The sequence below is a fragment of the Pseudomonas sp. FBCC-B35 genome (assembly GCF_059133755.1).
The window spans coordinates 4,048,711-4,106,381 of the sequence record NZ_CP101439.1; the positions used below are offsets into that span (position 1 = coordinate 4,048,711).

At 61.1% G+C, this 57,671-nt stretch carries 48 protein-coding genes, 1 tRNA gene and 2 pseudogenes (2 of these 51 only partly in view); 20 read left to right on the forward strand and 31 right to left on the reverse strand.

Annotated elements, in window-relative coordinates; all coding sequences use genetic code 11:
- Positions 1 to 817, forward strand: partial view of an Mks condensin complex protein MksF gene (gene mksF / locus NMB38_RS18405; protein ID WP_027915468.1) — the end only. The gene continues 2,015 nt to the left of window position 1, outside the view; 817 of the gene's 2,832 nt are visible here — the last part of the coding sequence; its start codon lies off the left edge, out of view; the stop codon is at positions 815 to 817.
- Positions 818 to 1,020: 203 nt separating this feature from the next.
- Here mksF and NMB38_RS18410 read toward each other — a convergent pair whose 3' ends face one another.
- From NMB38_RS18410 to rplU, 5 genes are all read right to left on the reverse strand, one after another.
- Entirely contained in the window at positions 1,021 to 1,476 is a 456-nt protein-coding gene (locus NMB38_RS18410; protein WP_371259680.1) for a CreA family protein, read from the reverse strand.
- Positions 1,477 to 1,478: 2 nt separating this feature from the next.
- Positions 1,479 to 2,597, reverse strand: coding sequence for a glutamate 5-kinase (gene proB, locus NMB38_RS18415; RefSeq protein ID WP_088523229.1), 1,119 nt, complete (start codon positions 2,595 to 2,597; stop codon positions 1,479 to 1,481).
- 85 nt (positions 2,598 to 2,682) lie between these two features.
- Entirely contained in the window at positions 2,683 to 3,909 is a 1,227-nt protein-coding gene (gene cgtA, locus NMB38_RS18420; RefSeq protein ID WP_028688089.1) for an Obg family GTPase CgtA, read from the reverse strand.
- A 189-nt stretch (positions 3,910 to 4,098) separates the two neighbouring features.
- Positions 4,099 to 4,356, reverse strand: coding sequence for a 50S ribosomal protein L27 (rpmA, locus tag NMB38_RS18425; RefSeq protein ID WP_023533198.1), 258 nt, complete (start codon positions 4,354 to 4,356; stop codon positions 4,099 to 4,101).
- A 38-nt stretch (positions 4,357 to 4,394) separates the two neighbouring features.
- Positions 4,395 to 4,709, reverse strand: coding sequence for a 50S ribosomal protein L21 (gene rplU / locus NMB38_RS18430; protein ID WP_023533254.1), 315 nt, complete (start codon positions 4,707 to 4,709; stop codon positions 4,395 to 4,397).
- A 244-nt stretch (positions 4,710 to 4,953) separates the two neighbouring features.
- Here rplU and NMB38_RS18435 point away from each other — a divergent pair, with 244 nt between their 5' ends.
- The 3 genes from NMB38_RS18435 (at position 4,954) to NMB38_RS18445 (ending at position 6,722) form a co-directional block, all read left to right on the forward strand.
- The gene (locus NMB38_RS18435; RefSeq protein ID WP_027915471.1) at positions 4,954 to 5,922 is read left to right on the forward strand and encodes a polyprenyl synthetase family protein; all 969 of its coding nucleotides are present in this window, start codon (positions 4,954 to 4,956) and stop codon (positions 5,920 to 5,922) included.
- Between the two features lie 129 nt (positions 5,923 to 6,051).
- Positions 6,052 to 6,393 (forward strand): zinc ribbon domain-containing protein YjdM, encoded by a 342-nt coding sequence (locus tag NMB38_RS18440; protein WP_027915472.1) that lies wholly within the window; start codon positions 6,052 to 6,054, stop codon positions 6,391 to 6,393.
- Positions 6,394 to 6,476: 83 nt separating this feature from the next.
- Positions 6,477 to 6,722 (forward strand): PA4570 family protein, encoded by a 246-nt coding sequence (locus tag NMB38_RS18445; protein WP_027915473.1) that lies wholly within the window; start codon positions 6,477 to 6,479, stop codon positions 6,720 to 6,722.
- Positions 6,723 to 6,768: 46 nt separating this feature from the next.
- Here NMB38_RS18445 and bamJ read toward each other — a convergent pair whose 3' ends face one another.
- From bamJ to NMB38_RS18465, 4 genes are all read right to left on the reverse strand, one after another.
- Entirely contained in the window at positions 6,769 to 7,386 is a 618-nt protein-coding gene (gene bamJ / locus NMB38_RS18450) for a BamJ family beta-barrel-assembly machinery protein (RefSeq protein WP_027915474.1), read from the reverse strand.
- Between the two features lie 121 nt (positions 7,387 to 7,507).
- Positions 7,508 to 7,996 (reverse strand): TIGR00645 family protein, encoded by a 489-nt coding sequence (locus tag NMB38_RS18455; protein ID WP_003247486.1) that lies wholly within the window; start codon positions 7,994 to 7,996, stop codon positions 7,508 to 7,510.
- A gap of 92 nt (positions 7,997 to 8,088) precedes the next feature.
- Positions 8,089 to 8,427, reverse strand: coding sequence for a PA4575 family protein (locus tag NMB38_RS18460; RefSeq protein ID WP_027915475.1), 339 nt, complete (start codon positions 8,425 to 8,427; stop codon positions 8,089 to 8,091).
- A 156-nt stretch (positions 8,428 to 8,583) separates the two neighbouring features.
- Positions 8,584 to 11,022: a Lon protease family protein gene (locus tag NMB38_RS18465; RefSeq protein WP_027915476.1), complete on the reverse strand. Its 2,439-nt coding sequence runs from the start codon at positions 11,020 to 11,022 to the stop codon at positions 8,584 to 8,586.
- 253 nt (positions 11,023 to 11,275) lie between these two features.
- On the opposite strand from NMB38_RS18465, the gene NMB38_RS18470 reads away from it, so the two are divergent.
- The 4 genes from NMB38_RS18470 (at position 11,276) to NMB38_RS18485 (ending at position 14,752) form a co-directional block, all read left to right on the forward strand.
- A complete protein-coding gene (locus tag NMB38_RS18470; protein ID WP_023533283.1) occupies positions 11,276 to 11,764 on the forward strand; it encodes a DUF3015 domain-containing protein in 489 nt (162 codons plus the stop codon).
- A 72-nt stretch (positions 11,765 to 11,836) separates the two neighbouring features.
- Complete coding sequence (locus tag NMB38_RS18475) at positions 11,837 to 13,690, forward strand: Lnb N-terminal periplasmic domain-containing protein (RefSeq protein WP_049695420.1); 1,854 nt, start codon at positions 11,837 to 11,839, stop codon at positions 13,688 to 13,690.
- A gap of 143 nt (positions 13,691 to 13,833) precedes the next feature.
- Positions 13,834 to 14,184: a hypothetical protein gene (locus NMB38_RS18480; RefSeq protein ID WP_027915478.1), complete on the forward strand. Its 351-nt coding sequence runs from the start codon at positions 13,834 to 13,836 to the stop codon at positions 14,182 to 14,184.
- Between the two features lie 70 nt (positions 14,185 to 14,254).
- Complete coding sequence (locus NMB38_RS18485) at positions 14,255 to 14,752, forward strand: GreA/GreB family elongation factor (RefSeq protein WP_027915479.1); 498 nt, start codon at positions 14,255 to 14,257, stop codon at positions 14,750 to 14,752.
- Positions 14,753 to 14,836: 84 nt separating this feature from the next.
- Here NMB38_RS18485 and gdhA read toward each other — a convergent pair whose 3' ends face one another.
- The 3 genes from gdhA to NMB38_RS18500 all read right to left on the reverse strand — a co-directional run bounded on the left by gdhA (position 14,837) and on the right by NMB38_RS18500 (position 18,736).
- Positions 14,837 to 16,177, reverse strand: a complete 1,341-nt coding sequence (gene gdhA, locus NMB38_RS18490; RefSeq protein ID WP_028688087.1) for an NADP-specific glutamate dehydrogenase — start codon at positions 16,175 to 16,177, stop codon at positions 14,837 to 14,839.
- A 288-nt stretch (positions 16,178 to 16,465) separates the two neighbouring features.
- Positions 16,466 to 18,133, reverse strand: a complete 1,668-nt coding sequence (gene ettA / locus NMB38_RS18495; protein ID WP_023533201.1) for an energy-dependent translational throttle protein EttA — start codon at positions 18,131 to 18,133, stop codon at positions 16,466 to 16,468.
- A gap of 207 nt (positions 18,134 to 18,340) precedes the next feature.
- Complete coding sequence (locus NMB38_RS18500) at positions 18,341 to 18,736, reverse strand: hypothetical protein (RefSeq protein ID WP_028688085.1); 396 nt, start codon at positions 18,734 to 18,736, stop codon at positions 18,341 to 18,343.
- Between the two features lie 247 nt (positions 18,737 to 18,983).
- On the opposite strand from NMB38_RS18500, the gene NMB38_RS18505 reads away from it, so the two are divergent.
- The 3 genes from NMB38_RS18505 to NMB38_RS18515 all read left to right on the forward strand — a co-directional run bounded on the left by NMB38_RS18505 (position 18,984) and on the right by NMB38_RS18515 (position 25,033).
- Positions 18,984 to 22,805, forward strand: coding sequence for a sensor domain-containing protein (locus NMB38_RS18505; protein ID WP_236167293.1), 3,822 nt, complete (start codon positions 18,984 to 18,986; stop codon positions 22,803 to 22,805).
- Between the two features lie 251 nt (positions 22,806 to 23,056).
- Positions 23,057 to 24,310, forward strand: a complete 1,254-nt coding sequence (glyA, locus tag NMB38_RS18510) for a serine hydroxymethyltransferase (RefSeq protein ID WP_023533265.1) — start codon at positions 23,057 to 23,059, stop codon at positions 24,308 to 24,310.
- 135 nt (positions 24,311 to 24,445) lie between these two features.
- Positions 24,446 to 25,033: a hypothetical protein gene (locus NMB38_RS18515; RefSeq protein WP_145280954.1), complete on the forward strand. Its 588-nt coding sequence runs from the start codon at positions 24,446 to 24,448 to the stop codon at positions 25,031 to 25,033.
- A gap of 145 nt (positions 25,034 to 25,178) precedes the next feature.
- On the opposite strand, the gene NMB38_RS18520 is transcribed toward NMB38_RS18515, so the two are convergent.
- From NMB38_RS18520 to NMB38_RS18560, 9 genes are all read right to left on the reverse strand, one after another.
- The gene (locus tag NMB38_RS18520) at positions 25,179 to 25,826 is read right to left on the reverse strand and encodes a response regulator (protein ID WP_027915484.1); all 648 of its coding nucleotides are present in this window, start codon (positions 25,824 to 25,826) and stop codon (positions 25,179 to 25,181) included.
- A gap of 28 nt (positions 25,827 to 25,854) precedes the next feature.
- Positions 25,855 to 28,755 carry an ATP-binding protein gene (locus tag NMB38_RS18525; RefSeq protein ID WP_088523249.1) on the reverse strand — a complete coding sequence of 967 codons (2,901 nt, stop codon included), beginning with the start codon at positions 28,753 to 28,755 and terminating at the stop codon, positions 25,855 to 25,857.
- Between the two features lie 114 nt (positions 28,756 to 28,869).
- Entirely contained in the window at positions 28,870 to 30,054 is a 1,185-nt protein-coding gene (locus NMB38_RS18530) for an EAL domain-containing response regulator (RefSeq protein ID WP_480431249.1), read from the reverse strand.
- Positions 30,054 to 32,876 carry an ATP-binding protein gene (locus NMB38_RS18535; protein WP_088523226.1) on the reverse strand — a complete coding sequence of 941 codons (2,823 nt, stop codon included), beginning with the start codon at positions 32,874 to 32,876 and terminating at the stop codon, positions 30,054 to 30,056. Before NMB38_RS18535 ends, NMB38_RS18530 begins: the two co-directional genes overlap by 1 nt.
- A gap of 72 nt (positions 32,877 to 32,948) precedes the next feature.
- The gene (locus NMB38_RS18540) at positions 32,949 to 33,686 is read right to left on the reverse strand and encodes a fimbrial biogenesis chaperone (RefSeq protein ID WP_404666347.1); all 738 of its coding nucleotides are present in this window, start codon (positions 33,684 to 33,686) and stop codon (positions 32,949 to 32,951) included.
- On the reverse strand, positions 33,676 to 35,025 hold the full coding sequence (locus tag NMB38_RS18545) for a fimbrial protein (protein ID WP_323157644.1): 1,350 nt from the start codon (positions 35,023 to 35,025) through the stop codon (positions 33,676 to 33,678). The genes NMB38_RS18540 and NMB38_RS18545 overlap by 11 nt, the downstream gene beginning before the upstream one ends.
- Entirely contained in the window at positions 35,022 to 37,553 is a 2,532-nt protein-coding gene (locus tag NMB38_RS18550) for a fimbria/pilus outer membrane usher protein (protein ID WP_236167298.1), read from the reverse strand. The genes NMB38_RS18545 and NMB38_RS18550 overlap by 4 nt, the downstream gene beginning before the upstream one ends.
- Positions 37,554 to 37,593: 40 nt before the next feature.
- Positions 37,594 to 38,349, reverse strand: coding sequence for a fimbrial biogenesis chaperone (locus NMB38_RS18555; RefSeq protein ID WP_104926537.1), 756 nt, complete (start codon positions 38,347 to 38,349; stop codon positions 37,594 to 37,596).
- Between the two features lie 73 nt (positions 38,350 to 38,422).
- On the reverse strand, positions 38,423 to 38,968 hold the full coding sequence (locus NMB38_RS18560; RefSeq protein ID WP_027915492.1) for a fimbrial protein: 546 nt from the start codon (positions 38,966 to 38,968) through the stop codon (positions 38,423 to 38,425).
- A 147-nt stretch (positions 38,969 to 39,115) separates the two neighbouring features.
- Here NMB38_RS18560 and NMB38_RS18565 point away from each other — a divergent pair, with 147 nt between their 5' ends.
- Positions 39,116 to 40,072: an arsenic resistance protein gene (locus NMB38_RS18565; protein WP_027915493.1), complete on the forward strand. Its 957-nt coding sequence runs from the start codon at positions 39,116 to 39,118 to the stop codon at positions 40,070 to 40,072.
- A gap of 6 nt (positions 40,073 to 40,078) precedes the next feature.
- Here the strand turns inward: NMB38_RS18565 and NMB38_RS18570 are convergent, their stop codons facing one another.
- Positions 40,079 to 42,052: a BCCT family transporter gene (locus NMB38_RS18570; protein ID WP_111475596.1), complete on the reverse strand. Its 1,974-nt coding sequence runs from the start codon at positions 42,050 to 42,052 to the stop codon at positions 40,079 to 40,081.
- A 164-nt stretch (positions 42,053 to 42,216) separates the two neighbouring features.
- On the reverse strand, positions 42,217 to 43,101 hold the full coding sequence (locus NMB38_RS18575; RefSeq protein WP_027915495.1) for a homocysteine S-methyltransferase family protein: 885 nt from the start codon (positions 43,099 to 43,101) through the stop codon (positions 42,217 to 42,219).
- A gap of 118 nt (positions 43,102 to 43,219) precedes the next feature.
- On the opposite strand from NMB38_RS18575, the gene NMB38_RS18580 reads away from it, so the two are divergent.
- Both NMB38_RS18580 and NMB38_RS18585 read left to right on the forward strand, forming a co-directional pair.
- Positions 43,220 to 44,041, forward strand: coding sequence for an ABC transporter substrate-binding protein (locus NMB38_RS18580; RefSeq protein ID WP_028688074.1), 822 nt, complete (start codon positions 43,220 to 43,222; stop codon positions 44,039 to 44,041).
- A complete protein-coding gene (locus NMB38_RS18585) occupies positions 44,038 to 44,859 on the forward strand; it encodes an amino acid ABC transporter permease (protein ID WP_088523222.1) in 822 nt (273 codons plus the stop codon). The genes NMB38_RS18580 and NMB38_RS18585 overlap by 4 nt, the downstream gene beginning before the upstream one ends.
- Before the next feature lie 75 nt (positions 44,860 to 44,934).
- Here NMB38_RS18585 and NMB38_RS18590 read toward each other — a convergent pair whose 3' ends face one another.
- The 3 genes and pseudogenes from NMB38_RS18590 to NMB38_RS18600 form a co-directional block, all read right to left on the reverse strand.
- The gene (locus NMB38_RS18590; RefSeq protein ID WP_236167299.1) at positions 44,935 to 45,438 is read right to left on the reverse strand and encodes a methyl-accepting chemotaxis protein; all 504 of its coding nucleotides are present in this window, start codon (positions 45,436 to 45,438) and stop codon (positions 44,935 to 44,937) included.
- A gap of 48 nt (positions 45,439 to 45,486) precedes the next feature.
- Positions 45,487 to 46,377: pseudogene (locus tag NMB38_RS18595) on the reverse strand (PAS domain-containing protein); the annotation flags it as partial.
- Positions 46,350 to 48,125 (reverse strand): sensor domain-containing phosphodiesterase, encoded by a 1,776-nt coding sequence (locus NMB38_RS18600; RefSeq protein WP_028688071.1) that lies wholly within the window; start codon positions 48,123 to 48,125, stop codon positions 46,350 to 46,352. The gene NMB38_RS18600 and the pseudogene NMB38_RS18595, both read right to left, overlap by 28 nt.
- Before the next feature lie 211 nt (positions 48,126 to 48,336).
- On the opposite strand from NMB38_RS18600, the gene NMB38_RS18605 reads away from it, so the two are divergent.
- Entirely contained in the window at positions 48,337 to 50,295 is a 1,959-nt protein-coding gene (locus tag NMB38_RS18605; RefSeq protein WP_404666348.1) for an ATP-binding protein, read from the forward strand.
- Between the two features lie 18 nt (positions 50,296 to 50,313).
- On the opposite strand, the gene NMB38_RS18610 is transcribed toward NMB38_RS18605, so the two are convergent.
- A complete protein-coding gene (locus tag NMB38_RS18610; protein WP_145280929.1) occupies positions 50,314 to 50,844 on the reverse strand; it encodes a P-loop NTPase family protein in 531 nt (176 codons plus the stop codon).
- Between the two features lie 465 nt (positions 50,845 to 51,309).
- On the opposite strand from NMB38_RS18610, the gene vapB reads away from it, so the two are divergent.
- The 3 genes and pseudogenes from vapB to NMB38_RS18625 all read left to right on the forward strand — a co-directional run bounded on the left by vapB (position 51,310) and on the right by NMB38_RS18625 (position 52,719).
- Positions 51,310 to 51,540, forward strand: coding sequence for a type II toxin-antitoxin system VapB family antitoxin (vapB, locus tag NMB38_RS18615; RefSeq protein ID WP_181074035.1), 231 nt, complete (start codon positions 51,310 to 51,312; stop codon positions 51,538 to 51,540).
- Positions 51,540 to 51,941: pseudogene (gene vapC / locus NMB38_RS18620) on the forward strand (type II toxin-antitoxin system tRNA(fMet)-specific endonuclease VapC). Before vapB ends, vapC begins: the two are co-directional and overlap by 1 nt.
- 256 nt (positions 51,942 to 52,197) lie before the next feature.
- Positions 52,198 to 52,719: a cysteine hydrolase family protein gene (locus tag NMB38_RS18625; RefSeq protein WP_104926545.1), complete on the forward strand. Its 522-nt coding sequence runs from the start codon at positions 52,198 to 52,200 to the stop codon at positions 52,717 to 52,719.
- A gap of 77 nt (positions 52,720 to 52,796) precedes the next feature.
- Here the strand turns inward: NMB38_RS18625 and NMB38_RS18630 are convergent, their stop codons facing one another.
- The 4 genes from NMB38_RS18630 to NMB38_RS18645 all read right to left on the reverse strand — a co-directional run bounded on the left by NMB38_RS18630 (position 52,797) and on the right by NMB38_RS18645 (position 55,760).
- The gene (locus tag NMB38_RS18630; RefSeq protein ID WP_028688067.1) at positions 52,797 to 53,186 is read right to left on the reverse strand and encodes a hypothetical protein; all 390 of its coding nucleotides are present in this window, start codon (positions 53,184 to 53,186) and stop codon (positions 52,797 to 52,799) included.
- A complete protein-coding gene (locus NMB38_RS18635) occupies positions 53,179 to 54,579 on the reverse strand; it encodes a PAAR domain-containing protein (RefSeq protein ID WP_404666349.1) in 1,401 nt (466 codons plus the stop codon). The genes NMB38_RS18630 and NMB38_RS18635 overlap by 8 nt, the downstream gene beginning before the upstream one ends.
- 624 nt (positions 54,580 to 55,203) lie before the next feature.
- Positions 55,204 to 55,279: transfer RNA gene (locus NMB38_RS18640), tRNA-Thr, on the reverse strand.
- 70 nt (positions 55,280 to 55,349) lie between these two features.
- Positions 55,350 to 55,760: a pilin gene (locus tag NMB38_RS18645; protein ID WP_404666350.1), complete on the reverse strand. Its 411-nt coding sequence runs from the start codon at positions 55,758 to 55,760 to the stop codon at positions 55,350 to 55,352.
- 213 nt (positions 55,761 to 55,973) lie between these two features.
- Between NMB38_RS18645 and NMB38_RS18650 the strand changes: the two genes are divergently transcribed.
- Positions 55,974 to 57,182 (forward strand): type II secretion system F family protein, encoded by a 1,209-nt coding sequence (locus NMB38_RS18650; RefSeq protein ID WP_104926547.1) that lies wholly within the window; start codon positions 55,974 to 55,976, stop codon positions 57,180 to 57,182.
- 1 nt (position 57,183) lies between these two features.
- On the forward strand, positions 57,184 to 57,671 hold the 5' portion of the coding sequence (locus tag NMB38_RS18655; protein WP_049695406.1) for a prepilin peptidase. Its footprint extends 382 nt past the window's final position; the window shows 488 of its 870 coding nt (coding positions 1-488); its start codon is at positions 57,184 to 57,186; its stop codon lies beyond the right edge, outside the window.

Sequence of the window (57,671 nt, forward strand, 5' to 3'; positions counted from 1 at the left end):
GCAGTTGCTGGTCAACGCCTATGCCCACCGCACCGACGAGGCGTTGACCCTGGCCAAGGCGCGTCGCGCTGCCGTGACCGACATTGCCCGTACCCTGCGCAACATCCGCAGCGACTATGACAGCCTCGAGCACCAGCTTGCCCTGTTCAACCGCGAGATCAACCGGCGCCAGGTCTCGAACCTGGAAAGCTTCCGCGTGGTGCTGGCACCGAACAAGGAGGCACTCAAGCACATCGACCAGATCATCCACAGTGCCGGCCAGTATGAAGAAGGCGAAACCCTGTCGGTGTTCGACCTCACCCAGAACGCCGACCAGGACAACCGGAACGAGCAGGCCAAGGAATACCTGGCGCGCCTGGTCGCCGCGAACCATAACCAATTGGGGTTGAAGGACCTGTTCGAGCTGGCGTTCGAGATCACCAAGGTCAACGGCCAGCCGATCATCCACGCCGACATCGACGGCGCGGCTTCGAACGGTACGACCATGACCATCAAGGCGCTGACCAACATGTATTTGTTGCTGCACCTGATGGACCGTGACTTGGCCGGACGTGTGCGCCTGCCGTACTACCTGGACGAAGCGGCGGACATCGACGAACGCAACCAGGCGGCACTGCTGGAGACCAGCCTGCAGCTAGGGTTCGTGCCGATTCTGGCGAGCGTCAAGCCGCAGGTCTCGGCACACGTGGCCATCGACCTGGAAGGCGGCAGCGGCCCCAACGGCATCTATATCGACGAATCGGACTGGAAGTTCATCAGCCCGCTAGAGGAGGTGAAGGTGGTGGTACGCGAAGATCAGGGTGAAGTGGTTATCTGACGGAGATTGTGGGGCCGCAGAGCGGCCCCGACAGTGGGCGCTGCGAAGCTCAGATGCTGGAACTGTTCCGCCTCCCATAGCGGCCCGTCCCGTGTCATGCCGAGGCCACCGTGGCAAACGACAGCCTCTAGATGCGGTTCACGTCAGTTGCCCGTGCCTCGACACCTGCACGTTTTCAACTCGAAATCGACCAGGCCTACCCGTCACTGAGCCCACGGCAGAATCGGAATCGCCGTCACGGCATTCTGCGGGCTGCCTTCGACGATGCGGTCGCTATACACCAGATACACCAGCGTATTGCGCTTCTTGTCCAGGAAGCGCACCACCTGCATGGTCTTGAACACCAGCGATGTGCGCTCCTTGAACACCTCATCGCCATCCTTGAGCTCGCCCTTGAAACTGATCGGCCCTACCTGGCGGCAGGCGATCGAGGCCTCGGCGCGATCCTCGGCCAACCCCAGTCCACCCTTCACTCCCCCCGTCTTGGCCCGCGACAGGTAGCAAGTCACACCTTCGACCTTGGGGTCGTCGAAGGCTTCCACGACGATGCGGTCGTTCGGCCCCAGGAACTTGAAGACAGTGGACACCTGGCCGATTTCCTCGGCGCCAGCAAGCATCGGCAACCCAAGGGCTGCCACGACAAACAGTTTCTTCAGCATGTTCATACCAGCACCAGATTGTCACGATGCACCAGCTCAGGCTCGGCGCTATAACCCAGGATAGTCGCGATGGCGTCGGAGGATTGCCCAATGATCTTCTGCGCTTCCAGGGCACTGTAGTTAGCCAGGCCCCTGGCCACTTCCAACCCGTCAGGGCCCACGCACACCACCATCTCGCCACGTCGGAAGCTGCCCTGGATGGCCTTGACGCCCACTGGTAGCAAACTCTTGTTGGCCTGGCGCAGCGCCTGTACCGCTCCCTCGTCCAACACCAGCGTGCCGCGGGTCTGCAGATGACCCGCCAGCCACTGTTTACGGGCTGCCAGCATGCCGCGCTCAGGCGACAGCAAGGTGCCCAACCGCTCACCGGCCTTGAGACGATCGAGCACGCGCTCGATGCGCCCCCCAATGATGATGGTATGGGCACCAGAGCGTGCCGCCAGGCGTGCAGCGCGCAGCTTGGTCTGCATACCGCCGCGCCCCAGTGCACCACCGGTGCTGCCCGCCACGGCGTCCAGCGCCGGGTCATCGGCACGGGCTTCGAAGATCAGTTGCGCATTGGGGTTGTTGCGCGGGTCGGCATCGAACATGCCGTCACGGTCGGTCAGGATCACCAGCAGGTCGGCTTCCACGAGGTTAGCCACCAACGCCGCCAGAGTGTCGTTGTCACCGAAGCGAATCTCGTCGGTCACCACTGTGTCGTTTTCGTTGATCACCGGCACCACGCCCAGCTCGACGAGGGTGCGCAGGGTGCTGCGCGCATTGAGGTAGCGCTTGCGGTCGGACAGGTCGTCATGGGTCAGCAGGATCTGCGCGGTATGCTTGCCGTGCTCGCCAAAACTCGACTCCCAGGCCTGCACCAGGCGCATCTGGCCGATGGACGCTGCTGCCTGCAGCTCGTTCATCGCACTGGGGCGTGACGTCCAGCCCAGCTGGCTCATGCCGGCAGCCACGGCGCCCGAGGAGACCAGCACCAACTCCACGCCCGCCTCACGCAGCGCGACCATCTGCTCGACCCACACGGCCATGGCGCCGCGATCGAGGCCTTTGCCATCGGCGGTCAGCAGCGCACTGCCAATCTTCACGACCCAGCGCCTGGCGCCCGTCACCTTGCTTCGCATCGTCTTCCAACCTATGTCGAATCTGTAGATACCGTGGATACAAAAACGCCGCTCAAGCGAGCGGCGTTTAGTGTACTGCAACCGATCAGTCGCGCACGTAAATGATTTCCGGACCGTCTTCGTCGTCCTCGAAATCATCATCCCAGTCATCGTCATCGCCGATGTCGTGCACGCTCTTGACACCGGTGCGGCGCAAGGTGCGGGCATCGTCCAGGGCCTGCAACTGGGCGCGAGCCTCGTCCTCAATGCGTTGGTCGAGGTCAGCCAGCTCCTCGGCATAGGCCGGGTCGTTGGCCAGGCGGTCGGCGCGGTCTTCGAGGTAGCGCATCAGGTCGTGGCTGAGCTTTTCGGTACCTTGCTTGGAGATGGCCGAGATCACATACACAGGGCCCTCCCATTGCAGGCGCTCGACCACTTCCTTGACCCGCTCGTCGCGCTCGTCGTCCATGACCATGTCGGCCTTGTTCAGCACCAACCAGCGCTCACGCTCAGCCAGCGACGGGCTGAAGCGGGTCAGCTCGTTGACGATGACTTCGGCGGCATCGGCCGGGCTGCTCTCGTCCAGCGGCGCCATGTCCACCAGGTGCAGCAGAACACGGGTACGCGCCAGGTGCTTGAGGAAGCGAATGCCCAGGCCAGCACCGTCGGAGGCACCTTCGATCAGCCCAGGAATGTCGGCGATGACGAAGCTTTTCCAGCGGTCGACACTGACCACGCCCAGGTTTGGCACCAGGGTGGTGAACGGGTAATCGGCCACTTTCGGCTTGGCGGCCGATACCGAGCGGATGAAGGTGCTCTTGCCCGCATTCGGCAGGCCCAGCAGGCCTACATCGGCCAGCACTTTCATTTCCATCTTCAGGTCGCGCTGATCACCCGGTTTGCCTGGAGTGGTCTGGCGCGGTGCACGGTTGGTACTGGATTTGAAACGGGTGTTGCCAAGGCCGTGCCAGCCGCCCTGAGCGACCATCAGCTTCTGCCCCGGCTTGACCAGATCACCGATCACTTCCTGCGTGGAGGCATCAATGACCGTGGTACCCACCGGCACACGCAGGAACAGGTCTTCACCCTTCTTGCCGGTGCAGTCGGTGCTGCCGCCATTGGCGCCGCGCTGAGCTTCGTGGTGACGGGTGTAGCGATAGTCGACCAGGGTGTTGAGGTTCTCGTCTGCCACCATGAACACCGAACCACCGTCACCGCCATCGCCGCCGTTGGGGCCACCGTTCTCGATGAACTTCTCGCGACGGAAGCTCATGCAACCGTTACCGCCGTCACCGGCTTTGACCCGAATGGATACTTCGTCAACAAACTTCATTCAAAAACCGCCTCTCGCCTTCCGACGAGTTGAACACTGATAAACATGAGGCTCTTGCAAAAATGAGCGCGGCGGCCCCGTACGACCGTAGAAACCCACGCCGGCAACCCATACAAACAGCTTTGCAAGAGGCTCACCACAAACGAAAAAGCCCCGTCGCATGACGGGGCTTCTGGAGCGACGTCGCGATTAGGCTGCGACGATGCTCACGTAACGGCGGTTGAACTCGCCTTTCTTCTCGAACTTGATCACGCCTTCGATCTTGGCGAACAGGGTGTGATCTTTACCGATACCCACGCCGTAGCCTGGGTGGAATTCGGTGCCGCGCTGGCGGACGATGATGTTGCCTGGCTTGATAACCTGGCCGCCATACATCTTCACGCCAAGGCGTTTCGATTCTGAGTCGCGACCGTTACGAGTACTACCACCAGCCTTCTTGTGAGCCATGGTTCAATTCTCCAAATAAATTCAGGGGATCTAGGGGATTAAGCCTGGATGCCGGTGATTTTGATCTCGGTGAACCACTGGCGGTGGCCCATGCGCTTCATGTGGTGCTTACGACGACGGAACTTGATGATGCGAACCTTGTCGTGGCGGCCTTGCGAAACGACTTCGGCCACTACTTTAGCGCCAGCAACAACTGGAGCACCGATGGTGACTTCTTCACCGTTGGCGACCAGCAGAACGCGATCGAAAGTCACGGACTCGCCAGTGGCGACTTCCAGTTTCTCGACCTTGAGGAATTCACCTTCAGCGACTTTGTACTGCTTGCCGCCGGTAACGATTACTGCGTAAGACATGGTATTTCTCCGATAATCCTGCTCACCCAGCGCTTTATATGATGAGTATTGGCTGGCATGGCTGCACAGGGCTGGAACGGCCCGGCGCAATTGCGTAAGGCAGGTGCTGCCCAGGAAGTTAGGGTGCGCGATTGTACGCAACACAGGTTTTGCTTGCAAGTGCAGCGCCCGACCGACTGGCACCGTGCCTTGACACACCGGGACCCGCAACCTAGCATGCCGCGCAACCTCACTGGAGCAGCCGATGCAACCCCAAACCTTCTACCGTGCGGTGGCTGACGATTTCAGCGCCGTCGACGAGATCATCAAGAAGCAGCTGACCTCGCGCGTGCCGCTGGTATCGAAGATCGGCGACTATATCACGTCGGCCGGTGGCAAGCGCCTGCGCCCATTGCTGGTGTTACTGTGCGGCAAGGCCCTGGGCCACCGGGGCGACGACCTGCGGCTGCTGGCGGCAACCATCGAATTCCTGCACACCGCCACCCTGCTGCACGATGACGTGGTCGACATGTCGGGCATGCGCCGCGGCCGCTCCACGGCCAACGCCCTGTGGGGCAACGCCCCAAGCGTGCTGGTCGGTGATTTCCTCTATTCCCGCTCGTTCGAGATGATGGTCGAGCTGGGGTCGATGCCGGTCATGCAGATCCTGTCCAGGGCGACCCGGGTCATTGCCGAGGGTGAAGTGCTGCAGCTGTCGCGGGTTCGCGACGCCAGCACCACCGAGGACGTCTACATGGACGTCATCCGCGGCAAGACCGCCATGCTGTTCGAAGCCTCCACCCACAGTGCTGCGGCCCTGGCCCAGGCTTCCGATGCCCAGCGCGAGGCCTTGCGCATGTTCGGTGACCACCTGGGCGTGGCCTTCCAATTGGTCGACGACCTGCTCGACTATGAAGGTGACGCCGAGGCACTGGGCAAGAACGTGGGCGACGACCTGGCCGAGGGCAAGCCCACCCTGCCCTTGATCTACACCATGCGCGAGGGCACTGCCGAGCAAGCAGCGCTGGTACGCCAGGCCATCCAGAAAGGCGGCCTTGAAGACCTGGAGCAGATCCGCGCTGCGGTAGAAGCATCGGGTGCGCTCAAGTACACCGCAGCCCTGGCGCAGGATTACGTCAAGCGCGCCATCGAGTGCCTGGAAGTGCTCCCTGCCAGCGAATACCGGGATGCGCTGGTCGAACTCAGCCAGTTCGCCGTCGCACGCACTCACTAACGGCACGTCCCTTCCCCACACGCGGTTCGTCCCTCGAACCGCTGCGGACTTTTGTCCGGACATAATCACTTCTGAAACCAGACCTTCTACAATGGCGGCTTTTTCCGCCTGTCTGTTCGAGGAACCCAAGTGAGTACGTTGCCACCCTGCCCCAAATGCAATTCCGAATACACCTACGAGGATGGCACGCAGCTGATCTGCCCTGAATGTGCCCACGAGTGGTCGGCCAGCGGCGAAGCCGAATCTGCCAATGACGACGTGGTGAAAAAAGATTCCGTCGGCAATGTGCTACAGGACGGCGACACCGTGACCGTGATCAAGGACTTGAAGGTCAAGGGCTCGTCCCTGGTGGTCAAGGTCGGCACCAAGGTCAAGAACATCCGCCTGTGCGACGGTGACCACGATATCGACTGCAAGATCGACGGTATTGGCGCGATGAAGCTGAAATCGGAATTCGTGCGCAAGGTCTGATTTCATCCAGATCCGCCAATTGGTTCTTGCTATTTTGATAATAAGAATTATTCTCATTGGAAAGTTATCCAAGGAGAATAGTCATGACTTATCTGATCGATGCCTGGCTGGACCGCCCTCACCCATACCTGCGCATTCTTCATCGGGAGACCGGTGAGGTGTGCGCGGTGCTCGAAGCAGAGGCGCTGGATGAACTGCGCGACCAGGGCGACCTGGACCTGCGCGGGCTGAATTCGAATGAGCCTGGGGTACTGAAGGAGCTGGTGCGCAACCTGTTTCTGTTCTGCTACGCACGGGCGTTGCGCCCGATGGGGACAGACTGGAACTGACACATCTGGCGAGCTGGGAAAGGGCCGCAATGCGGCCCCAGCGGTATTACAGAACGTCGAGCAATTCGACGTCGAACACCAGTACGCTGTGCGGCGGGATGCTGCCGACACCCTGGGCACCGTAGGCCAATTCGCTTGGCACATACAGGCGCCACTTGCTGCCGGCGCTCATCAATTGCAGGGCTTCGGTCCAACCTGCGATCACGCCCCCAACCGGGAATTCGGCCGGCTGACCACGATCGTACGAGCTGTCGAACACGGTGCCGTCGATCAGGGTGCCGTGGTAGTGCACACGCACCTGGTCTTCGCGCGATGGCTTGGCGCCTTCACCGGTGTTCAGCGCTTCGTACTGCAAGCCCGAATCCAGGGTGACGATGCCGTCGCGCTTGGCGTTGTCGGCCAAGAACTGCTTGCCGGCAGCCGCTGCAGCCTCGGCCTTGGCGGCTGCCTGGGCTTGCATCACTTCACGGATAACCTGGAAGCTGGCCGACAGATCGGCCTCGCTGACGCGGCTGTCTGCACCGTTGAAGGCGTCGGTCAGGCCGGCCACGATCGCTTCCAGGCTCACCCCTGGCGGCGGGTTGTCGCGCAGCTGGCCACCCAGCTGACGGCCGATGCCGTAGCTGACGCGGGTTTCGTCGGTAGACAGGTTGATCTCGGACATTGTCATGCTCCACTGCAGGGCGCAGCGCAGCCACGCCCTTGATGAAAAGGGCGAGCAGCCTAGCATATCGAGAGGCACCTAGCTGCACGCGGCAGACCCCCGCGTGCAGCTGAAGTCGAGGCTAGTGCTTGGTGAGCTTGTCCAGGTAACCCATGCAGAACGCCGAGACCACGAAGGTCATGTGGATGATGACGTACCACATCAGGTAATCGGTGGAGATGTTCTGGGCATCCATGAACACCCGCAACAGGTGGATGGACGAGATGGCCACGATCGACGCAGCCACCTTCATCTTCAGCGAGGAGGAGTCCATCTTGCCGAGCCAGTTGAGCTTTTCCTTGCTCTCGTCGATATCCAGCTGCGAAACGAAGTTCTCATAGCCGGAAATCATCACCATGACCAACAGCCCGCCGACCAGCGACATATCGATCAGCGACAGGATCACCAGGATCAGGTCGGCTTCGCTCAAGGCAAAGACGTTGGGCAGGACATGGACCACTTCCTGGAAGAATTTCAGCGCAAGGGCCAGCAGGCCCAGGGACAGGCCGAAGTAGATGGGGGCGAGCAGCCAGCGGGAGGCATACATCGCATTTTCGAGAATACGTTCCATGGAGGATGGGGACTCGTAGGTGGCTGGAAAAACGACCGCGAGTATAGCCAGCCGCCTCATGCAGCAAAAGCTGGATGACCGTCCCGGCCTGTTCAGGTCTCAGGATGGAACTGGTAGTCGCCCAGGTTTTTGGTGCGCTCGCCGTTCATGCGCCGCAACTGCGCCTGCAGGTGCAGGCACCAGATGGGCGGGTCTTCGTTGAGCTGATACCCGTGCAGGGTCAGGCTGTCGACGATGGCATTGAGCACGGACTCGGCCACCTGCGGCCCGTGAAACGGCCCTTGGGCCTTTACTGCCGAGGGTTGCTCACCGGCCATGCCGGCGGCGAACAGCAGCGTCCACATACCGGTATCGCCAGCCAGTGGCCGGATACTGCATTCGATGCGGGTCACAAGGCCCAGGCACTGACGTGTAAGGCTGAGGTTGCGCATGGCCGCGTCCTCCGAAAGCTCCGTTCAGCCCAGCAAACGGGCTGTCTTCATCCTGAACACTGATGTCGTCCTTGGTTCAGCATAGAAGAACGTCAGCACAAGATGGAAAACCGGCGCCGAACGGTAGCCATTGGCCGCCAGCGCCGGTTTCTTGACTCAAGCAGGCTTGGCTTGCGCGATCACCTCTTCAAGGCGCTCCTTTTCCGCCTTCTCGATGTCTTCCTCACTGATCATCTCGGCAATCTCGCGCAGCCGTTCGACGACGCGTGCATTCACGCTACCCTCGGTGAACTGCCCTTTCTCGTCAGGCACACCCGCCTCCTCGCCTACCAGCAGGCTCAACGCCTCATCTGCCTGGCTGACCGCATACACATGGAAGGTGCCACTCTCGACCGCCTGCAACACACGTTCGTCGAGCATGAGCGTGGCCACGTTGGCGCGCGGGATGATCACCCCCTGCTCACCGGTCAGGCCACGGGCTTCGCAGAGCCTGAAGAACCCTTCGATCTTCTCGTTCACACCCCCGACAGCCTGCACTTCACCGAACTGGTTGATGGAACCGGTGATCGCGAAGCACTGCTTGAGCGGGGTGCGCGAAAGGGCCGAGATCAACGTGCAGGCCTCACCTAGCGAGGCGCTGTCGCCGTCCACGTAACCGTAGGATTGCTCCAGGGCGATGCTGGCCGAGATCGCCAGCGGGAATTCCTGGGCATAGCGGCTGCCCAGGTAGCCGGTCAGGATCATCACCCCCTTGGAGTGGATAGGCTGGCCCAGGTTTACCTCGCGCTCGATGTCGACGATACCGCTACCGCCCGGGTACACGGTGGCCGAGATACGCGCGGGCATGCCGAATGCCGAGTCGCCCACCTCCAGCACGGTCAGGCCATTGCACTTGCCGATGGCCGCGCCCTGAGTGTCGATCAGGATGATGCCGGCCAGCATGTCGTCCAGCACCCGCTGCGAGACCCGCCCGGTGCGTGTGGCCTTGGCCTTGAGTGCACGTTCGATATGGCCAGCATCGGTCATTTCGTCGTTGGCCAGCTGACGAATGAAGTCGGCCTCGCTGACCAGCTGGAACAGGTCGCCGATCCGGGCCGAGAGCCGTGCCTGGTTTTCAGCCAGGCGAGCGCTGTAGGTCGCTAGCCGGGCCACGGCGTCGCTGGTCAAGGGCGCCATGCCCTCCTCGTTGGTACGGGTGCGCAGCAGTTGGGCGAACTGCTCCAGGTTCTCGTCGACCATGGGCATGTCTTCGTCGAAATCCACCAGCACCCTGAACATCTCCTGGAAGTCCGGGTCGTGGTCCTGCAGCGCGTAATACAACTGACGCGAGCCGATGATCACCAGCTTGACGTTGAGCGGGATCACCTGCGGGGTAAGGCTGACGGTCGCCACCCGGCCAAGCTCGCCCAAGGGTGACTCCATCTTGAGCTTGCGCGATTGCAGGGCGCGCTTGAGCGCATCCCAGACAAAGGGCTCACCCAGCATTTTCTCGGCTTCCAGGATCAGGAAGCCGCCGTTGGCCCGGTGCAGGGCTCCCGGACGCAACTGCCGGTACGACGTGTAGAGCGCGCCCTGGTCGGTGCTGTACTCGATGCGACCGAACAGGTTGTCGTAGGTCGGGTGCGGCTCGAACACCACCGGCGCCCCGCCGTCATGATGATGGCCCACGACCAGGCTGGGTGCGTACTGCTCCTCGAGCATCTTGCGCGCCACGGCGTCTGTCTTGCTGTCCTCGACCAGTTGCTCGACCACCGTGCGCAACAGGTTCAGTTGCACCGATTGCAGGTAGGCACACACGGCAGCGTTCTCGGCGTACTTTTCCGACAGCGGTGCGAGCAAAGGCTCAAGTGCCAGGGTAATGGTTTCTTCGTTGAGCTGGCGCAACTGGTTGTTCGACTCACGCTTCCATTGCGGAAGGCTGGCCAGCTCTTCGTTCAAACGCTCCTCGAGCAGGGCGATGTCTTCGTGAAACTGTTCGCGCACGTGCTCAGGCAACTGGGCGAACTCGGCCTCATCCAGGGCCTTGCCGTCTGCCATCGGCGTGAAGGCCACGTTGCTGGCATCGCGGTACAAGGCCACGTCCTTTTCCAGCGAAGCGCGCTCGATCACATCCAGCGCGCGGTCGTAGCGCTGGTTGAAGGCGCGGTCGATGGCGCCTTTTTTCTGCTGGTACGAGGGGTGTTCGAACACGGCCGGGAATGTCGCCAGCAAGTTGTCGATCAACCCGTTCATGTCAGCGATGAAGTCCCCGGCACTGCCCGATGGCAATTCCAGGGCTCGCGGCTCGCGGGTGTCGTCGAAATGGTTGACGTAAAGCCAGTCGGATGGGGTCTGCTGACGCTTGCCCTCCGCCTTGAGGTAACGCTTGACGAACGAGAACCGGCCGGTACCGGGCTCGCCCATCACGTATACGTTGTAGCCGGGGCGCGGCATGGCCACGCCGAATTGCAGGGCCTCGACAGCACGCTCCTGGCCCAGTACGCCGCGAAACGGCTCCAGATCGTCCGTATTGGTGAAAGCAAACTGCTCGGGAGAGAAACGCCGGGTGAGGGCTTCAGGCGCAAGACGCAGGCGCGCAGCGACAGGATCGGGCATTGGGTTTCCTTACTTCGGCGGGGCAGATACGCAGCATTCTGGCGCTGCCTGCGCGCGGGTTGCAAGGCTCCTCGGGATTTATGTCGCAGGCGCGACGGTGTCTTGTACAAGCAAATTTTTCGCAATCGGTAACGCAACCTTTGGAACATGCCTAAACTCCAACTTGCGCGGGTGGGTGAAATGCTTTCCCGACCTGGCACCCGAGTTGCCAGAAACCTGACCCTTGGTTTAAGTCAAATAGAGAATAAATGCTATGAAACGGATTCTTCTGGGTACTCTGTTCACCGTCGCTTCGCTCAACGCCATGGCCGACGCGCCAGGCGGCCCGAATTGCGGCTGGGGCAACATGCTGTTCGAAGGCCAGCGCGGCACTCCGGCACACTTCCTGGCTTCCACCACCAACGGCACTTCCGGTAACGCCACCTTCGGCATGACCTCCGGCACCAACGGCTGCTCCACCAAGTCTGCACTGACCTACGGCGGCAAATCGTGGTTCGCCATGAACGGCATGATGAACGAGCTTTCCGAAGACATGGCCATGGGTCAGGGTGAAGCACTGACCACCTACGCCGTGGTACTGGGCGTGGCGCCGGAAGACCGTGCGCACTTCGCATCGGTCACCCACGATCACTTCAACCAGATCTTCAGCAGCGCCGATGTCAATGCTGAAACCGTGCACAGCAACACCCTGGCCGTTCTGAAGAACGACCCACGCCTGGCCAAGTACGCTACCGAAGCCTAAACGCGCGTTTCCCGCCCCGGTTCCGGGGCGGGTCTCTCTTTCTTCGGCATCGTCTGGAAGTAGTTGCCCGATATGCTCAAACGCCTTGCCTCTCTGGCGCTGTTGTTCTGCGCCCCTGTTCATGCTGCGCCGATGCTGGATCAAGGCCGTCTCCAGCAACTGGCCAGTACCCCCTACTGGATTGCTTTGGGCCATTACGAAACCGGTAAGCTCGGTGGCTGGCGCAGCTACGTAGACGATGACGCATTCTTCCTTGCCCACGATGGCGCACACCATCCGGACCGTGAGCTGAAAGCGACGGTGCAGGCGCTGTATGCCCCGGCAAGCCTGGGCGACAAGCACGCTCAGTGTGTTTTCCCGGCCCGCACTCGCTGGCTGAAAGAGCAACTTGGCCTACAGGATTTGCCGCAACCCCAGTGCCAGGAATTCAAGACCTGGTACCAGTCGATCGACCCGCACAGCGCTGCGTTGATCTTCCCGGCTGCCTACCTGAACAGCCCCTCGTCGATGTTCGGGCACACGCTGCTGCGCATCGACCAGTCCACTACCCGCAGTGACGCCACCACGCTGCTCAGCTACGCGATCAACTTCGGCGCGTACATCGAAGGCAGCGACAACAGCATTCTGTATGCCTGGAAAGGGTTGGCCGGTGGTTATCCCGGCCTTTTCGCGCTGATGCCCTATCAGGAGAAACTGTCGGAATACCGCAGCCTGGAAAACCGCGACCTGTGGGAATACCAGCTAGACCTCACGCCGGAAGAAACAGGCCGCATGGTCGAGCACGTCTGGGAACTGAAACAGATTCAGTTCGACTACTTCTTCTTCGACGAGAACTGCTCCTATCGCCTGCTGGAGTTGCTGCAGGTGGCTCGGCCAGGCCTGGACCTGACCTCGCAGTTCCCGCTGACCGCCATACCGACCGACACCGTGAAGGCGGTGAAACAATCAGGCTTGGTCGCCAGTGAACTCTACCGTCCCTCGCGCGAGCGCGAACTGCTGGCGCGTGCAGCGCCACTGGACCATGACGAGAAACGCCAGGTGCTGGCCGTAAGCGCCGACACTGCGCAATTGCAAAACCCCGCGTTCAAGGCCCTGCCCCGCGAGCGGCAGGCCTTGATACAAGACGCTGCCTACCGCCTTGAGCGCTACCGCGCCAATGGCCAGGAACGTGACCCCGGCCAGGCCAAGCGCAGCTTCGAACTGCTACGCGCGATCAACACCAACCCGCCGCCGCCGTTGGCCATCGAGCGCCCGGGGTTGCCCGAGGACGGCCATGACTCGCGTACCTGGCAGTTGGGCGTGGGCACGCGCGAAGACCGCGCCTATGCCGAATATGGCCTGCGCATGGCTTACCATGATCTCAACGACAACGCCTACGGCTTCCCATTGGGGGCGCAGATCGAGATCTTGCAACTGAAAGTGCGCCAGTACGAAGGCAATGACTGGCAAGTGCAACGCCTGGACCTGGCGACCATTCGTTCGCTGACACCGCGCAACGAACTGCTCAAGCCCTGGTCGTGGCAAGTGGCCGGCGGCCTTGAGCGGGTGCCGGGCAAACACGATGACGAGGTGCTGGTGAGCCACGTCAATGGTGGCGCCGGTGGCACCTGGCAGCTGGGTGATGACTTGCTGGGCTTTGCACTGGGTACAGTCCGTGTAGAACACCACAACGACTTCGCGCAGTTCATCGCACCTGCCGCAGGTTTCAATGGCGGGCTGCTGTGGCGCAATGGGCTTGGCAACATGACGCTGGAGGCCAAGGGCGATTACTTCACCAATGGCGAAGTGCGCCGTAGCGTCAGCCTGAACCAGCAGTGGGAACTCAGCCAGAATTTGGGGCTGCGCCTGAGTGCCTCGCGCCAGTTCAGCCACCTGTCCACGGCGCAGAACGAGGTGATGCTGGAAGTGAAGTGGTATCACTACTGAGGGTCTGGTCTGGTGTGAAAGCGTTCATGTTTACGGCGATGTTCCGGCCTGTGGCCCGCCTCAACCAGTCTTTGACACGGCTTTGACAGCACGCCCACAACTGGCCCTCTAGACTTCACCTGGACGGCATGAGGGCAAGGTCTATGTGGCGGTTCTGGTTGGGTCTGTGCGTGGCGATGCTGCTGTCGGGGTGCGAAACGACTCACGAGCAGATGCTTGGCCAGGGGTTTCCCCCTGCCTACGCCGATGGCTTCGAGGACGGGTGCAGCAGCGGCCGTCAGGCCGCGGGCGTGCCGGCAGGTGATTTTCGCAAGAACGTGCCGCGCTACCTTCAAGAACGGCAGTACGAGTCCGGCTGGGACGATGGCTTTCGCCAATGCCAGGCCATGCAGGAGCGGGCCGAACAGCAGCGCTACCACGAGCGTTTCTGGGACGAACGGGACCGTGAGTGGCAGCAGGAGAAAGACCGCGGCGCTGCCCGCGCCTGGCGTTGAAGACGTCGCAGGTGGGCATTGCTTGAAACCCCGCCCCTGCCATGATGGTCTTCTGCACAAGGAGGCACTCATGAGCCGAGCATTTGTCAACGAAGACCAGGCCGCCGCCCAGGCCGACCAACCCGTCGAGCGGCGTGTCAGCGACCAGCCCAATTACGTCACCGCCAACGGCCTGCGCCAACTGCAGCAACGGCTGACCGAACTCAATACGTTGCGCAGTGAGTTGCAGGCTCAGGGCGAGCGTGCCGACAAACAGCGATTGGCCGAAATCGAGCGTGATCTGCGGTATTTCGCCGCGCGGGTACACAGTGCCCAAGTGGTGCCGACAGCCCTGTCCACCGAAAAAGTGCAGATAGGCAGCCGCGTCAGGTTCATCGACGATCAGGACCAGGAACACTTGGTGTGCCTGGTAGGCGAAGATGAGGCTGACGCGGCGCGTGGATTGATCAACTGGGGCTCACCCCTGGGCAGGGCCTTGCTGGGCGCAGCCCCGGGAGATGAGGTGACATGGCGCCGCCCCGTCGGTGAACAGGCTATCGAGATCATCGAGATCGAAGGGGCGGGCTGACAGCCCACCGCAGCCGACCCGGCGAGACCTCTCCAATATGCCTGTAACTGGTGTACCGACGATGGGCTGCCAAGCCTCACGCGATCAGACGACCCCTTGGGCCAGCATCGCATCGGCCACCTTCACGAAGCCCGCAATGTTGGCCCCTTTGACATAGTTGACCCGGCCATCGCCCTCTTCACCATAGTGAACGCAGGCGTGGTGAATCGACTGCATGATGCCATGCAGCTTGCTGTCCACTTCGCCAGCAGTCCACAGCAAGCGCATGGCGTTCTGCGACATTTCCAGGCCCGACACCGCAACGCCACCCGCATTGGACGCCTTGCCCGGCGCATAGAGGATGCCAGCTTCAAGGAAGATGTCCACAGCCGCCAGGGTCGTGGGCATGTTGGCGCCTTCTGCGACGCAGATACAGCCGTTGGCCAACAGTGCCTTGGCATCCTCGACGTCCAGTTCGTTCTGCGTCGCGCATGGCAGCGCGATGTCGCAGGCCAGGCTCCACGGCGTCTGGCCCTTGCGGAACTCCAGGCCGAATTGCCCGGCCAGCTCGCTGATGCGGCCGCGCTTGACGTTCTTGAGGGTCATCACCGCTTCCCACTGCGCGTCGGTGAGGCCCGCTTCGGCGTACAAGGTACCTTCGGAATCAGACAGCGAGATCACCTTGCCCCCCAGGTCCATCACCTTGCGCGCGGCGTATTGCGCGACGTTGCCCGAGCCCGAGATCGCCACGCGACGGCCGTCGATGCGCTGGCCCTGGCGCTTGAGCATCTCCTCGGCAAAATACACACAGCCATAGCCCGTGGCTTCCGGACGAATCAGGCTGCCGCCATAGGTCATGCCCTTGCCGGTCAGCACGGAGGTGAACTGGTTGGCCAGACGCTTGTATTGCCCGAACATATAGCCGATCTCGCGCGCCCCTACTCCGATGTCCCCGGCCGGAACATCGCAGTCGGCACCGATGTGACGGTACAGCTCGCTCATGAAGGCCTGGCAGAAGCGCATCACTTCGGCGTCGCTCTTGCCCTTGGGATCGAAGTCAGACCCACCCTTGCCACCGCCCATGGGCAGCGAGGTCAGGGAGTTCTTGAAGACTTGCTCGAATGCGAGGAATTTCAGAACACTGAGGTTCACCGAAGGGTGGAAGCGCAGGCCGCCCTTGTAGGGGCCAATGGCGCTGTTCATCTGGATACGGTAACCGCGGTTGACCTGAACCTTGCCGTGATCGTCCACCCACGACACCCGGAACAACACTGCACGCTCAGGCTCGACCATGCGCTCGAGAATGCCCGCTTGCAGGTAGTGAGGGTTGGCTTCCAGAAAGGGCCACAAGGTGCGCAGCACTTCTTCGACGGCTTGGTGAAACTCGGGTTGGCCAGGGTCACGCTGTTGCAGGCGTGCAAGGAAATTGTCGACGGATTCGATCATGGTAGACATCTCACCAAGAGGATTGGACTTATTGGTTTTTCCCGAATGTACCAAGAAGCAATTGCCCTGCAACAGGGCGAAATGTCGTTTTATTGAAATAATTTGGTGCGTTTTATGTAAATGTATACAAACCGCTCAGACGGCAACTCAGGCGCGGCCCAATAGATGTCAGCTACCAGAAGGCCTGCCGTAGCCCTTCATGACCTATGGACAGAATCCGAACAAATTGTGAAGCACGCACGAAAATGGGGCCCCTGAGGGCCCCATTTCTGTGCAGCAGACGCTGGCTTATTGCGCCAGCTTCTTGTGACGCACACGGTGCGGCTGTGCGGCGGCATCGCCCAGGCGCTTCTTGCGATCGGCTTCGTACTCGGTGTAGTTGCCTTCGAAGAACACCACGTTCGAGTCGTCCTCGTATGCCAGGATGTGAGTCGCGACGCGGTCCAGGAACCAACGGTCGTGGGAAATCACGATGGCGGCGCCGGGGAAGTCCAGCAGCGCCTCTTCCAGGGAACGCAAGGTCTCGACGTCGAGGTCGTTGGACGGTTCGTCGAGCAGCAGGACGTTGCCGCCCTCTTTCAAGGTCAGGGCCAGGTGCAGACGGCCACGTTCACCGCCCGAGAGGTCCTTGACGAACTTCTGCTGGTCGCCACCTTTGAAATTGAAGCGGCCCACGTAAGTGCGCGACGGGATTTCGTAGTTGCCGATACGGATCATGTCCGAGCCGTCGGAAATCTGCTGGAACACGGTCTTGGCGCCGTCCAGGTCCTCGCGGCTCTGGTCGACACACGCCAGTTGCACGGTTTCACCGATCTCGATGCTGCCCGAATCCGGCTGCTCCTTGCCCATGAGCATGCGGAACAGGGTGGATTTACCGGCGCCGTTACCCCCGATCACGCCCACGATCGCACCCTTGGGCATGGCGAAGGACAGGTTGTCGATCAGGACGCGGTCGCCATAACCCTTGGTGACGTTCTTGAATTCGATGACCTTGTCGCCCAGACGCGGACCGGCCGGGATGTAGATCTCGTTGGTTTCGCTGCGCTTCTGGAATTCCTGCGACTGCAGTTCCTCGAAACGCTGCAGACGTGCCTTGGATTTGGACTGGCGGGCCTTGGCGCCTTTGCGCACCCACTCCAGTTCTTCCTTCATGGCCTTTTCATGGGCGCTCTGCTGTTTGGATTCCTGGGCCAGACGATCGGACTTGGCTTCCAGCCAGCCCGAATAGTTGCCTTCATAGGGAATACCGGCACCGCGGTCGAGCTCCAGGATCCAGCCTGCGACGTTGTCGAGGAAGTAACGGTCGTGGGTAATGGCCACCACGGTGCCGGGGAAATCGTGCAGGAAGCGCTCGAGCCAGGCGACCGAGTCAGCGTCCAGGTGGTTGGTCGGTTCGTCGAGCAGCAGCATGTCGGGGGCCGACAGCAGCAGGCGGCACAGGGCGACACGGCGCTTCTCGCCACCGGAGAGGTGCTCGATGCGTGCATCCCAGGCCGGCAGGCGCAGCGCGTCGGCGGCGACGTCCAGCTGGCGTTCCAGGTTATGCCCGTCGGCGGCCTGCAGGATGGATTCGAGCTTGGCCTGCTCGGCAGCCAGCTTGTCGAAGTCGGCGTCCGGCTCGGCGTAGGCCGCGTAGACCTCGTCAAGACGCGCCTGGGCGTCCTTGATGACGCTGACGGCTTCCTCGACCACCTCACGGACCGACTTGCTCGGGTCCAGCTGAGGCTCCTGGGGCAGGTAGCCCACGTTGATGTCAGGCATCGGACGGGCTTCGCCGTCGAATTCCTTGTCGACGCCCGCCATGATCCGCAGCAGCGTCGATTTACCTGCGCCGTTGAGGCCCAGCACGCCGATCTTGGCGCCAGGGAAGAACGACAGGGAAATGTTCTTCAGGATTTCCCGCTTCGGCGGCACGACCTTGCTCAGCCGATGCATGGTGTAGACGTATTGAGCCAAAACCAAGCCCTCTAATTCAGATAGGTAAAGACATCGACGATCGCCCCAGCGGGTCGGCCAGGGGTCGGGTGTCGTTGAACAAAGTGGACCATTCTACGCCAACGCGCAGTATTTGATAGGAGGCGCCGCGCCGGCGGCGCAGGCCTGAAGCGGTGGTCCGGCAGCAGCGGCCTTGCCCTGTAGTCGCGCCTGGCGAGCAGCCCTTGTTCAGACGTGACGCTGGCGCGCCTTGCCCCGTGGCAGCCGGCAACGGTCGCCCTGCTCGGCCAGGCGCGCGGCCCAGGCGGACTTGACGCAGAACCCGTCCGGGCGCGCAGGTTGCGCAGCGGCGACACGATTGACAGAGGTGCCGGACGTGACCGATGCCGCCGCCGGGCGCGGTGCGTCGGCAACGACTGCAGCTGGGACGGGTGCCTTGGCAGACGTGCGCAGCTCGGCCAGCGATGGCGCCTTGCGCTTGGTTGACGTGGCCGCCTCGGGCTTGGCCAGCGAGCGTTGGCACGATTTGCAGGATACGTCCTCGGTCACGGCAGAGCTGACAAGGGTCTGACTGCTGCGCCCACAGGCGGAATCGAGGCCATTGATGGAAAAATGAGTAACCAAAACCGAACATCTCCCAAGCAGTGTCATGTAAAGCGGGCGGCATTCTCGCACAGCAGGCACGTGCTTGCCGAATACGAGCGGTCGGAAGCATGAATGGCACTGGCACTTTGCCATAATGCTAGGCATGCTAGCCGGTTTCGAGTGGTCGGCTTATAGTGCGCCACCGCGCATCGGTTACCTCATAAAAAAAGCATACGCCATGCCCGACCCCTCCCTGCCATCGCCCGGCCCATCGCAGGATCGACGCTTGATCAAACTCACTCCACCGCCGTCATCGCGTAGCGCGTCCAAGGCGCCCGCTGCCAGTCTGCGCGGGTCGATCAAGGGTGCGCTGGCACTGCTCGCCCTGATTCTGCTCGGGTTGCTGCTGTGGCAGCTGTTCGCGCAGTTCAACCTTACCCAGGCCGAGCTGCGCGACAAGCGTTTGGAAGACACGACCGAACTGGCGGACCACCTGGGTTTGAACATGGCGCTCAAGGCGCAGCAGGCCATCAACCTGCTCCAGCCCTATCCCACCGTGGCGGCACCGGCAGCTGGCGGCTTGGTGGATACGCTGCGCGAACGAATGCCCGCGCTGCGCAGCGTGATCTGGATAGACGGAGCCGGGCAGATCGTTGCCGACAGTGCACCTGCCAGCGACGATCACGCAGTCGTCGGTGAGGTGCTGAGGCTCAACCAGGAGCGGCCCTATTTCTTTACCAATGCGCCCAGCAACGCCAGCGTGTACCTGTTGCTGAGCCAGTCGCCAGGCCAAGGCCATTGGCTGCTGCGCTTGTCACCTGATTACTACCGCGCGCTTACCGGCCATCTGCATGAGGCCGATCAGCTGTTGTGGCTGCTGGAAAACAGCCGTACGGGCGAGGTGCTGCAACGCTACCTGGCCTCCGAGCGCCCCGACGCGCTCTTGCAGAGCGTCATGCTGGCGTTTATCGACAATAGTGCCTGGCAACTGCGCGGCCTGTTCGATGCTGAACAGGCGCGCAACGACCTGCTGCCTGCCTTGATAGGCAAATGCCTGCTGGTGCTGTTCTGCGCCCTGCTCCCGGTCCTGGCCCTGGTCAACATGCGCCGCCGCCAGCGGGCCTTGCAGGAAGATCGCCGGCGCTATCAAGAGATCTTCGAAGGTACAGGTGTGGCCCTGTGCGTGCTCGACCTGTCCAGCTTGCCCGGCCAACTGGACCGCTATCACCTGCGCAACCGCGCCGCACTCAAGCACAGCCTGATGCTGGACCCTCAACTGCGCCGCTCGCTCCTGGCGCAACTGAAGATCACCGAAATCAACCAGGTGGCGCGCCAGCTGCTTCATATCGAAGATCACCAGCAAGCCTGGCAGCGCCTGATCGACGACAGCGGCGACGGCCAGGACAGTGTCGGTATGCAGTTGCTCGACGCCTTGATCGACCAACGCCCGTCCCTGGAGCTCGAGGTGCGCCTGCCTGCTGCGCATGGCGGCGAGCTGCACCTGTGGCTGACAGCGCGCCTGCCGCAATTGCGCCGCAATTACCAGGCCGTGATCCTCAGCATCAGCGACATCACCAGCCGCAAGAAAGTGGAGCTCTCGCTGCTCGAACGCGAGCGGTTCTGGTCGGACGTGGTGCGTACCGTGCCGGATCAGCTCTACGTCCAGGATATCCACAGCCAGCGGATGATCTTCAGCAACCGTCACCTGGGCCAGACGCTGGGGTATGACCGCACGGAACTGGCCCGCATGGGCGACCGCTTCTGGGAGCTGCTGCTGCACCCCGAAGACGCTGCGCATTACCAGGACCTGCGCCAACAGCAGCTCGACAACGGCCATGACTTGCCGCTGCATTGCCAGCTGCGTTTCCGGCACCGCGATGGCAACTGGCGCTGCTACGACATACGCGAGCAGGTGCTGGCGCGTGACGCCGACGGCCGGGTGACGCGCATCATCGGCGTGGGCAAGGACGTGACCGTGCAGATCGAGGCGAGCCAGTCGCTGCGCGACAGCGAACAGCGCTACCGGATGCTGGCCGAAAGCATCAGTGACGTGATCTTCTCCACCGACAGCCAGCTCAAGCTCGACTACGTAAGCCCCTCGGTGCAAAGCGTGCTGGGCTATCACGCCGACTGGATCTTCGCCAACGGGTGGCATTCGATCATCGCCAACCCCGCCCAGCTCACTGGCATCTACGGGTTGATGGAGCGGGTAAGCAAGGCGATGGACGATCCGGCTCAACTGGCCGAACTGCGTGGCCAGTTGCCGACCCAGCTGTTCCTGTTCGACTGCCTGCGCGCCGACGGCCGCAAGATCCCCATCGAGTTGCGCCTGGTACTGGTCTGGGATGACGATCAGCGTTTCGAGGGCGTACTGGGGGTAGGTCGCGACATCAGCCAGCAGCGCCGGGCGGAGAAAGACCTGCGCATGGCTGCGACGGTTTTCGAGCATTCGACTTCGGCCATTCTGATCACCGACCCTGCCGGCTACATTGTGCAGGCCAACGAGGCTTTCAGCCGGGTCAGCGGCTACGCAGTCAGCGAGGTGCTGGACCAACTGCCGAGCATGCTGGTGATGAACGACCAGCAGCAGGCGCACCTGCGCTACATCCTCAAGCAGCTCAACCAGCGTGGCAGCTGGGAGGGCGAGGTGTGGCTCAAGCGCCGTGATGGCGATCACTACCCGGCCTGGGTAGGCATCACTGCCGTGCTGGACGATGAAGGCGACCTGGCCAGCTACGTGTGCTTCTTTACCGACATCAGCGAACGCAAGGCCAGCGAACAGCGCATTCACCGCCTGGCCTACTACGACGCCCTGACCCACTTGCCCAACCGTACGTTGTTCCAGGACCGGCTGTACAACGCCTTGCAGCAGGCCGAGCGGCAGAAGGCCTGGGTGGTGTTGATGTTCCTGGACCTGGACCGTTTCAAGCCCATCAACGACTCCCTGGGCCATGCTGCGGGCGATCGCATGCTCAAGGACATGGCCCTGCGCTTGCTGGCCTGCGTGGACGAGGACGATACGGTCGCGCGCATGGGCGGCGATGAATTCACGCTGCTGCTCCAGCCTCGGCCTACTCGCGAGCTGGCATTGAACCGCGCCATTCACGTGGCCGAAAACATCCTGGGCAGCCTGGTCAAGCCGTTCGTGCTGGAGAACCGCGAGTTCTTCGTCACGGCCAGCATCGGCATCGCACTCAGCCCGCAGGATGGCGGCGAGTTGAGCCAATTGATGAAGAACGCCGACACCGCCATGTACCACGCCAAAGAGCGCGGCAAGAACAACTTCCAGTTCTACCAGGCTGAAATGAACGCCAGTGCCCTGGAGCGCCTGGAACTGGAAAGCGATCTGCGCCATGCCATGGAGCAGAACGAATTCATTCTGTATTACCAGCCGCAATTCAGCGGCGACGGCAAGCGCCTGACCGGCGCCGAGGCACTGCTACGCTGGCGGCACCCTACCCGCGGCCTGGTGCCACCGGGCGACTTCATTCCCGTCATCGAAGAGCTGGGCCTGGTGGTGGACGTGGGTGACTGGGTACTGCGCGAAGCCAGCCGACAATTGAAGGCCTGGCACAAGGCCAAGGTGCGTGTGCCGAAAGTGTCGGTCAACATTTCCGCGCGCCAGTTCTCCGATGGTCAACTGGGCACGCGGATCGCCAACATCTTGGAAGAAAGCGGCCTGCCACCGGCGTGTCTTGAGCTTGAGCTGACCGAAAGCATCCTGATGCGCGAAGTAAACGAAGCGCTGCAGATTCTGGCCAGCCTCAAGAACCTGGGCCTGAGCATCGCGGTGGACGATTTCGGGACCGGCTATTCCTCGCTCAACTACCTCAAGCAGTTCCCGATCGATGTGTTGAAGATCGACCGTACCTTCGTCGACGGCCTGCCCGAAGGTGAGCAGGATGCGCAGATCGCCAGGGCGATCATCGCCATGGCCCACAGCCTGAACCTGGCGGTCATCGCCGAAGGCGTCGAGACCCATGAACAACTTGAGTTTCTGCGTGAGCACGGGTGCGACGAAGTACAGGGCTACCTGTTCGGGCGACCGATGCCGGCGCATCAGTTCGAGGCGCAATTCGCCAATGAGACGTTGTTCATGTTCAATTGAGTCGCCCCTGACCCTGCCCTCACGCGGCTGCCGAAACGCCAGCGGGGCCCATCACGCCCGGCCCGCCACCACGCACAGGCAACGCCAGAAACCGGACCTGAAAGTCAACTCGCATGCCCGCCCAGCCCAGCAACGGCGCGGGATGCAACATGAACCCCACTGGTCCGCGACTTGATGCCACTTCATATGCCAGCGGCGGATCAATGGGGTAGAATGCCCACCCACTTCACCCCCGATCCTTGAGGACCGCCATGTTCAGCCGTGATTTGACCATTGCCAAGTACGACGCCGAGCTCTTCGAAGCCATGCAGCAAGAAGCTCTGCGCCAGGAAGAGCATATCGAGCTGATCGCCTCGGAAAACTACACCAGCCCGGCCGTCATGGAAGCCCAGGGTTCGGTACTGACCAACAAGTACGCCGAAGGCTATCCAGGCAAGCGCTACTATGGTGGCTGCGAATACGTCGACGTCGTCGAGCAGCTGGCCATCGACCGCGCCAAGCAACTGTTCGGTGCCGACTACGCCAACGTCCAGCCGCACGCCGGCTCCCAGGCCAACGCCGCTGTCTACCTGGCCCTGCTGTCGGCCGGTGACACCATTCTGGGCATGAGCCTGGCCCATGGTGGTCACCTGACCCACGGTGCCTCCGTCAGCTCGTCGGGCAAGCTGTACAACGCCGTGCAGTACGGCATCGATGGCAACGGCCTGATCGATTACGACGAAGTCGAGCGCCTGGCGGTCGAGCACAAGCCGAAAATGATCGTCGCCGGTTTCTCGGCCTACTCGCAGGTGCTGGACTTCGCCCGCTTCCGCGCCATCGCCGACAAGGTGGGTGCCTACCTGTTCGTCGACATGGCGCACGTGGCTGGCCTGGTCGCCGCCGGTGTCTACCCTAACCCGGTTCCTTTCGCCGACGTCGTCACCACCACCACGCACAAGACCCTGCGCGGTCCGCGCGGCGGCCTGATCCTGGCTCGCAAGAACGAAGAGATCGAGAAGAAGCTCAATTCCGCTGTATTCCCAGGCGCCCAGGGCGGCCCACTGGAGCACGTGATCGCGGCCAAGGCCATCTGCTTCAAGGAAGCCCTGCAGCCGGAGTTCAAGGCTTACCAGCAGCAAGTGGTGAAAAACGCCCAGGCCATGGCCAGCGTCTTCATCGAGCGCGGTTTCGACGTGGTTTCCGGTGGCACCGAAAACCACCTGTTCCTGCTGTCGCTGATCAAGCAGGACATCTCGGGCAAAGACGCTGACGCGGCGCTGGGCAAGGCGTTCATCACCGTCAACAAGAACTCGGTTCCTAACGACCCGCGCTCTCCGTTCGTCACCTCGGGCCTGCGTTTCGGCACCCCGGCCGTGACCACCCGCGGTTTCAAGGAAGCCGAGTGCCGTGAGCTGGCTGGCTGGATCTGCGACATCCTTGCCGACCTGAACAACGAAGCGGTGATCGACGCCGTGCGCGAGAAGGTCAAAGCCATCTGCAAGAAGCTGCCGGTCTACGGCAACTGATCGCTGATCGCCCACTGGAAAGCCCGGCCAAGTGCCGGGCTTTTTGCATCCTGCGTCTGGAACCCGTTCCGGTTAGTCCCCTCGCGCGTGTCGGCATAGCCTCCTGAGTGCATTCATGAACACTGGAGGTATACGATGAATCACAAAGCGCACTCTTTTCTCGCGACACTGCATGCAGCTGATTGCCCGTTGAACACCTTCGACAGCATGACTAGCGGCAATGTGGTACTGGAAAGCCCCCTGACCACGCCTGGATACGCCGTGGACGGCGCCGCTACGCTGGGTGCACTGAATTGTTCCGAAGACGATTGGCACCACGGTCAAGAACTGGGGCTGGTCAATTTCGAGAAATCCTCTGCTGTCCTACCCCTGTTGCTGTATTTCCGGCACAGTGAGGACGGCTACCGCCTCTACGTTCGCAGCGGAGCACATCTTCGTAAGGGGATTTTCGCGACAACGCATGGTCTGGTGGAAGTGAAGCGCATCGAGCAGCAAGACCCTACCGCTTGGAAAATCACCGAGGCGTCGAGCGGTAACGCGTTTGATCTGACAACCAGCGAAGGTGACCAGGTCGATATCAAACTGGAAAGCAAGGCAGGGCCGTGGGGACGTCATGCGCTCTACCCTGTTGGCGACTATTCGGTATGTCACGCCAATGCAGTTGGCCGCTCGCTCAAATTGGTCATTCAGGAGCGGAATGTAGATTGGCTCAAGCCAGCGTAGCGCTTTGAATGATGATCGTCGGCTGAAGACCTATAGGATGCCCAGCGAGTAGCTGGGCTTTTTGCGCTGCGGGTCCAATTGTCTGTACGCATGTCATCAGGGCCACGCACCGGCTGGGCAACGCCTCGCCAGGCACAGAACCTCGTTACTGAAACTGCCTGGATTCGATACAGTAAGTCAGCAAGTCCTGGTCACTGTCGACGTTGAGCTTGCGCATCGCCGACACCTTCTGGGCGCTGACTGTCTTGTTGCTGCGCGACAGTTGCCGCGCGATATCACCTACGGTCATGCCAGTGACAAAGAGCCGGACGACTTCGAGCTCCCTGGGGGACAGCTGATTGAAGCGGGCCTCGACCTTCACTGCTTCGCGCACCACGGATGTAGGTGGCGGCAACGGGCTTCGGTACCGACGCCGCTTGCGGATGGCACTCAGCGCTTTTTCGATTTCATCATGCAGGTGGTTTTTTTGGATGACCCCTGCCACACCCAGTTCCTGAAGCCGGGAAAGAATCAACCCATTGGAAATCATGGTCAGAATGAGGACCTGAGTGTCCGGGAAGTGACGCAGAATGTACTCGATGAGCTTGAAGCCATCTCCGTAGGTACAATCCCCCGGCATATTGAAGTCGGTGATCAGGGTGCGGGGGTTGTGCAGGCGCAGTTGATCGATCAATTCCGATGAGTTGGTGGCTTGACCGACGACTTTATAGCGCCCGATGCGTTGAACGACTTCACGCACTCCCAACAGGACGATGGGATGATCGTCAGCGATGACAACCTTGTGATGAGGCATGCAGAATTACTCCATTAGGGGACAAGGCTCATCCGGGAATCTCGTCTGACAAGCGCTGCGCGACCTTGGCAAGCCGCCTGCACAGAGCACGGACTTGCCCGCCCAGGCGTGCGTCGAGCGGCAGCTCCTGCAACATGTTTTCCAGCCGTTGACATGCGCCGTACAACGCCGTGGCATTGATGCTGGCCAGTGCACCGCTCAAGCTGTGCAACCGTTGTTCGACCAGAACCGCATCGTGCTCGATCACCCCCTTCTCCAACTGTTCGATATCGCTGGCCAACGTCTGGGCAAGCAATTGGCGCATGGGCTGGGACAGTTGAATCCAGCCTGAAAAATCATCCCTGCCCGGGTCGGGTGCAACGTGAGTGTCAACCGTTCCAGGGCAGTGGTTCATCAGTACCTGCCGAAGGGTACCAAGGCTCAGAGGCTTGACTATCCACGCGGTCATACCCGCTTGCAGGCAGCGCTCACCTTCTTCGCGCAGTGCATTGGCGGTGATGCCGATGATAGGTGCTTCGACACCTGCCTCTCGCAGCGCCCGGGTCAGCTCGTAGCCGTTCATCCTGGGCATGTTGATGTCGGTGATGACCATGTCGAAACGCTTGGATTGCCAAAGTTGAAGTGCCTGGTGGCCGTCAGCCGCGACGGTTGGGTAAGCCCCGATGGCTTCGAGCTGCTCACGCATGACCGCCTGGCTGACTGGGTTATCCTCTGCCACCAACACGCTCAATTTCAACGGCGCAGACGGCGCCTGCGAACCCTCTTTCGGCACAGGCACCAAGACCGGCGAGGAGGCCACAATGGGCAAGCGTATGAACAGGGAAAAGCTGCTCCCCAGACCGGGCTCACTGACCACGCGCATGGTACCGCCCATCGACTCACTCAAGCGTGAACAGATGGAAAGCCCGAGCCCTGCACCCCCACCTTCCTGCCCTGCGGACACCTGATAGAACGGTTTGAACAGATGCTCCAGGGCTTTTTCAGGGATACCTTTTCCGGTGTCCGTCACTTGCCATTGCAACAACACATCCTGGTCGCTTCGCTCTTGAACGATCAGGCGCAGACGTACGCGTCCGGAGGGGGTGAACTTGATCGCGTTGCCCAGCAAGTTGTGCAGGATCTGCCTGATTCGCCCGGCATCTCCTTCCACCCGTGCAGGCACTTGTGCGTCGATTTCAGCCTCAAGTTGCAGCCCTTTACTTTGCGCTGTGGCCTCGAAACTGGCATGCGCATCGTCGACCAGCTGACGCGGATCGAATGCGGCATGCTCGAAGGCCATCTGCCCAGACTCGATCTTGGTCACATCCAGAACATTACTGATCAGCTGGAACAGGACTGTCGACGAGGTTTCGATGATTTGCAGGTAATGCCTCTGGCGTTCGCTGAGTTCGGTCAGCGACAGCAGCTCAAGGTTGCCCAGCACACCATAGAGCGGGGTTCTTATCTCATGGCTCATGGTGGCCAGGAAAACGGTCTTGGCTTCATTGGCAGCCGTTGCACGCTGGTGGGCCTGATTGAGCTGCAATTGCTCGCCAACGTGGCGGGTGATGTCGTTGCAGCCGCATAGAAACACGTCTTCTCCGTCATAACGGGTAGCGACCGCCACCACCTGGACGTAACGCCCATCCACCAGCAGGCACAGTTCGCCCGGCGCCTGGTCACCGTGGTTATCACGCAGCAGTTGCAGCACCGCTGCGGTAACGCCTAGGTGTACCGCGCATTCGTTTTCCAACAACACCCGGTGATCGTGGCGCCTCACGACGCACAGCCCGACCGGCACGTTGTGTAGGATGATGCGGCTGAAGGCCTCGCTTTCTGCAAGCCGGACTTGTGCTCGTTGGGCGGGCCGAACAATGCGCGACTTGTACCAGTGATTGACCCAGAGCCCTAGCAGGATCGCAGCGATGATTGTCAACGCCAGGCCAAGCAGCGGCCATTTGGCGTAGCGCAGAAAGTCCCCGTAACTGATGGCATACAGCCCAGTCCACGCGTCTCCCGACGACGACATCATCTTGAAACGCAAGCCGCTACGGTTGAAGCTCAGGCCAAGCGGCGCCAGATCACCCTTGCTGCGCTCTCCCATCAAGACCTTGCCATCCGGAGAAATCAGGGTGAACTGGTTGTAGACCGATAACCTGAGCACACGCTCGAATTCGTCGATCTGCTCCGTATCCATTACGGCAGCCAAGACCATTGTCCGGTCGCCCGTCGTACTCGGCTTGAGGGTGTGCTCAAACCCCAACTTCAGAAGCGCCACCATGCGCAGGTTGTCGTTGTAAAGGCGTGCTGGCGCTCGCACCCAGTGGACATGCTGATCGGGTAGCAGGTCGGGTTGAGCCAGTAAGTGCACCAAGCGATCAACCACGGTCACATAATGGTGAGGCAACAGCGGCTGATGCTGACGTTGGTCGCCAGCCGCGGGGACGGCAATGCTCGCGCCGGTTCCCCGTTCGAGCACGAACAGCTGAGGCGATGCGTAGAACGAGCGGGCCCAGAACCCCCCGTAGTAGTCGGTCAGACGCAACCCCAACCCCAAGGCGCCGCGTATCTCCTGAGCCCGAAAGTCGCCGGTGTAGGCCAGGGTGAAGGGTAAGGAGAGTTCGAAGCCTTTTGCCTTGACCAGTGTCTTGCCATCGACGCTCGTCGAATCGAGCATCATGACGCCCTGCTCCACCGGCGCAGGAAGCGCGCGACCGGCTGGCATGCTGTTGGCGAGATTGCGCAAGAAGATCTCATGCTCATGGATGATTTCGATCACCCGGGCAAAATGGAGCTCCAACCGCTGCTGTTCCGATTCCAGAAGGCGCGATACTGCCCAATAACAGGTACTGGACAACAGCAGCATGAGTCCGCTGAGCAGCAAGATGGCTTTGTTCAGGCGCTGAGAGCTGCGCGCAAGTTTATCCATGCGCAGGCTGGCATTTTTCATGGTGTTGATCGTCGACATCACGTTATGAAGATGAGAGTGCTCAAACAGACACAAAATTCATGCCATATGACAGCACATTGCAGATGCTGAAACGTTTCTTCGATAACTTACCCCTCATTCGGAGAGCTGTCCGTTCAGCAATGGGAGCATGCCGTCTCGGTCCACAGCCGGGGAGATGATGAACCCCTGCACCTGATGACACTGAGCCTTGCGGACAACTTCCAGCTCATCACGCGTTTCAACGCCTTCTGCTACTGTCACAAGCCCCAGTGCGCGCCCGAGGTGGACGGCACTGGCCAAGGCAATGGCCATGTCAGGATTGCTCGCACAACCACTAACCAGAGAGCGATCAATCTTCATTTCGGTGAAGGGCGTGGATACCAGGTTGGAATAGGAACTGTACCCCTTGCCGAAATCATCCTGGGCCAGGCCGAAGCCCATCATGCGCAGCCGGCACGTCCCTGCAAAGTAATCACTGGACCGTCGGGTGGTCGACGTTTCGGTCAGCTCGAAGGTGATGGTCCTGGGGTCGGCACCTCGCTCTCGGACCGTTCGGTGCAACGTGTCGACCAGATCAGGACGGTCCAGCAGGTGTGTAGGCAGATTGATCGAGACCGGCAGCCTGTATCCTGCTGCGGCCCAGCGTGATTGAGCGGTGAGCGTTTGCTCAAGCATGTTGTACAGCAACGGCAAATCGAGTCTTGCAGATTCCAAATCGGCCAGAAATGCCCGCGGCAACAAAAGACCTTCGACCGGATGCAGCCACCTGGCCAGGGCCTCGGCACCGACGATCCTGCCGTCGAGCATGGATTTCTTGGGTTGAAACCACGCCTGGATCTCGCCCGCCTGCAGTGCACGGGTAAGCGCACTGACCGAATGGCCACCGAAACAGGATCGAGGTTGCAGATGGCCTTGATCGCAGGTGCTATCCATGTAGCGACGCAGTGCAGCGACATGATGACCCTGCACGGGCTTGCTGATCATGCCGGCCAGGCGGATACCGAGGTTTTCGGCGACCTTGCCAACGCCTGCGAGCACGCGCGCAGAGGCAGCGGTCATCAGCCCCAGCGCCGGAGGCGACGGTAGCAGGCTCATTCTCTGGATGAACTGTACCCCATCCAGTTGCGGCATCATCAGGTCAGTGACGACAAGGTGGAAGGCTTGATTGCGCAACTGCTCGATCGCCAGGTTGGCATCGGCTTGCAGCTCGACGTCGAACCCACCGACGGACCGGAACAGCTGAGCCAGGTACTGGTGTTGAAAGGGATGATCCTCGACGATCAAGACGCGGTGGATCATCAGGCCGAGCCCTTGCGATACGGCAGCAGGCACTGATAGAGCGCGTGCAGAGTGAAGGGCTTGACCAGAAACTGATCCATTCCGGCGCCCAGGCAACGCTCTGCCTCATCGAGCATGGCGTTGGCAGTTGCGCCGATGATGGGTAGGGCATGGCCCTGTTGGCGCAAGTTCTGCGCCAACTGATACCCGTTGAGTCTGGGCATGTTCACATCGGTCAGTACCAGGTCGAAGACCTCCTTCTGACACAGGGCCAGCGCTTGCTCGCCATCGTTGGCAAGGGTGACCGTGCAGCCGAGCTTCTCCAGTTGATCCCGCAGTATCAACTGGTTGATGACATTGTCCTCCGCCACCAGCACATGAATGCACAGTTTGGTTTCGATCATTGCCTGACGGGCCGTTGCGCTGTGTCGTGCCTCGATGCCCTGGGCCTGGCTCACCGCCTGGTTAAGGCACTGAAGATTGTTCAGCCCCACCTGCCAGTATTGAGCCGAAGGACGCGAAAGCGCGTGCTCATCGGCGCAGGCCAGTACCAATGGGCCAGGCCATTGCCTGATGACAGCCGAGCTGGCAGGCCCTGGACATAACTCGACCAGCACGATGCCCGGTTCATGACGGACGTCCGGCACGGCAATCACTTGCGCCCGGGCGCCCCAGCGACGTAGCCAGCCAGCGGCATGATCGGCCAGTTCGGGCACAGGTGAATAAACCATGACGCCCTGGTTGAGCAAAGGCTGGGCCCAGCTCTGGTCCTCATCGAGCGCCAATTGCCCCAGTGGCAGCGTGAACGAGAAGCTGCTGCCCAGACCCGGCTCGCTGAACACACGAATCGACCCGTTCATCAACTCGACCAGCCGCTTGCAAATGGACAGGCCAAGGCCGGTCCCTGCCACCGTGTTGGTACTGGGACCGCTCTGGAAGAACGGTTCGAACAAGTGTTGCTGGTCTTGCTCAGGGATGCCCTGCCCTGTGTCCACTACCTGCCAGCGCAGCATCATGCGATCACCTTCGACCCCAACCAGGTGAAGCCTGACCATGATTCGGCCACTGCGAGTGAACTTGACCGCGTTGCTAAGCAGATTGCCAAGGATCTGGCGCGTACGCGTCGTGTCACCCACTACCTGTTCAGGAAGCTGCGGATCCATGCAACTCAGCAACTGCAACCCTTTGGTGTGTGCGGCCCCCATATAGCCTTGCATGACGTCCTGGGTCAGCTCGACGGGTGAGAACGCACTGACCTCCAGCGCCAGCTGACCAGCCTCGATCTTGGACACATCCAGCACATCGCAGATCAGTTGCAGCAAGGTAGCCGATGAACCTTCGATGGCATTGAGGTACCCCCTTTGCTGGCTATCGAGGTGGGTGCGTGAAAGCAGTTCCAGCGTTGCCAGCATGCCGTAGAGCGGCGTGCGGATTTCATGGCTCATGGTGGCGAGAAACAGCGTTTTTGCTTCATTGGCAGCATCGGCCAGTGCCCTGGCCTGTTGCAGCGACAGCTCGGCGGTTTTTCGTTCGGTGATGTCGCTGAAGGCGCAGATCAGAACATCTTCACGTCGATAGCGGGTAGGTGCGTAACTCAGGCACAGGTGACGGCCATCGGCCATTTGCAGCTCTTGTGTGCAACTGGTCTGCGCAGGCTTGCCGAACGCACGGGTAATCCAGTCCTGACAGACTCGGGTTCGCTCATCACCCATTACAAGCCACTGCTCGCTCAGCCGATTGGCCAGCACCACTGCACCGTCACTGCGGCGCAACACGCACAGCGCAACCGGGGCGGTGCGGATGACGGCACTGCTGAACGCTTCGCTCTCGACCAATGCCTCGATTCGAGCAGCTGCCGGGCGGATGAGTCGCACGTCGACCCGGCGGACCAGCCACAGCATCAACAGTGTGACGGCAACGCTGATCAGCACTGCCAGCCCGAACGGCAGAATCAGCGCCGGAATGATAGAGGCCAAGGGTGCGCTGTAGATGATCTGCCAGTCCGAATGGTCGAGCTGTTTGCGAATGGTCAGGCGGTCCGGGAGCCAATAGCCGCCCTCCCAACCGAAACCATCATCCACGCGCGTTGCCGTATGGCGCTGGGAAGTCAATTGCTGCTCGCGGTCCTTGCTGGCGATGATCTGGCTTGCGCTGTCGACCAGTTGGAAGTCACCCGCCTGCTCATGGCGCAACGCTGCGACCAACTGCGAGCCCTCTACTTCGAGCCCCAGCCAACCTGAAGCGCGATCGCGGTCATCCATGGCAGTGAAAATGTAGAGCGAAGGCGGTTTATCGTCTCCAGGCTCCGCCAGCCAGATTTGCTCGTCCCCAGGTTCGCCGGTCGATCCACGCAGACGTTGCAGCACGGCGTTGGGGACCAGGGGTGGAACCTCAGGCCGGCTGTAGAGCCACTGCACCGAGGCATCCAGGGCGTGCGGCACGTAGACCAGGTTGGTCTGCTTGGCGCGTAGAAAATCCAGCATGCGTGGCGTCAGCCACAAGCTCCAGGTACCCCCGGGCTGACGGAGGAAAATGTGGACTTCCTCGCCTGGAATGTAGGTCTCGCTATCGCCCGCAGCAGCGGCGTGCTTGACCGTCGAGAGCCCCAGCGATTTGAGCAGGGTCTGACGGCTGACAAAGAAATCCTGAGCGTTGAAGATGGCCTCGTTCATGTACCTGCGCCGGGACGAAATCTCCTCGTTCAGGGTCATGCGCATGTAACCGTAGGCGCCGACATAGACACCCGCTACGAGGGTGATCGCAAACAGGCGTAAGAGATTACGCGCTGCAATAGGCGTCGATAGGTTCCACTGGGCGGCAGGTAACAGGTTGGCTAGCTTCATCCAGCCAGCCTAGGGGCGGCACCGACAGACCTGAATAGGACGAATCTCAATCTGGCGAGACGGTATGTGGCCTTACGGGCTGATGGACACCGCGTGCGTGATGGGCCGCTCACCGCGCTGCGCGTTACCCTCATCATCCAGCCATGAAAAGCGAAACGTCGCGCCGCTCGGCGCGGTGGCCGGTGCCGTCTGATGCTGCGTACTGAACGGTGCCAGCATGGGCGCATCCAGAATGATCGAACGCTCGCCTTCGCCGATCTGTGCGTGGGAGAGGGAGATGTAGAACGGCGTCGGATTACGCAACTGCACACGGCGACCCTGGACCCTGACAACCAGGTGCGAAGGCGCTAGCTCGGCCTTGTTCGACAGACCCTGAGGCCGGTAGATGACTTTCAGCTGAGTGCGCAGCGTGATCGTCAGGCGCGTCGCGCCCTCCTCCAGCACCTCGCTTGGCCGAGGTGGAATCTCGTACACATTAAGCCAGTACAGCGACTCTCGGTCCTGGGCAAGCACCTGCCCGGTCGTCACGAGGCGCACGCTTCGCTGCTGTTGGGGTTCAAGCCTGAACATCGGGGGAAGCGGCATGATCGGTGCGCTTGCCGTGTCCGGGGTAACAGCCAGATCCCCATTGTCGATCCAGGTCTGGACCACGACCGGATAGGCGTTTTGATTGACCAGCGCCAGTGAGGTTTCGCGCTGGCCCTCATGCACGATGACCCTCGTACGCTCGGCAGTGACCCCAGCATCGGCGAGGGTGCTGATCAGCACGGCGACCAGCAGCAGCAGACGCTGCCCGCAGCTATTGAACACGTATCACCACCTGCGCTGTGGCCTCGACCCGGCCGGGCCTTACGGTAGGCATGGTGCCGGTGGAGAGTTTCTCCAGACGCGCTCGGAATGTCTCGGTGTACTGACCGATGCCATTGACGGTACCGGTCAGGTTGGCAGCGCTGCTGATCACCGGGTACCAACCCCGGCCAGCTGCGCCACTGCCATTGGCAGAATCCTCATTGGCCAGCAAATTGATGGGCGCACCGTCGCGCAGCAACTGTATGCCTACTCCCTGCGCCACACCTGCCTGGCCATAACGGTCCGCCAGCAGGTGGGTCAGGCCGCCCTGGGCATTGACCAAACCCAGGGAAGACGACGCAGCCAGGGCACCGGATGAAACCTTGATGCCAATGGCCGTGCCGTTGGCGCTGGTGCTGTTGACGATGTTGCTCTGGCAGCGAAAGTTGATCTGAAAGGGCATTTCGCGGCGCCCGCCCGCGTTGATCTCGCTCACGCTGATCGAGGGAAACACCACATAGGGGGTGACACTGGTGACGCTGCAGGTGGGGTAACGCTTGAGCGTGACCTTGTTGTACAAGCCCAACGCTCCCGGCCAGTTTCCGTACCAGCCACTCCAGTTTCCATAGTGCGTTTGACCCACTGTTGGATAGGCCAGCCCTGGCCCCTTGATAGCGATATAGGCCGCCGCCTGTGCGTAGGCGTAGAGCTGCGATGGGACGGTTTCGCTGTAGTAGTTGTAGCTGGGGTCTTTCGGTGCACTGAACAGCTCCGCGCGTACGGCACTGAGGTTCTTGGCCTTGACCAACTGGAAGCCGCGAGAATCGATGTCCAGGCCAGTGAGCCTGCGCTCACGCCAAATGTGGGTGAAAGGCTCGCCGCTTTCGAGATGAAATAGCTTCAACAGCACATTCGGCCAGGCTGTCCTGTAGGCGTCTTGCAAACCAATACTTTGGCCGACGCTGTCACCCCCTTGGTACCAACCGCTGTAGAGGTCATCGCCATTGGTGGACCACATTTCGTAAACCGCATCTTGCCCCGCGCAGCGAAAAAATACGTACTCCGGATTGTAGCCAGCGGTCACACCATACTGCGTGAAGGGCACTACGGAACTCGCAATCAACGTGCCATAGGGTTGAAAGCTTGGGTCACTGACGTTTATCACACTCGGTAAGCCCAATGATCCATTGCAGGTATCACACGCACCGGCCCAGTTGCCGGCAGTTCCCTCACCAGGCCTAATTGCAGTGTTGGCCGTGGTAGCCGCGCCCCCCACAGAGGTCACTTTGTAGCAGGTTGCCCAGGCGTGCTGAACGGTTACGAACATGAAGGCTGCCAATAGCCAGGCCCTGAGCGTCATGTGGGTTCCTCGTTAGGCGTGCATATACTTTTCAGATGAATGAAGCCCTGGCTGTCATGGGCGTTGCTGCTGTTGACGTCGAAGGGCAACAGGCATGCCTGGTCAGGGCCTGCGCCCCAGCGAACCTGCAGGCGCCCGCTATCAGCCTGGGCGCGTGCATACACCTGCCCTCCCTGCCCCACCATGCCAATGATGGTGCCGTGCTCATCCAGCACATCGGCGCCCAGCGCGATAGCCCCACCGCCCGGCAAGCTGGCCTGGATCAACAAGGCATGGCCGAGCAACGTCTTGAAATCCACCACCACCGCAGCACCGGCGTAGGGCGCGACCTTTCGCTCCGTTTCGATCAGCTCGGCCTGATCACCCATGCCGCTGGGGTCGAGCCCTACCGGGTTGTACCGGTAGGGTGACAACGAAGGCACCACCGCATAGCCATCAGCGTTCACACGGGCTCCCTGCCCGCCCCGGATGGTTGCGCCACCTGCGCCTTTGGCCCGCACCAGCGCGAAGGTGTCGCCCACATAAGGCCCCAAGGTCAGACCGCCTTCATGCAAGACAGCTGCGCCGCGAATGCCGCCATTGATTTGCCGGTAATCGGCGCTTTGCGAGTAGCCACCGTTGAAGGTGGCAACGGCGCTCTGTGCCTGGAGATTGCCAGTCCAGTTCGTCCCGCGTCCGGCGCTGTCACGATTGGCTGCGATTGCGTAGCTCATGTCGCGCTGGGCGCCCAGGGTGCCGTTGATCCCCGTCTGGAGGCTGCTGCCCCGGGTATCACCTGAGCGCTGCGTCAGCATCGAGCTGATGCTCGGTGCCCGGGTCGAGTTGCCCAGGGGCATGGAGAACGTCAGTGTCAGGGTGTTGGTACGACTGCTGGTGTCGCGCTGGTCTGCCGGGTTTGCGAAATCGGGCACGGCACTGGTTACCGTGTCCCGGTACCACGTCGTGCGCTGGCGTGAATAGGCCAGGCTGTAATTGAGTTGCCGCCAGGTGTTGGAGTAACCGAACTGCACCTGCGTATCACGGCTTTTGCCGTCGTAATAGTCGCTGCTCGAACCAGACAGGTACAGGTTTCCGTACCCCCCTAGCCCTTGGTTGACCAGCAAGGTCAGCTGGTTACGCTGCTTGAAACTGGTCGAGTCCCAACTGTCACCGCGCTCGGAGGCCTGCCGCGCACCTAGCGCATCGGCCAGATCCCGGTACCCTTGGGTTGAGTATCGATAGCCGGCAAGGTTGAGGGTGGTGTTGGTTGGCTGGAAGGTACGGCTGTAGCTAAGCCCCATGCGCCAGCCTTGCTTGCGCTGTTGGTTTTCAACGGTGGCGCTGGAAAACGTGCTGTTGACCCCGAAGGCACCATAGGGCGTTGCCAGTACGCCACCGCCCAGCACGGCGAGGTAATCCTGCGCTACCCGAGCGCCCAGGTTGGCGGAAAGTGCATTGCTAAGGCCCCGTTGATAAGTGGCCTCGGCAAACGCCCCTTGGTTCGCGCCCGTCTGGCGTACCTCACCGAGCGTGGCGCTGTAGCGAGAGATACCCGGACGGATGGAGTCGGGCACCGCCGCATAGGGGACAGTGAAGCGCGTGACGCTGCCGTCGGCCTCGATTACCTGCACGTCCAAGTCACCGTTGTAGGCCGTACCGTACAGATCGTCGATGACAAAGGGACCCGCCGCCACTGTGGTTTCATGCACCTTGCGGCCGTTCTGGCTGATTACCACGCGCGCGTTGCTCACCGCCGTGCCGCGCACTTGTGGGGCATATTGACGCTGAGAGTCGGGCAGCATGCGATCGTCGCTGGCCAGGCGCACGCCTCGAAAGCCGATGCTGCCGAACAGGTTGCCCTCGGTAAAGCTGTCACCGACCGTCAGTTCGCTCTGCCAAGGGGCAATGGCACGCTGAGCATAGGTGCGAATGCTGTTCCAGCGGCTGACCGCGGCGCCGCCGAAGCTTGAGTAGCTGTAGTTGGACTGATGCCGCAAACGCCAGAGCCCAACGTTCACGCCCGTGTTCAGGCCCAGGTAACCGTAATTGGCCGCCTCGCTTGCTGAGGCTTCGTAGCGCGAGTTGTATAGGCTTGCGTCGTAGTTGACGAAGCCCATCGTACCGCCTGCGTCCCAGTCCTGCGGATCGACGTAGCCGCGCGGCTTGATGTCGAGCAATGCCTGGGGCACGGAGAGGTCCAGGCGCAAGCGGGCTGAGTCATATTGGAACGTTGACCCTGGTAGCCGCGTGCTCAGCGCCAGGCACTGGCCCGCGTCGGCGGTAGGGGTTTCAAGCTTGCGGGCGTTCATGTATCGATGCAAAAACCGTTCGGAAAAACAAGGTTCGACAGCATCGTCTTGCAGTCGAAAACTCACGTCGCTTCGGTTCACGTAGTGCGTGTTCACGTACACATCGACCAGGTAAGTACCCGGGTCGATCTGCTGCACCCGATTGAAGCGCTCCAGGCTGCCACCGGCCAGCCCCGAGCCCAGCAACAGGCTGTCGTCGAAACGGTAGTCGCCTTCGCCGTGGGCCAGCCGGGCCATCATCCAGGCAATGCTGCCCAGCAGGACCGAGGTGCGCCGCACATTAGCGCTGCAAGGCATGAGTGATGCCCACACGTGCACCATAGTCGTTGATCAACTGCGCCGTGAGCTGCGGCGCTGTACCTGTGAGCGCTCCGGTAGCCTCTGGCGTCCAGTGCACCGAGCCGTAGGGCGGCACCATGGCAGCATGGAGTTTCACCTGTCTGTTGCCGACAGTGATCGTCGCAGCCCCGAACGAGGCATAGAAGCCCGTCGGATTATCGACGAGCACTTGCCAGCTGGCGCCGTTTTCGACCAGCCTGAAGCGTAGTTTTTCAGGCAACTGCTCGACCGCGCCTGCGATGCCAGCAGGCCGGTAGAACAGCTTCAGGCGATTGCGCAGGATCAGCAGCATCTGGCTTCTGTCGGCCTGTGCAGCGTTGCGCGGGGGGATCTGGAGCACGTTCAGATAGAACACCGACTCCCGGTCCTGGGGGAGCGCGGCGCCGGTATATATGAGCCTCAGGGATTGTCCGCTGCCCGGAGCCACGCGTGACACGGCCGGATTGACCATGAACGGAGCCTTGGCGGTTTCAGGTGTGGAGGCGGGGTCATCGACGTCCACCCAGGCCTGCACAACATTGGCGAAGGGGTCCTGGTTGGTGAGCTGCAGGGTTTTTTCCTTCGCATTCCCGGGATAAATGACCCGCGTCCCCGTCACTACCACGCTGGCCTGGACGAGGGTGGCGCCCGTCATGCCGAGCACGAAGGCAAGCGCAATGGCGACCAGCCTGAGCCGGCCCACTGGCAAAGTTCTCATGCAGATACCTCGAAGGCCTGCCGCTCTGGATACGAGCCCCATGGCGGCAGTCGGAAAAAGTGGCGTGCGCCAATCACTCGTAACGCAGGGTGTAAGTAACGGCGCCAAGGACAGGGCCTGCCGTAACGGTGGCGGCCTCGGACACGTAACGCACGGCATAGTCGTGGCTTGTGGAGGTCTGGCCGGAACTCAGGATGATTTGTCCGGCGGTGACGGCCGCACCACCTGCCAGGTCCACCGGGCTGCCGCCGGGTGCGTCGAGCAACTGCAGTGCAACGCCGGTCGCGCCATTGGCGGCGGTGTTGGTCAGGTTGCCCAGCGACGTCGGGTTGGTGGCCTGGAACAGCGTGGTGAATTGCTCGTTGGCGTCGGTCGGCGCGGCGCAGCCGGTCAGGCGCAGGGTGAATTGGGTTTCCCCGGTATTTTTGCCGATGCTGCCGTTCAGCGCACTGGCTGGCACGCTTTGCATGACAACGGTTGGCTCGGTGTTGCCATCGACGACAGCCGAGCAGGTCTGGTCGGTGACCTCGCCGCTGAACGTGATGGTGTTGGCCGCGTTCGCCAGGCCAGGCACGGCCATGGTTGCAGCTGCAGCAAAAGCGATAGCGCGAATATTCATTACAGCGTCCTGTGGTTGTTATGTGGGCTGCGCATAGAATGCAGCCCTGGCGCTGTTGGATAACTCAGACGAGTCTTAAAACGGCTACACGCGCTCAATTGCCGCATCCCCCTGCAGCGCTGCGCCTTTTTCCAAGCAGGTACGCTCTTGACCAAAGACCAACTCGAAACCCGGCAGACACCCGTGTATTTCGCCACCGTGCTGGCAGCCATCGCCTTCGGCCTTATAGCCGATACCACTAGCGCTATTCTGGAAGCACTGATCACACCAGCCATCGCCGTGCTGATGTACGCCATGTTCCTGCAAATCCCCTTTCTGCACCTGCGCGCAAGCCTGGCAAATCGGCGGTTCATGACAGCCTTGCTCCTGGCCAATTTTGTGCTGGTGCCCGTCCTGGCTTGGGCGTTGACCCGTGGGCTGACAGGCCACCCGGCCTTGCTCATCGGCGCCCTGCTGGTCCTGCTGGCACCCTGCATCGACTACGTGGTGGTGTTCACGCACATGGGCAAGGGCGATGCACGGCTCATGCTGGCCGCAACACCCGTGCTGTTGCTGCTGCAACTGGTGCTTCTGCCGCTTTACCTGACGCTCATGATCGAAGACGACCATGCGATAAGCCTGACGGTCGGGCCTTTCGTGCAGGCGTTCTTGCTGATGATCGCCGTGCCATTGGCCTTGGCGGTGCTGACCAGTGCGCACGTGGCCAAAGCAGAGCGGATCAGTCGCTGGAACGACGCCTGGGCGTGGATGCCCGTGCCGGCGATGGCCCTCGTGCTGTTCGTGGTGATCGCCTCGCAGATCGGCATGGTATTGCACAGGCTGGACCAATTGCTGCCGGTGGTGCCGGTGTACCTGGGCTTTGCGCTTTTGGCACCGGTCATTGGCTGGGCGACGGCAAGGTTGATGGGCTTGCCTGTACAACAAAAGCGCGCCGTGATGTTCAGTGCTTCGACGCGCAATTCGTTGGTAGTGTTGCCGTTGGCGCTCGCCTTGCCAGAGCAGATACGAACGCTGGCAGCAGCGGCGGTGATCACGCAGACATTGGTCGAGCTGATCTGCGAGTTGGTGTACGTGCGGGCGATTCCAGTGATCGCCCGCACGTAGGCGGCTTCAGCTGACCACGTGCAGGTAGTGCAGGTGGCGCTCGTACTGGTCGAGGATGTCGCCGATCACATCCTCACGGCTCCAGCCCATGACGTCGTAGTCCTGCCCGCCTTCGCGCAGGTACACCTCTGCACGGAAGTACTTGCGGGCATCGCTGTTGTCATCGGCATCGCGCATGACGAAGCTTGGTGTATTGAAGGCGCGAGGGCGAACCTCGTACTTGAAGCGGCCCTCACCAGCATGGGAAAGCTCAAGCGCGATGCGGCCGTCTTCGCGCTCATCTACCGTCACCTCGTAGCCTTGTTTGCGCAGCTCCTGTGCCACTTCCTCGCACGCGGGCTTGACCACTTCCCCGATAAAGCGGGTGACATGGGCCCTGCGCGGCATCATCGCGATGTTGCGCAACCGACGCTGCCAGCCGCCGTGGTTTTGACGGCCCTGCCGCTGGCCCGGCAACGCCTGAGTTCGCAGACCACGCCGTGTGGCGTCCAGCCCCAGTGCCTTGAACAGCCCCCAGATGGAAAACAGCAGGATGATCGCGAACGGCAAGGCGCTGGCGATGGTGGCAGCCTGCAAGGCCTTCAAACCGTTGGCCAACAGCAGGGCAATGGCCACTGCACCCATGCTGACCGACCAGAACACACGTTGCCAGAGCGGCGAATGTCCCCTGCCGGACGAAGCCAGCATGTCCACCACCAAGGCGCCCGAGTCGGCTGACGTGACGAAGAACACGACGACCATCAGCACGGCCAGCATCGAAATGGCCGTAGACCAGGGGAAGTGATCGAGAAATGCGAACAAGGCTAACGAGCTGTCCTGGTCGACCACCGTGGCCAAGTCTTTGATACCGCCGTGCAGAATCATGTGAATGGCCGAATCGCCAAATACGGTCATCCACAGCAAGGTAAAGCCTGCCGGTACGAACAACACGCCACAGACGAACTCGCGAATGGTGCGGCCACGGGAGATACGTGCAATGAACAACCCGACGAAGGGCGACCAGGAGAGCCACCAGCCCCAGTAGAGCAAGGTCCAGCCACCAATCCAGTCAGTGGGTTCATAAGCGAACAGGTTGAACGTTTTGTTGACGATATCGGACAGGTACGCACCTGTGTTTTGCACATAGGCCTGGAGCAGGAAGACTGTAGGCCCGACTGCCAGGACGAAGAGCATCAGCACTACAGCAAGGCCCAGGTTGAGCTCCGAAAGGATCCGGATGCCCTTGTCCAGGCCGCTGGCCACCGACAGCGTGGCCAGCGCACAGGTGACGGCGATCAGGATGACCTGGATCGTGGTGCTGATGGGGAGGCCGAACAGCTGGTGCAGGCCGCTGTTGATCTGCAGCACACCGTAACCGAGTGAGGTCGCCACGCCAAAGACGGTGCCCAGGATGGCGAAGATATCTACCGCATGACCAATGGGCCCGTAGATACGTTCCCCGATCAGGGGGTACAGCGCCGAGCGCAGCGTAAGCGGTAACCCGTTGCGAAAACTGAAGTAGGCCAGGATCAGCGCCACGATGGCGTAGATCGCCCAGGCATGCAGGCCCCAGTGGAAGAACGTGATGTTCATCGCTTCGCGGGCCGCAGCCACCGTATTGGGGTCACCCACAGGCGGGTTGATGAAGTGCATCACAGGTTCGGCCACGCCAAAGAACATCAGGCCGATACCCATGCCCGCCGAGAACAGCATGGCGAACCAGCTCTTGTTGGGGTAATCGGGCTCGCTGTGGTCCGGGCCCAGCTTGATATCGCCGTAGCGGCTGACGGCCAGGAAGACGACGCTGATCAGCACCAACGCGACGGTAAGAATGTAGAACCAGGCCGCATTGGTGACGATCCATTGCTGAACATGCTCGAAGACGCTTTGGGCATGCTCCTGGAAAAGCGTGGCGTATAAAACCAGCAACAGCACCAGTATCGCACTGGTGAAGAAGACAGGTGGGTTGATGGTGCTCGTGCGTTGTTGTTCTTCAGGCATAGGCATTGCTCCTTCTGACGTTCAGCGCTGCGCTCCATGGTTGGGCAGTCAGAACACGACTGCCCGTGGCGCGTGATGAATGGAAGATGCTGAAACCTTACCGTCAGTTCCAGCGTTTCCCAAACTTAAACGCTTCGTTTGCCTTGCAGATGCTCTGGAACCCGTCAGCCGAGGCTTAATTTGAGCTCGGCAATGTGCTCGGGGCCAATGCCGCAGCAGCCACCTACCAGGCTGGCGCCGCGTGCGCGCCAGTCCTTGGCCCAGGCCAGGTAGCCCGGTGGGTCCAGGTCTTCGCGCAGTTCGTCCAGCCCGTCGTTGGCGGTGGCTTCCTTGGGCTGGGGCGGGAAGGCATTGGCATAGGCACCGATGGCGACTTCTCCACCCTGCTGATCGATGACCGAACGGGCGACATCGATGGCCGCGCCGATCACTTCTGGCTGGCTGCAGTTGAACAGCACCGCTGCCGCGCCGAGCTCGATCACCGCTTGCACCGCCTCGGCCACCGGCTCACCGGAGCGCAGGCGCGGCACCGTATCGACGTCTTCGTCCTGCAAGGTGAAGGACACCCAGAACGGGCGGCCGTCTTCGGGCAGGTGGGCACGTATGGCGCGCACTTCAGCGATCGCGCTCTGGGTTTCGGCAAGCCACAGGTCAACGTGTGGCGCCAGGCCTTCTAGCAGCGGCCGCAGGACTTCCTCGACGCGCTCAGGCTGGAACAGGTCGGGACGATAGGACCCGAACAACGGCGGCAGCGAACCGGCCACCCTCACCGGGTGCGGGCCGGTGTCGGCCGCGTGGCGGGCCAGTTGACCGGCGACATTGGCCAACTGCCGGCCCTCTTCGGCAAAGCGCGCTTCACCAATGTGGAAGGGGACGACCGCATAGCTGTTACTGGTGATGACCTGGGCACCTGCGGCAATGAACGCCGCGTGCACCCCCACCACCGCTTCCGGGGCCTCGGTCAACGCCAGTGCAGACCACTCTGGCTGGCGGAACGGCGCACCGCTGCGCTGCAGTTCGCGGCCCATGCCACCGTCGAGAATCACCATCGCTCGCTCTGTCATATAACTACTCTGAAGGTGCTTATGAATAAAATTCATTATGTGGGTTCGATATATAACTATTTAATACCCTAATACTCATTTGGCCAACACTTCAGGTATGAACATGCGTTTTTCCACATTGCTCGGTGCAGGCCTTGCGCTGCTTGCGACCGCCACTCAGGCTTTTGCCGGCGCCACGCTGGAGCGGGTCGAATCACGCAAGGAACTGGTCAATGTGCTGATGGAGAGCTATCCCCCGTTCTCGTTCCTCAATGACCAGAACCAGCTCGACGGCTTTGACGTGGATGTTGCCAAGGCGGTGGCGGATAAACTGGGCGTGAAGCTGCGCCTGGAGACCCCTTCCTGGGATGTAATCGCCGCCGGTCGCTGGAGTGGGCGCTACGACATCTGCATCTGCTCGATGACCCCCAGCAAGGCCCGCGCCCAGGTGTTCGACTTCCCGGTGGAGTACTACGCCTCCCCGGCCGTCATCGTGGTCAATGCCAAGGATGAGCGCATCCACGGTGCAAAGGACCTGGACGGGCGCAAAGTCGGCCTGACCAGCGCGTCGAGCTATGAAAGCTACCTGAACAAGAACCTGGTCATCGAGGGTGACGAAGAACGCGCCCTCGACTACCCCTTCGATTTCGTGCAGATCGCTCCGTATGACACCGACAATGTGGCGTTCCAGGACCTTGGGCTGGGCGCGGGCGTGCGCCTGGATGCGATCCTGACCAACCTGGTCACGGCCAAGCCGCGCCTGGACCAGGACAAACGCTTCAAGCTCGCCGGTGCGCCGCTGTATGAAGAACCCAACTCGGTCGCCATCGAGAAGGGCGACCCGGAGTGGGATGCCAAAGTTCGCCAGGTGTTCGCCGAACTCAAGGCAGACGGCACCCTGAGCAAGCTGTCGCAGAAGTGGATCGGCGCCGATATCAGCAAATGAGCACCTTAGCGCCCTCCCCCAAGCCCGTGGCCAATACCACAGGCACACGCCTGCTGGGTTTTCGCACACGGTTGATGCTCACCTGGCTGGTGATGTTCGCCCTGTTCGTCGGGTTCTTCCTGAGCTTCGACCTCAAGTTCTCGATCATCCTGGAGAAGTTTCCCAACCTGGCCGGTTTCAAACTGGGACCCAATGGTTTTCTGCAGGGCGCAGCGCTGACGCTGTTCCTGTGCATGTGCTCGATGGTGGTGTCGGTGGCGCTGGGCTTTGCCGCCGCGCTGGCACGCTTGTCCGGCAGCGCGGTGCTGGTGGGTGTTGCCAGTTTCTACACGTCTTTTTTCCGTGGTACACCGCTGCTGATCCAGATTCTGCTCATTTACCTGGGGTTGCCCCAGATAGGCCTGGTGCCCGGCGCGATCAGTGCCGGTATCATCGCCCTGTCGCTGAACTACGGCGCCTATCTCAGTGAGATCTTTCGCGCAGGCATCCTGGGTGTTGCCCGAGGCCAACGCGAAGCGGCGCTGGCGCTGGGCATGCGCCCGCCGCAGATTTTTTGCCACATCGTACTGCCGCAGGCCATGCGGGTGATCATCCCGCCAACCGCCAACCAGTTCATCTCCATGCTCAAGGATTCGTCGTTGATCTCGGTGATGGGGGTGTGGGAAATCATGTTCCTGGCCCAGTCCTACGGACGGTCGAGCTACCGCTACCTGGAAATGCTGACCACCGCTGCCGTGATCTACTGGGTGCTGTCGATCGCGCTGGAGCTGGTGCAGGCGCGCCTTGAGCGGCACTACGGCAAAGCCTATCAGCGCTGAAGGTGCGTAGCGCCTGCCCCGGCCACTGCGCAGGGGCGAGCGTAGCAATCAATCGCCAGTCAGGCGCCGATGGGGCTAACGTCCCGCCTCTGCCACCAGTTTCGAGGAAAACTGGCCCACGGCAGTGACCACCTCCTGCGCACCTGATTGTATTTCCGTGATCACGGTACCTGCCTGCTGGGCCAGGCTCAGGCCCAGCTCAGCCTGCTTCCTGCTCTCGCCCATGCTGTGTACTGCCTCCTCCACCAAGGCGTTATTCTTCTGCACCACCTCGACGATTTCCTGGGTCGCGGCACTGGTTCGGCCGGCCAACTTGCGCACCTCGTCCGCCACCACGGCAAAGCCCCGCCCTTGGTCACCTGCACGCGCAGCTTCGATGGCCGCGTTCAGGGCCAACAAGTTGGTCTGTTGGGCGATGCCGCCGATGGTCGACACGATGGACGTGATCAGGTGCGACTGATGCCCCAGCGCCTCGACGCCGCTGGATACGTTCGAGACCTGCTCGACGATGCGGTTCATGGTTTCTACCGTGTCCCTGACCGCCTCAGCGCCGCGCTGGGCGGAGCTGTCGGTCTTCATGGAGATCTCGTAGGCAACGTCCGCCGCTGAGCTGACCTGTTTCTCGCTTTCGACCTGAGCGGTGATATCCACCGCAAATTTCACGACCTTGTACAGCCGCCCCCGGGTATCGCGCACGGGGTTGTAGGAAGCTTCGAGCCACAGCTCGCGGCCGCCCTTGTCGAACCGCTGAAAACGTTCGGCGACGAAGCGACCATCGTTGAGGCTGGCCCACAGTCGCTGATAGTCCGGCGACTTCATGTAGGCCGGATCGCAGAAAATACTGTGGTGCTTGCCGACGATTTCCGGGAGCGTGTAGTTCACCGTATTCAGGAAGTTCTGGTTGGCGGTGAGTATGGTGCCGTCCAGCCCGAACTCGATCACCGCCGTGGAGCGGGAAAGCGCCTTGATCAACTCATCGTTTTCCCGGGCCTTGTCGATGGCAGCGGTGACCTCGGTGCCGTAAGCCGTCATGTGGGTCACCTCGCCGCTGGGGGTCTTGACCGGGCACCACGCCGCGCGCATCCAGACCAGGCGCCCATCGGCCGCGATGTAGCGGTAGTCGTCGCTCACCCCAGTGCCCTGGCTCATCGCGGTCTGAAAATCCTCGTAGCATGGCAAGTCCCTCACATAGCCAGGCGTGAGCGTGCCCATCGATGTACCGACAAGCTTCGAAGCGTCGATACCTACGAAGCTGGAAAACCGCGGATTGACGGCCGTGATCAGCAGGTCACGGTCCACGGTGATTTCAAGCATCTCGTCGGACCTGCTCTGTTGCGCAGCCCTGAGCCCATGAAGCTCCCGTTTGAGTGCCTCGACCTCATCCCTAAGCGCTTTGTTGAACATGGCGATCCTCGTCATTGCGGATGACAACTGTTGGGAATGAACAGGCGCTGTCAGGCAGCGCACACCGAGTGCTGCTTCACACAACGTCAGGCTTGCCGCGGCTGACACAACCATGTCGCCAGGTCATCTGCCGAGAGGGGCCTTGCGTAATAATAGCCTTGTCCTTGATCACAGCCCCATCCTCGTAGCACATGATGGTGCAGGTCCGTCTCCACGCCCTCGGCCACTACTGTCAGGCGCAGGTCACGCAGCAGGCTGACCAACCCGCGCACGATGTGCCAGTCGTTACCGCCTGGCTGCAGTTCGGCCAGCAGGGAGCGATCGAGCTTCACGCTGGTGGCGGGGATTTTGCGCAGGTAGATCCAGTTACTGTAGCCGCTACCAAAATCGTCGATGCCAATCGAGATACCCAGGGCGCGGAAACGCTGGAGCTGTTCCTGCACGGCATCGAAATCGGCCACCAGGGCGCTTTCGGTGAACTCAAGTTCCACCAGGCTCGGGTGGACCTGGTGTCGGGCCAGCGCTCGGGTCACATCTTCGTACAACTGGCCATCACCCAGGTCGAGGGCCGAGATGTTCAGCGAGACCTGCAACACCACGTTGCTGGCCTGCCACTGGGCGATCTGACGACATACCTGCTCCACGACCCAGCGAGTGATGCCGCGGATGGAAGCGGTGGTTTCTGCCAGCGGAATGAACTCGGCCGGGCTGATCACACCCAGTTGCGGGTGCGTCCAGCGCAAGAGCGCCTCGACCGCCACGCAGCGGTTGCTGCCAAGGTCGATCCTGGGCTGGTAGGCCAGGCTCAACTGGTCCGGTGCCAGCAGTGCGGCTTCCAGGGCGTTGAGTATGGCGGTGTTGCGACGCAGGTTCGCGTCCACCACCGGGTCGTACGCCAACCAGCGCTGCTCGCTCTTGCGAGCGGTGTCGGTCATGCTGGCCATCAGCCGCAGGATGTCCGACGAGGCGCTGGCGTCCACACCCAGCGTCAGGACGCTGATGCCAACATCCGGCGTAACCGGTATGTGACCGCTGCGCAGCGGCCCACTGAGCGAAGCCACCAGCGTCTGAAGCCAACCGGCGAGAAAGCGGGTATCGCACGCATCGATGACCGTCATGAAGCCCAGGGTGCTGGCCCGATAAAGGCGGCAACCGGGCACAAGTGCCGTGAGCAGCACTTCTTTGACTGCCAGCATGAAATCGGTAAAGAACTCGATGCCCAGCGCCTTGAACAGCCGGTCCATACCCGCAGCCGACACCGGCTCGATGAAAACAGCCACCTGCCCGGCCGTCACGGCACCTTCCTTGAAGTCCGTCTCGAAGCGCCGCCGATTGGGCAGCCCGGTCATCGGATCGTAGAAGTTCTGCCGGTGGATCGATTGCAGCCGGGCCACCACCACGTTGGCGGCGTTGGTCAGCAGGTTACGGTCGCGCTCCGACAAGGCTTCGCGCGTGGCATGGTCGATGATGCACAGCCCACCCAGGCTGACGCCTGGCCGAACGATCAGCGGCGCGCCGGCGTAATAGCGAATGTGGGGGGCCGATTGCACAAGGGGATTATCCACCGTGCGGGGATCCTGCAGCGTGTCGCAGATCTCCAGCAGCGTTTCCTGGCGCAGGCCGTGGGCGCAGATGGACATTTCGCGCGGCGTGCGGTCGTCGGCCATGCCGATCTTGGCCTTGAATACCTGGTAATCGCGGTCGACGATGCTGACCAGCGCGGTCGGGACGTCGAAGTGCGCACAGAGCATGTTGACGACGCCGTTGAGCACCGGATCCTCTCCATTTGCCAGGTCCGATGTAAGGCGGTCCACTTCAACCAGGCGCAAGCGCTCGTCTCGAAGGGTCGTCAAGTTGTCCATGAAAACTCCGGTCGCGGTAACAGCAAATTCTAGCCCATAAGGCACATTGCCAGCTTAGCTGTGATCGGTTTCTCTCGACAATTGAGCGCCCCCACCGGTGGTCGGCCAAAAAATCTATTGGACGCCTGCGGTCAGCTAGCCTAAAAGGCTGTCAGCCGCGCTTGGCACGGCAGATTGCATAGATGATGCTCAGCCTGTTACGGAGTCAGCCTTGGCCTGGTTCAAAGAAAGGATTACCGCCATCCTGCAACGCCTGCGACGTGCCAAGCCGAGCACGGCCAGCCGCTACGTGGGCGCCGCGTTGATCATCGCTGCGTGCTCCCTGGCGCGCGCGCAGATGTCGCCTGCCGCGCTCCCGTACCTGTTTTTCATTCCTGGCCTGATGCTGATCGGGTTCTGGTTCGGCGCAGGCCCGTCACTGCTGGGCTGCATCATGGCGGTGCTGATCGCCCAGTATTTCTTCATCGGACCGCTGGGTTTCGATGCGGACTGGACCACATGGGCCAACAGCCTGAGTTTTGGCGTGGTGACCTTCGCCATGGCAGTGGTGTGTGCTTCGCTCAGGCGTAACCTGAGCGCCGTGGAACGGCTCAATGAAACGCTCGAGCAGCAAGTGCAACACCGAACGGGTGAGCGCGACAGCCTGTGGAACGTGTCCCCCGACCTGATCTGCACGTTGTCCGAAAACGGTCAGGTGCTGTCGGTGAACCCGGCATGGCAGGTAGAAACGGGCTTCACTGAAGAGCAACTCAAGGCTGGGACGTTCTACAGTTTCATCTCCCCCGCGCAATTGGCGAACGCGTTACGTGAGCTCAACCACAAGCCCATCGTCGAGCTCGACACCCAGAGCGTGCGCAGCGATGGCCAACCCTTGCTGCTCAACTGGCGCATAGCCAGGTTCGAGGGCCGTTACTTCGCCGTGGCGCGGGACGTCACCCAGTACCGCGAGCGGCAGCAGGCGTTCGAGCAGGTCAGCCAGCAACTGCAGCAAAGCCAGAAGATGGAAGCGCTCGGCCAGCTCACCGGCGGCCTGGCCCATGACTTCAACAACCTGCTGACCGTGATCACCGGCACTCAGGACATGATCGAACAACGCCTGGCGCAAGGCCGGCACGACGAGCTGGGTCGTTACCTGTCGTTGGCCAGAACTGCCACTCGCAAAGCCAGCACCCTCACCCACCGCCTGCTGACCTTCGCCAGACGACAACCGCTGGCCAGCGCCACGGTCGATGTGGTGCTGCTGGTGGACGACATGAAAGAGCTGCTGGCCAGAACCCTTACACCCAAGATCGAGTTTCAGCTCAGCCCGCATCCGTCGCCAGCCTTGTGCTACTGCGATCCCCATCAACTGGAAAATGCGCTGCTGAACCTGTGCATCAACGCACGTGACGCCATGCCCCAAGGGGGCCGTTTGCAGGTGCGGGTCAGCAAGGTGACGAGCGGCACGGCTGAGTTGGAGCAGCTTGGGCTACGCGCTGGCGAATACATTCAGGTGAGCGTCACCGATACGGGTCTGGGGATGCCGGCCAGCATTGCCGAGCGGGCCTTCGAACCGTTCTTCACCACCAAGCCGCTGGGGTCGGGCACGGGTCTGGGGCTGTCGATGGTCAGGGACTTCGCTCGCCAGGCGGGCGGCACCGCAGTGATCGAGTCGGTGATGGGCAGCGGCACCACAGTCAGCCTGCTGCTGCCCGTCCACCTTGAGTCCGTTTCGTCCAGTGTCACAGCGATCACGCACGCCACCCTGGCGGCCCGCACCGACCACCGCGGCAGTGCACTGGTGATCGAAGACGAGGGCGCGATCCGGGAGCTGGTCAGCGAAGCCTTGCAGGAGCTGGGTTTCAACGTAATCGAAGTCACTCATCCTGCCGATGCGCTGCACCTGATCGAACAGTGCCAGGACCTGCAGCTTGTGGTAACCGACCTGATCCTGCCCGGCGGCTTGACGGGAGACAACATCGCCCAAGGGGTGCAGGCGCTCGTGCCAGCGGTGCGGGTGCTGTTCATTTCTGGGTTGATCGAGGCGCCGGCCAGCCTTGCCGAGCAGCAGCCGCATACGCGCTTGCTGCCCAAGCCCTTCACGCTCGGCCAGTTCAAGGCGTGTGTCGAAGGGATGCTCGCTGACCCGCAGGATGCGCCCCCATTGCGGGACCAGGCCACACGACGCTAGCGCCATGGTCGACGCGCGCTACATGCCAGGGGACGGCGAATCGAGCGATGCCAGAAACTGACGCGTCTGCCGGTTGGAGCGCAGGTGCACTACCTGACACCCGGGAGGCGCCGTCGCCATCAGGTGCTTGATCTTGTCCTGTGAAGAATGCCGCGTGGACCAGATGAACCGGATGAAGCCAGGCAAGTTGCGTAGCGACTCGGGGCATTCATCTGGCAAGTCCGGACGTGTGCGGCCCAACTGGGTCAAGGTCCTGACCAGGACACGCCACAGTCGGACCGTCAGGGAACGGTCAATCCAGATCAACAGGTCGGCCCTGGCAAGGCGGTTCTCCCAGGTTGCCGAATGCCCGCCCTCGAATATCCACCGCTCGCGCGCCTCCACTTCATGGCACAGGCGGGTCTTTTCGTCCCGACTGCGCTCGACCCAGCCGGGTAGCCAGTGAATGGTGTCGATATGCACGACCGGCAAGCCGGTTCGCTCGCCCAGCTGGCGAGCAAGCGTACTTTTGCCGGCGCCTGGCTGACCAACGATCATGACGCGTTTCATTGGGGGCTCCTTTTCAGCCCGCCATTTTGAACGTCAGGTCAGTGTTGTAAAGCCGCGTTGCGCTGGCAGGCAATGGATGGAACGGTTCAGAGCCGGGACGCACCGTCGAGTGCATGCAGGCCAACGCCAGCACATGCTGAATACGGGTAAGCCATCCGGCTCCTGATGGAGCTCGGATGGCTTGAAGCGCCCACGGCGCGGCATGCTACCCCGCCGAGCACTAGGCTCAGCGCTGTGCCAGGGTACGGTGCGTACCTCCCACGGAACTGAACCGGTGCGCTGCGACGGGGCGCAGTATGATCAGAACTTGTGCTGTGTAAAACGCGAGCGAGGATAGGCCGTGAGCGGTGGTTGATCCTTCGACGCTTGGGAATGATGGGTAAGTATCTGCCATATCCCATTGCCATGTCCCTTACTCACGTTATCATCCCATATGACTTCTTCCCCCATGTTCTGGAGGTAAGTATGGAACAAGGTGCCGTTTTTTTGAGTAATCGTAGCCAAGCTATAAGACTGCCCAAAGCTGCAGCATTTTCGGAAGACGTCAAGCGCGTTGACGTCGTCGCGATTGGGCGCATACGCATCATCACACCTGCCGGGGAAGCATGGGATAGCTGGTTCGACGACTTAGCCCCTACAGAAGATTTCATGACAGAGCGTGATCAGCCGGCTGGTCAAGAGCGCGAGCGTTTTTGATGCTCAAATTCATGCTCGACACAACTATATGTATTTTCACTATCAAAAACCGTCCTATCTAAGTACGCGATGCCTTCAAGCGGCATCATGACTAGATGTGCATAAGCACCGTCACTTTGGAGTTGATTTATGGTGCTGAGAAATCCTCGAATCCCGAGCGTAATCTAGCAGCGGTTGAAGACCTGGCAGCGCGCTTGGAAGTTCTTACATATGATAGAAACGCTGCCGCCCACACTGAACAGCTCCGTGCTGAATTGGCACGTTTGGGCACGCCTATTGGCCCTTTCGATCAAATGATCGCTGGTCACGCTCGCTCACAAGGTCTGATTATTGTCACTAATAACCGTCGTGAGTTTGAGCGAGTACCTGGACTGCGGAGCGAAGACTGGGTTATCCGATAATGATCGATGGCCGTGGCAAGGATCTCATGGGGCAGTGATGTTGAATCCGACCACGCTTGTCAGCGCAGCGCCGTGTTGCTAGTGTCGGGCAATGATCATCTACCATTCGACCACCGCAACCACCACCACGACCGCCCATGGCGGAGCGTGCGAGGTGTCGTGAGCAGATAGCGAACAGACTTCAAAGGCCCGCCAGCGATGGACAGGGCCTTTTTTGTGCCCTTGCCTCAATGGCCTCATGCAAGGAAACGCACGAATGTACGCGCTATTGATTCTGGATGTTCAAGTTGGGTTGGTGCATGGCCAGGAAAAGCCCTGGCGTTGCGAAGCATTGTTGGCAACCGTCAATCAACTGATGGACAAGGCGCGCAATGCTGGCGCGCCGATCTTTCTCGCCCGTCATGTAGGCCCCGCTGGCTCGCCGATTGCGCCTGACAGTGTGTTGACGCAACTTGCGCCGGAACTGAGGCTTGCGGGTGGCGAGGTGGTGTTCGAGAAGCACCGGCCCAATGCGTTTACACGGACGGCGCTCGCTGAGGATTTGCGGGCACTCGGGGTGACTGGGGTGGTGATTGGCGGTATGAAGACTCAGTACTGTGTGGACAGTACCTGCAGGGCTGCTCGGGATCTCGGGTTCGAAGCGGTGCTGGTTGCGGATGGACACAGTTGTACGGATACAGCGCAGATGCGGGCTGAGCAGATTGTTGCGCATCATAATGCGACGCTTGAGGGGGCGTTTTGTGAGGTGGTGTTAGGACGAGATTGGACTTTTAAGTGATTGGTACGGTGATGCCTGCTTAGGCGGAGGTTAAAAATCGCATTGCGCGAGAGCGACGACCGCCGTGGCATCAACGTTCATGCCTTGATGAATGCGTAGGTCACCCACATCCAAGCGAAGCCGAAGGCCGTCAGCCACGAGGATATTTGTAGAGCCAACTTAATTTTTGCAGGAAAGTTTTCGAATTCTTCAATGTCCAGATGCCCCCTGCGCATGTGTATGCCAGGCCAAATGAGTATTCCACAAAGAAATGTTATCAGCAGCCACCGAGCGCGAAAGCGCCGCGTGCCCAAAAACAGTTTCATCTGTTCCAGGCCGGGATTACTTTGGATAGCCGAGGTTGCAACAGTGAAATGTCTTGTACCCGCGATGAATGCACTGATTGCACAACCGGCCGACGAGATCACGAACGGACATGCCAGCATTATCCACTTCAGCCACACGGGCCAATTCTCGAACTCAGTCATAATGTGATTCGTAGATCAGCTCGCCCACTTGCTCACCGCCCTGCGCACCGGCGATGCTCCCAGCTAAAGACCCTCCCCCGACCAGCGCAATGCCACACACTGGAGCTCCGAGACCCGCGGTACCCGCAGAGAACACCCCACATACAGAGAGCGCAGTGATCCCAGCAATCTTGCCACCCGCGGTGCCTCCCACTAGCCCCCCAGTGAAAGCTCCTGCCTCAGACAAACGAATTTTTTTGCAGGCCTTTGTTTCCCCTGCACGGCAGGCCTCCTGGACTTTCAGATAGGACGATGTCCCACCTAAGCCAATTCCGACATACCCACCATACCTGAGGTACTTACTAAGTTTTGCCACTTTGTCCAAGTATGTGGCGTATCCAGGAATATGCCCTGGCCCACCGGCTTTCGACCAATGATGCACAAGGCTCCTGGTGGAAATATTCAAGCTTTTCTTCAGCTTCTCGTAAGCCCCAAGATTCAGATGTTTATTAAGAAAAGTCGCCTTCAGCTGACCATTTAGCTGCTCCAATAACAGTCGTCGCTCGGCGAAGAACGATGGGCTATTCAGATGGCCATGGCGCAGAAATTCTTGCTGATGCAAACGCTCGATATTGCCAAGTGTGCTGCGAAGCTGCCGAAGGCCGTGATCCATCATGTCCTTACCCACACCCATGGCGAGACTGGCGTCACTAAGCAGTCCGGCAATTTCAGCCTGATACTCCATCATGAAATCTGACTCGGCAAAATCGAGTACAGCCAAGGAACGTCGCGCGTGCTCAGCGGCTGCCATGAGTTGGCCCTCCTCCTGGGTGCAGGCATAACCGTTATCCGGATCGCCGATGACGAAGATTTCCCCTGCCTTGAACCCCTGCTCGAAAGTCGGGTTCAGGCGTTGAAGGTACGAAATGGGCAAGGTCGGATCATGTCTAGCCAGCTCCAACAGAATCTGCGGGAACGACATGCTCCGGGGCACCACATAGAATCCCGGCTGCATTTGCCCAGGCAATCCGCCAACCCTGGCGGGCGAGGCCCCTGCTAAAGCGCTAGAGCTCCCAGGGCCAGCGGGCTCGACGCTAATGCGTACGGCAACCGGTAGCCGCGGCGGGGGCATCTCCCCTAAAGGCGCCACCACCCGGTTGCTACCCTCTGGGCAACCGCAATCAACTAACGCCCCATCCATCGCGACTGGCTGGCCATCCGAGATGAAGTGCCAAACCCCTTCGACGACCTTTCCTTCCAGCCCGCACAGTGGACAAGGTGTGGTGGGATCCCCCAGCCTCAGGACCATTCGCCCCTTGTCGAGGTAATCTTCCCCGGTGGCGATGCAAATCGCACCTGTGGTGGTCATATCACCATCTACTGCTTGGCCAAGCCCATCCAGACTGACGCGCATTTAGAGTCCCTTGCGAATTGTAGGATCGAGAGAACCTAACAGCTAAGAAGGGGCAAATGAGGCCTCAAGCAGCTAACGAGACGATTCCTACGAGTAACGCGGATTTTGGACTAGGGCACGACTTGGCGGTTTGGGAGCTACGCACAACAGAAAAACCCGCATGAGGCGGGCTCCTATTGATGCCAGCTAGCGAGACATCGCTATAGGCCAAGTGATACTGGTGCGGAACAGAAGAACGGTTGTTGGACGTGAGCGCCAAGTTTTCGCGGGGCTGGCATCTTGCAGCGATCAGCGTGCCCTCCTTGCCGCTGGGTTTGAAATACCGCAGCCGCCAAGTCTTCAAGCCACTGGGCGCGACTTATAGGTAGATACGCCCGTCGTCGAACAGTTTGTATGCACGATCACGCGGTTTGGCCGTACAGCATTTTAGGTCGCTGAGCGGAATGGCTAGGCGTGGCATAGGGGTACGTTCTCCATTCAGGAAAGACGCTGTACCCCAAAAACACCCCCGTTTATTGGGGATTTTGTTGGTTCCCGACGGAGGGTCGTGGGAACGAAAAACCGGCCAGAAGGCCGGTTTAGAGGGCTTCCGAAGCATTCAGCGGAATGCAGTGGAGCTGGATGTGGTGCCGGAGACAGGAATCGAACCTGCGACCTTCGCGTTACGAGTGCGCTGCTCTACCGACTGAGCTACACCGGCGTGTAGCGCAACGTACCACTGCTACACCCGTTACGCAAACCCCTGTTTCCGCTCATTTATTCCGCCACCCTCACGGCGCGGCGCAGCCTTTGGGTGCGAGGTCGGTTTCGATGTCGGTGGTGCAGGCCCAACCGGTCGCTGAGCGGGTCAGGGTCAGGGCCTTGCCCAACACGGTCGCGGGGGCGTCGACCAGGGTGCAGACGATACGGCCGCTGGCATCTGTGGCCTTGCCGGTGGCGGTGATCGCGCAGTGGGCGGTGCTGGGCTGGCCGCCGAGGCTGGCGACGTCGGTGATGTCGCGGCCTTCGTTCAGGCGCAGGTCCATCGCGGTTTTCAGGGCGCTGATTTCCAGCAGGCCGGCGGCGGCCTTGGAGCGGGCTTGGTGGTTGGTGTACATCGGTAAGGCGATGGTCGCCAGAATGCCGATGATCGCGACGACGATCATCAGTTCGATCAGGGTGATGCCGCGTTGCCCTTTCATGAACAATTTCCTTTTCGATACGCAGACTCAGTGAGGTCAGGCTTGCCTCGACCGGCAGCGGCGCAGTAGGCCTGAACAGACACCTTTTGTCACCCCTGCCCGCTTGGGCTTTGCCCTCGCTGCACTACTCTAGTGACCATCGGAAAGGCGCGCCTTTCCAGGGACGGGGCAAGCTGTTTCCAGGCTTGTCGCAGGGACGAAAAGGACATGTGAATGACGTCATCTACGCATCTCTACACCTGGCAGGGGACGGACGCCAGCGGCGCGCACGTCAGCGGCAAGACCACGGGGCGCAGCCCGGCCTATGTACGGGCTGCGCTGATTCGCCAGGGCATCACGGTGGCGCGGGTACGGCCAGCGGGTGGGCTGGTACTGAGCTGGCCGCGTTGGCAGGCCCGGCCGGACACTGCGGGCTTCAGTCGGCAGCTGGCGACCTTGCTGCGAGCGGGGGTGCCTTTGTTGCAGGCGTTCGAGGTGATGAGCCGTAGCGGCTGCCCCGAAGGGCAAGCGGCGGTGCTGCTGGCGCTGAAAAAAGACTTGGGCGCAGGGTTGGGGCTGGCGGATGCCTTGCAGCGCCATCCTCACTGGTTCGATGGGTTGTACTGCAATCTGGTGCGGGTAGGTGAGCAGTCGGGGACGCTGGATCGGCAGCTCGAACAGTTGGCGTGCATGCTGGAGCAGCGGCGTACGCTTGAGAAGAAAGTACGAAAGGCGATGGCCTATCCCATCCTGCTGTTGCTCACAGGGTTGGGGGTTTCGACCATCCTGTTGCTGGAGGTGATTCCGCAGTTCGAATCGATGTTCGCTGGCATGGGTACGGCATTGCCCGCCCTCACCCAGTGGGTGATAGACCTGTCTGCGGGGTTCGGGCAGTTGGCGCCCTGGATGGCGCTTGTGGGGGTGCTGCTGGGCGTCGGTGGGCGCCAGCGGTATCGCCAGCATGCACCAACACGCCTATGGTGCGCACAGCAACTGCTGAGAATGCCGGTGTTCGGGGCGCTATTGGGGCAGGCCGCGCTGGCACGGTTCGCCCGCAGCCTGGCGACCAGTTATGCGGCTGGGGTACCGTTGCTGGACGCGCTGGGCACAGTGGCCAGCGCGTGCGGTAGTGAGCTTCACGAGCAGGCGGTGATGCGGTTGCGGCAGGCAATGGAAAACGGTCGGGCGCTCAATCAGGCGATGGCCGAGGAACGCGTGTTTCCTCCCTTGCTGGTGCAAATGACGGCGATCGGCGAGGCCAGCGGGACCTTGGACCAGATGTTGGACAAGGCTGCGAGCCACTATGAGGACCAGGTCAGCCAGGCTTTGGACCAGCTGGCCAGTCTGCTGGAGCCGGCCATCGTGCTGGTGATGGGGGTGCTGGTCGGTGGACTGGTGGTGGCGATGTATCTGCCGATTTTCCAACTGGGTAGCCTGATCTGATATGACGGTATGGACACTGCAGGGCATGGAACCTGCGCACTTCATCGCCTGGGCCGCGCTGCTCGGTCTGCTGGCAGGCAGCTTCATCAATGTCGTGGCGTATCGTTTGCCGATCATGCTCAAGCGGCAATGGCGACGCACTGCGCAAGAGGTGCTGAAGTTACCTTTGAGTACGTCTGCGCGGTTCGATCTATGGTTGCCCGGCTCGCATTGCCCTCTGTGCAAGCACGTCATCCGTGCGTGGCAGAACATCCCTGTGCTCAGTTACCTGGCACTCAATGGCCGTTGCCGGGGGTGCAAGGGCCAAATCAGCATGCGCTATCCGTTGGTCGAGGTGGCCTGTACGGTGTTGTCGGTGGCGATTGCCTGGCGCTTCGGCCCGTCGGAGCAAGCGCTCTACGCGCTGCTGCTGACCTGGTGCCTGCTGACGCTGAGCCTGATCGATGCGGATCACCAGCTGTTGCCCGACGTACTGGTGCTGCCGGCAGT

Coding starts and splice junctions, on each gene's coding strand:
- rplU (WP_023533254.1), bottom strand. CDS start 4,709: ATGTCTTACGCAGTAATCGTTACCGGCGGCAAGCAGTACAAAGTCGCT.
- NMB38_RS18575 (WP_027915495.1), bottom strand. CDS start 43,101: ATGGTGATTCTCGACGGTGGCATGGGCCGCGAACTGCAGCGCAGCGGT.
- NMB38_RS18590 (WP_236167299.1), bottom strand. CDS start 45,438: ATGAAGACCGACAGCTCCGCCCAGCGCGGCGCTGAGGCGGTCAGGGAC.
- NMB38_RS18535 (WP_088523226.1), bottom strand. CDS start 32,876: ATGAAGCTAGCCAACCTGTTACCTGCCGCCCAGTGGAACCTATCGACG.
- vapB (WP_181074035.1), top strand. CDS start 51,310: ATGGAACAAGGTGCCGTTTTTTTGAGTAATCGTAGCCAAGCTATAAGA.
- NMB38_RS18485 (WP_027915479.1), top strand. CDS start 14,255: ATGAGCCGAGCATTTGTCAACGAAGACCAGGCCGCCGCCCAGGCCGAC.
- NMB38_RS18435 (WP_027915471.1), top strand. CDS start 4,954: ATGCAACCCCAAACCTTCTACCGTGCGGTGGCTGACGATTTCAGCGCC.
- NMB38_RS18625 (WP_104926545.1), top strand. CDS start 52,198: ATGTACGCGCTATTGATTCTGGATGTTCAAGTTGGGTTGGTGCATGGC.
- NMB38_RS18525 (WP_088523249.1), bottom strand. CDS start 28,755: ATGAAAAATGCCAGCCTGCGCATGGATAAACTTGCGCGCAGCTCTCAG.
- NMB38_RS18520 (WP_027915484.1), bottom strand. CDS start 25,826: ATGCCTCATCACAAGGTTGTCATCGCTGACGATCATCCCATCGTCCTG.
- NMB38_RS18560 (WP_027915492.1), bottom strand. CDS start 38,968: ATGAATATTCGCGCTATCGCTTTTGCTGCAGCTGCAACCATGGCCGTG.
- cgtA (WP_028688089.1), bottom strand. CDS start 3,909: ATGAAGTTTGTTGACGAAGTATCCATTCGGGTCAAAGCCGGTGACGGC.
- NMB38_RS18635 (WP_404666349.1), bottom strand. CDS start 54,579: ATGCGCGTCAGTCTGGATGGGCTTGGCCAAGCAGTAGATGGTGATATG.
- NMB38_RS18610 (WP_145280929.1), bottom strand. CDS start 50,844: ATGAAACGCGTCATGATCGTTGGTCAGCCAGGCGCCGGCAAAAGTACG.
- NMB38_RS18445 (WP_027915473.1), top strand. CDS start 6,477: ATGACTTATCTGATCGATGCCTGGCTGGACCGCCCTCACCCATACCTG.
- NMB38_RS18475 (WP_049695420.1), top strand. CDS start 11,837: ATGCTCAAACGCCTTGCCTCTCTGGCGCTGTTGTTCTGCGCCCCTGTT.
- NMB38_RS18410 (WP_371259680.1), bottom strand. CDS start 1,476: ATGCTGAAGAAACTGTTTGTCGTGGCAGCCCTTGGGTTGCCGATGCTT.
- NMB38_RS18585 (WP_088523222.1), top strand. CDS start 44,038: ATGAGCACCTTAGCGCCCTCCCCCAAGCCCGTGGCCAATACCACAGGC.
- NMB38_RS18515 (WP_145280954.1), top strand. CDS start 24,446: ATGAATCACAAAGCGCACTCTTTTCTCGCGACACTGCATGCAGCTGAT.
- NMB38_RS18550 (WP_236167298.1), bottom strand. CDS start 37,553: ATGATGGCCCGGCTGGCCCACGGCGAAGGCGACTACCGTTTCGACGAC.
- NMB38_RS18545 (WP_323157644.1), bottom strand. CDS start 35,025: ATGACGCTCAGGGCCTGGCTATTGGCAGCCTTCATGTTCGTAACCGTT.
- glyA (WP_023533265.1), top strand. CDS start 23,057: ATGTTCAGCCGTGATTTGACCATTGCCAAGTACGACGCCGAGCTCTTC.
- NMB38_RS18580 (WP_028688074.1), top strand. CDS start 43,220: ATGCGTTTTTCCACATTGCTCGGTGCAGGCCTTGCGCTGCTTGCGACC.
- NMB38_RS18470 (WP_023533283.1), top strand. CDS start 11,276: ATGAAACGGATTCTTCTGGGTACTCTGTTCACCGTCGCTTCGCTCAAC.
- NMB38_RS18650 (WP_104926547.1), top strand. CDS start 55,974: ATGACGTCATCTACGCATCTCTACACCTGGCAGGGGACGGACGCCAGC.
- NMB38_RS18630 (WP_028688067.1), bottom strand. CDS start 53,186: ATGACTGAGTTCGAGAATTGGCCCGTGTGGCTGAAGTGGATAATGCTG.
- gdhA (WP_028688087.1), bottom strand. CDS start 16,177: ATGATCGAATCCGTCGACAATTTCCTTGCACGCCTGCAACAGCGTGAC.
- NMB38_RS18460 (WP_027915475.1), bottom strand. CDS start 8,427: ATGCGCAACCTCAGCCTTACACGTCAGTGCCTGGGCCTTGTGACCCGC.
- NMB38_RS18645 (WP_404666350.1), bottom strand. CDS start 55,760: ATGAAAGGGCAACGCGGCATCACCCTGATCGAACTGATGATCGTCGTC.
- NMB38_RS18465 (WP_027915476.1), bottom strand. CDS start 11,022: ATGCCCGATCCTGTCGCTGCGCGCCTGCGTCTTGCGCCTGAAGCCCTC.
- NMB38_RS18455 (WP_003247486.1), bottom strand. CDS start 7,996: ATGGAACGTATTCTCGAAAATGCGATGTATGCCTCCCGCTGGCTGCTC.
- proB (WP_088523229.1), bottom strand. CDS start 2,597: ATGCGAAGCAAGGTGACGGGCGCCAGGCGCTGGGTCGTGAAGATTGGC.
- NMB38_RS18480 (WP_027915478.1), top strand. CDS start 13,834: ATGTGGCGGTTCTGGTTGGGTCTGTGCGTGGCGATGCTGCTGTCGGGG.
- NMB38_RS18600 (WP_028688071.1), bottom strand. CDS start 48,125: ATGGACAACTTGACGACCCTTCGAGACGAGCGCTTGCGCCTGGTTGAA.
- NMB38_RS18555 (WP_104926537.1), bottom strand. CDS start 38,349: ATGAGAACTTTGCCAGTGGGCCGGCTCAGGCTGGTCGCCATTGCGCTT.
- NMB38_RS18530 (WP_480431249.1), bottom strand. CDS start 30,054: ATGATCCACCGCGTCTTGATCGTCGAGGATCATCCCTTTCAACACCAG.
- NMB38_RS18570 (WP_111475596.1), bottom strand. CDS start 42,052: ATGCCTGAAGAACAACAACGCACGAGCACCATCAACCCACCTGTCTTC.
- rpmA (WP_023533198.1), bottom strand. CDS start 4,356: ATGGCTCACAAGAAGGCTGGTGGTAGTACTCGTAACGGTCGCGACTCA.
- bamJ (WP_027915474.1), bottom strand. CDS start 7,386: ATGTCCGAGATCAACCTGTCTACCGACGAAACCCGCGTCAGCTACGGC.